A 56,012-nucleotide genomic window follows, 5' to 3' on the forward strand; every position below is an offset into this window, starting at 1 on the left:
GGCCGGGGATGGCTCGCACCGAGGCGCCGACCGAGTCCAGTGCGGCCTGCACCTTGGCCATGTCGCCGGACAGCAACGCCTTCGTCAACGGCGCGCCGGTCTCCTCCGGAGCCGCGACGCGCCGCCGCTACGCGGCGGGTGCTGCTTCGCCACTCCGTGGCGAAGAGCGGGAGGGTGGCTGCGCTCCTCCGGAGCGCGGTGGTGGTGGGTGAGGGTTCGGCCGGCCTTTGAGGGGTGGTGGATGGTGTTTTGGCTGGTCAGGGGATTGGTGGTGGCGCGCTCCGCGCTTGGGTGGTGGGTGGTGGTGGTCATGGGTCCAGTGTAGCGGGTCCGAGGGTGGGGTGGTGAGAATTGGGTTTGCTGACGTGGCGTCACTTTTTGGTGATGACCCATCAGTTTTCAGTGGTCTAGACCTCTAAGGCATAGACCAATCCGATTGGACTGGACCACATGCCGAAAGCGACATGTTCACGGCCGGAAAACCGCCCCCTCCGGGGGCATGGACTAGACCACCTTTCCTATGTGACATGCACACGCTGAATGAGACCCGGAACCGGCCCTCCCCCGCCCCCCACCGCACCGCCGACCCTCCGGGCCGGTCGGAGCTCCCACGGCCCCCCACAGGCCCCCAGGAGCCCGCCACACCCCCACCAACGGGAACACCACCACCACCTGCCAACCACCCCACAAACCGGCTAACAGGAACAGAGCACCACCACCCGTGCAAAAACTGCACGCCCCACCAACCAACCCACCAACACCACCAGCCACAACCCCGAACAGCCCGTGCACAAAATGCACGCACAGACAGGCCCGTGCAGATTTCGCACGGGACAGCACAACCCAGACCCAGGACCCCCGACCGGACCCCGGGGCGCAGCGGCCCGACCCAAGCCGGGCAGCGACCGGACACAGCACCCGGCAGCGGCGGCGGGGGCGGAGCACGGCAGGCAGGCAGCCGGGGCACAGGCACCAGCCAGACCACCAGAGCAGCAGGCCGACCAAAACCGCCCAGCGGCCCCAGCAACAGCCCACCCACACACCAGCGAGCACCAACCACCCCGAAGACGCAGCAGCCACCCACACAGCCCTCCACCGCCCACCACGACCCCAACAGCCGGCCCACCCCGGTCGGCAAGAGGGCCTCGGAGCGCACCACCGAGGTGGGATCCGGCGGGGGCGGGGTCCGGAGGAGCCCCCGCCGGGGCTCCGCGCGCCGAAGGCCATCGCGTCGAGCCGGGAGTAACGTCTCGGGATGTGGCAGAGCCCGTGCGCGGCACTGCCGGATCGAGCAGGGCTCGATGCACCCCGGTGGTGGGTTTCCCGCCGGCTAGGAGCAACCCCCGTTATAGATTGTGCGCAGACTCGGCGTTTCCGCAGGTCAGAGCGTTTTGTGGCGCCGAAATGTGTCCAGGAAAAGTGGACGTTACCGATGAGTAACGAACCTTCTGTGCAGACACATCACCCCCCGAGTGTCAGTTGCTGCGACATTTGATCTTGCGATAGTGTCGCGGTAGCTGACAAATATGTCGCGGTAGCTGACACTCGGAGGCTTGTAGTTGGCTGCCGCGAGTGCAGTCGCCGCCCCTCGTGGGATGGCGGCTGCACGGCGCCAATGTCGTTCTGGCCCGGACACTGGGCCAACGAAGTGCCGGATACCGCGACACATCTGTCAGCTACCGCGACATTTGGTCTTTTCGCGCTACCGTCAGCTCGTCCCGCCGTCGATCAGGAGGTCCACCAAGCATGGCCAGGGAAGCCGAGGCGGGTCGTCGCAACCGCAAGCTGACAGCGGTGCCGGACCTCCCGGAGGAAGCCCCCGCTGCACCGACCCGGCGGCAGGTGTTCCGCGGCAAGCGCACCAAGGCGGTCGCGAGCCTTGACCAGGCCCCGACCCTTGACGACGTTGCGCGGGCGCACCCGGGGCGCAGTCTGACGCTCGGCAAAGAGCGGAAGGCTCTCCAGTTCTATGGCACCCCCGAGGCGCCGAACGCCTTCGCGATGGACTCGCTCGAGTTCCTCTTCGTGGTCGCGCAGTATTACCGGGGCAACCTGCCGCTGCGGTTGATCCTGATCCTGATCGCGAACCAGAAGGCCGGCGGGCCCATCGAGCTCACCCAGGAGCGGATGGCGGAGATCCTGGGCGTGCACCGCACCCAGGTCAACGAGACGCTGGCGGAGCTGATGGAGCTCGGCATCGTCATGATGCTGGCCCGCGGCCTGTACCGGATCAACCCGGTCTACAGCTGGCGTGGAGCCCAACTCACCCGGAACCCCGACGGCACCTCGGACTACACCGAGGTCGACCAGAGCGACGTCCTCCGGGAGATCTGGGACAGCGGCCTGCCCGAGCAGGTGAAGTACCCCTCCCTCGACTCCCTCAAGGAGGCGATCGAGAACGACAAGAAGGCTCGGGAGGCTAAGCGCCTCAAGCGGCGTGAAGAACGCCAGGCAGCTGAGAATCGGGCCAAGGTCAGGCAGACTGAGACCCTGTTCGACGACATCGACGCAGACCAGGAGTGATGACCATGCCGGCGCACGCAGCGCAGGCGGCGCAAGAGCCCGAAGCGCTCTTCACGCCCGTGAACCTCAACGGACTGATCGCCGAACTCAACCTCCCCGTCCAGGCGTACCGAGTGCTCCTGATGCTTCAGGAACACCAGGAGCCAGGCGGGCAGATCGTCATCGCACAGGAGCAACTCGGAAAGCTGCTCGGGGTCAGCAGGTCTAGCGTGACCTCGGCACTAGCCGCATTGGACATCGCCTACCTCGTGCACATGAAGTCCTATGGCGTGTACCAGCTCAATTCCATGATCGCGGGCTACCGCACCCCCGGGGAAGCCTGGGACGCGATCGAAGCCATGCCGGACGCGATGCGCCTGGACGACGACGACTTCGTCAAGGAGTACCGCGAGCGCGTCAAGCAGGAGGAAGCCACGCGAGAGACCCGGCGCCGGCGGTCTATCCTCCGCGCCGTGTAGCAACGCCCTCGCCCAGTGCACCAGGGCCACGCCGTGCAGGCCCAAGCCGATGGGGTCGGATCCGCTCACTGCGGGCCGACCCCATCGGCACTCCCATCCTCGCCGGACACAGCAGTGTCGCCCCCAGCACTACACAACTCCCCTGATGTGTCGCGGTATCTGACATATCTGTCGCGGTACCTCACACCCGAGCAAGCTGCTCCACTCGAACTGCGATCCGGTCCGAACCGATGGCGGCTTTCTCGCCCGGGCCGCGCTCCGGCGCTCGGGCATTTCCACCCGCCCCTCCAAGCGGGTGACAACGTGCATTTCGCCCACGCCTGACTCGTTGCACCCGGTGACCCCGATGTTCCGACCGACGAGGTACGGATGCCCTTCGAGCTGGCTCAGCCCTCGTTCAGGTCCAGCCTGCACGCCCAGTGGTCCGTGGTCCTCGACCTGCTCGAGATCCCCTGGGCCTACGAGTCGGCCACCTTCACCGCCGGCGACGGCCGCACCTTCACCCCGGCCTTCTGGCTCCCGCGCGAGCGCCTGTGGCTGGACGCGCACGAGAGCCAGGCCGACCACCTCGCCGATGGCTGGCTCGGGCGGTGGAGACAGTTCGCAGCGGCCTGCTCCGAGACCCTCTACGCCGAGACCCACCAGAACCTGCACCCGGCGGAGTCGACCGCCCCCGTCGAGGTCCCCGAGGAGTGGCATGGCACCGCCCTCCTTGCCCTCGGGCCCATCCCCTCGTACTCCTACAACCGCCCAGGCGACCTGTGGCACGCCCACCACCACGGCGGCATGTACGCCCTCGACGACGACCACCACCAGTGGGCGATCTGCCCCGCCTGCGGCCAGCCGAACGCCGCCGCCTTCGGCGACCCGGCCGAACTCCCCTGCGGCTGCGTAGCCGACAGCGACGACAGCCACTACGCCGTCGACCCCCGGCTGCTCGACGCCTACGCCGCCGCCGCAGTCGAACCGCTCTACCCCACCGCCGACGTCACCCGCGTCGGGGGCTGGCCCGCCGGCCACCGGGTGTACCGCACCGCCCTGGTCCGCCAGACCGGTGCCGTCCTGGCCACGGAAAGGTGCACCCGGAACTGCCGCTCCCTCACCCAGGTGCTGCGCGACGAAGCCCCCGCCGACGCCTGGATCGAGACCGGCACCGGCGACACTCTCTGCGGCAGCTGCCCCGGCTTCGTGTGCACGGCCTGCGGCGAGCGCCCGGCTCCCGCCGACGGGGCGCAGTGCCGGGTCTGCGACCCGGTGTTCCTGCTGACGGACGCCGTTGGCCGCCAGCACCTCAACGACCTGGCCGCCGCGCTGAGCCGGCTGCTCCGCCAGCCGCTGCGGGTGATTCACCCCCAGCTCAACCAGGCGATGGGCGTAAGGCGTCGCTGGGAGGCCGACCTGGAGGACCTGGTGGTCGGGATCAACCAGGCCGAGCAGTGGGTGGCCGACCCGTCGACCATGGTGATCCCGGCTCCCGTGCTGCGCGAGGAGGAGATCGCCCTCCTCGACGTGATGGAGGCCCGGGCCGAAATCGCTGTCCGCGTCGGTCGGCTGAGCACGGCCGTCGGCGAGGTGATCCCGTTCGTCCAGATTCGGATCAACGAGTCGGTGGGCGCCCCGACCCGCGAGGACATGGACCAAGAGCAGGCCCGCGAGGCCCTCCGGCAGGTCCAGCAGTGGCTGCGCAGCCCGGGCACCTACCACCAGCCCACCGCCCCGGCCGTTCAGGAACCGCCTGCGGACTGGGTGCCTGGCGTCCTGCCCGCCCCGGAAGCAACCCGTGCCGCGGCTGAGGGAGCCACCTGCGACCTGTGCGCCGACCCTGTCCCCCGGGGCGCGCTTCTCGGTCGGCTTCCCCGCCCGCGTTCTCAGCAGGGGGTGCGGCTGGGCTGGCTCTGCGGCCACTGCCTCAACGATCGCAGGCTCAAGCCCCGCCGCCGGGACCTGCTCCTGCGGATTTTCCACGCCGTGTTCCTGGGCAGCGGAATCCGCCTCAACGTGTACGAGGCCCAGGTAATGGCCACCTGGCTGGAGGAGACCTCCGGCCAGGCCGATGGCCAGCCACCTGCGGGCGCCTCGGAGCTGGCTGGCATCACCGCCAGGCTCCGCGAGGTCGTGGCTGCCGAGCACGGCACCATGCTCTCCCGGCTCGCGGGGCTCTCCGTCGTGCAGCACCTGCGAGCCGACGCCGGGGCGACCACCACCCTGGAGCGGGAATTCCTCCACGCCGTCGCCCAGCACTTCCAGGAGTGGAGCAGCGGCGGGTCGGCTGCTGCTGATGGCCCCCTGTGGGCAGGGCGCCGCGAGATCCTGGGCCAGACTGCCCGCCCGACCGTACTCTCGGTACGGGGCGGGCCGTTCGCTCTGTAGCGGCCGTGAGGGCCCGACTTACCGCAGGTCGTTCGAAGTCGCGAGCACGGCGCCGAAGGCCGCGCGAGCCTGTTCGAGAACGGCCTCCGGCGGCCCGCCCGGCGCGCACCAGGCCGTGAGGTCGTCTGCTTCGACGAGGTAGCGGCCGGGGCGGACCTCGGTGACGGTCCAGCCGGACAGGTTCTGCACCTGGTCGAGGTGGGCCCGGGTGAGCAGTTGCAGGGCGTGGACGTCGGGGATGCGGCGCTCCCAGACCGGGTGGTTGTGGCGGAGCTCGTACGGGTCGACGGCCGGTGGCTGGCGGCCAGTCTGCTCCCAGCCGTAGGACCACATCGGCGTCATGGTGAGGAAGGCGGTCCGGGTGCGGTCGGCGTTGGCCACGATCGCGTCCCGGGCCCGGGCCACCAGCGCGGTGGTCGGGGCGGCCGGGTCGTAGGTCTGGAAGACGGCCAGGCCGTCCTGCTGCACTCGTACCTGGGCGGCGCGGGGGGCTGCGGGGTCGATGTAGGTGAGGATGCCGTGGCCTGCGGTGCGCAGAGTCCGGGCGAGGTGCTGCGGCACCTGGTCCGAGGTGTCGTGCTGGAGCACCGGTCCGGCGTGGAGGAGGGCGTGGCTGCCCCCGTGCCGGGCCCAGTCGGTGGTCTCAGCGCACCAGCGGGCGGTGTCGTTCGCGTCGGTGAGGGGGTGGTCGAGAGCGATGAAGGCGCCGGCTCGGGGGGTGTAGTCGTGCCAGAGCCACTGCGGCGGCCCCACGAGCGAGGTGGCCGTGAGCCGGCCGGTGAACCCGCGCTGTTCCAGGGCGTCGGCGAACGTGCGGAGCCACGCCTTGAGGGAGTCCGGGCCCCAGTAGCTCTTGAGGGACACACCGACGCCGGCGAGGGTGAGGGACGGCTGTTGCCCGAACATCGGGAAGTCCGCTCCGCCCCCGTCGTTGGCGGCGCCCAACGCCTCCTCCGCGACATCCAGGACGACGGTCTCCTCGTCCACGGCGAAAGGTCTGGTGGGCACGAACTCGACGCTGCAGCCGTCGTGACCGTTGTCTTCCAGGTCCTGCTCGATCGACGCCAAGTCGATCCGGATTCCCCCCGAACTGATCATGGAGGCACTGTACCGACGGCCCTCCCCTCCCCGGCGGGGACTTCGTCGACGAAAGCCGGCGAAGCTCCGCCGAGTGGCCCCATCCGGCGGGCGGACCCGCTGTTCACCCGATCAGGTGACTGGGGCCACTGTGGGCCAGAGCCTAGAATGCGAACTGGCGGCCTTCGGCGGCCGTGCCGGGGTGCCGCTCCCGGCCTTGCGCGGCACCGGGAAGGCTGAACGCGCGAGCATGCGCCGCCACATCGTTTGCAGCACCACCACGTCCGCGGTCTCTTCCTCGACGTGCTGACCGGGCAGTGCGCGACGGGACTCCCATGACCACACGAACCACCTCATCGCCGGGCAGCCGCCGTACGGCCGGCTCTCTCGCCAAGGCCCGCGTGCTCGCCACCGGCGAGCCCCACCAGCTCGCCGTGGCCGAGGTCACCGCGCACGGCGCCCCCGTCCCCGGCCCCGCTCATGGGGAGCAGGAGCTCTGGGAAGCGCGGGTGCTCGCGGCCCTTCTTGCCGCGTACGGATCGCACCGGCCGGCTGAGACCGGCGGCCCCTACGGCATCAGCCGCGTGACACCCCGCCCCGGTGAGACCCTCCTCCATGTTGACCGGGCACAGCTCGGACGCTGGGCCAGCGCGCTGCTGCCCGTCCAGCGGGCCGACGGAACGCTGACCGGAGTCGCCGGGCTGCGGTGGAGCGCCGGCACGAAGGACGTCGCTCTCCACCCCGCCGGTGCCCCCGACCACCGGATCGTCCTGGCGAAGGTGTTCACCCGGGACTGGAAGCGGGCGGTGGCGGACGCGGTGGAGGTGGGCGACGTGCTCTTGGCCGGCGACTCCGAACGCGCAGGCACTCCGGGGCCCCGAGAGGAAGCGGCCGACCGGGCGCAGCGGGAGCGGGTGGCGCCGTGCGCCGGGGATCTGTCCGCGCTGCTACGGCGCGTGGTCCTGCTGGAGCTGCTGGCCAAGCGCCACTTCCACGGTGGGGCGGTGGAGCTGGCGGTGGATTCCGGACGCCTGATCGACCTGACCGGTGGCCGGGCCAGGCTGACCCTGCCGTGGGTCACCGTGCACCTATTCCGTGAGCTGTGGCCCGGGCGGCCCGCGCGGGCCCGGACCAGCGCCACCGCCGCGGTGCTCCCTTTCCTGGCCAGCTACCCTTCCCCACCCGGCACCGAGCGGCCTGGCACGGCGCAGCAGGGCCTGTGCGTGCTGGCCGGGATCGAGGCAACGGAGGTGGCGGTGCGGGCCGCCGGGTGGGCGCTGGAGGTCGCGGACGCCGAGCTCGCCGACCCACGCACGACTTACTTGGACGACGAGGGCGGCTGGACGGCGAATCGCCGGCGGGCAGCTGAGGGTGGTTTCGGGGAGAGTGGCCCGCTGGATCCGCCCGGGTGCGCCCGGGCGCTGGACGGGTTCCCTGGCGATTTCGCGGAGCTGGGCCGGCTCGCCTTCCTGCCGGCCGTGTTCCACGAGGTCGCCCGAGACTTCCGCCCGGACGAGGAGCAGCTGACCGAGGAGGGCCGGCAGATCCTGATCCGCCTGCTGGACTGGGCGCTGGCCGCCGCCACCCACCGGGTCACCACCCGCGGGCCCTGGCAGCAGAGCGATCCCGCCGACGGCGCCGCCCTGTCCTCGGAACGGACGCCGCTGGCCCGCTGGATCGCCGCGAAGCCGCTGCCCGACAGCCCGGTCCCGCTGCAGCTGCGGGTCAACCAGCGCAGCGACGGCAACTTCGGGTACGCCGTTCACCCCGGGCCCGACGGGGTGCCGGAATGGGTGCACCACGCCACCCCCGCGTTGAGGTTCGGCTCTGCGGACTCGCTGCCCGCCGCGATGGCGCTGGCCGAGCAGGCCGGCCGCGAAGTTGCCGCCGGAGCGCGGTCGGTGCGCAGCTTCGACCGGCGGCTGCTCATCCCCCGTCCCGTCCCCGCCGATGCCGACCCGCAGGTGGCCGAGCTGATCGCGGCCACCGGCCCCGGCGAGATGGTCCTGGACCTGTACGAGCTCACCGCCGGGCTGCGGGCGCTGGCTGGCCTCGACGGGCAGAGCGAGCCCTACCTCTACAACCCGCCCGCGGACGGGCACTGGCGCCAGGGCGAGACGTGGCCGGAGGCGGGCACGGTGAGTGCGCTGCTCGGTGAGGACCACGTTCTGGCCGCCACCCGGCCCGGTGAGGACGCCAACACCGCGCCGGTCGACTCCCCCGCCTATCGCCGCCACCTGGCCGGCCAGGCGATCGCCATCGACCCCCTCGCGGAGGTCTACCTCACCGCGGCCGACGCCGTCCCCGGCCTGGCCCCGCTGCGCGAGCGCCATCGCGCCGGGGTCGCGGCGCTTCAGGCCGCCGACATCGCCGCCCTGGTCCGCGAGGACCCCCGGCCGACGCACCCCGGGGAGGACATCGCCGCGATCGTGCGGGACCTGCCGGCCGACGTTCAGCGCGTCGAGGACTTCTTCGAGGGGTGGTTCCACCAGCGCGAGGGAGGCGGTCGCCGGTAGAGCACCCCGGCCGACCCGGCGTCCGCGCCGGCCGAGGCCACTCGGACTCTGCTCACAGCGCTACGGGCACTCCGGCGCGGGCGGCGAAGTCGCGTACTCCGGGCAGGCGCCGGTCATGCCGGAGCAGCCCGACGGCGAGGTCGCGGACCGCGCCGCGGCGGACCTCCTGGGGGGCGGCCTGCTCGGCCGCCAGCAGAGCCCGGTAGCACTGCTCCGGTTTGCCCCACTGGTCGAAGGCGCGAGCCACGTCGGTGAAGAACCGGGCCTGCCGCTCGGCGGTCGGCAGCGCGGTGGGGTCGACGGTGCGGGCGTGCTCGATCGCCCGGCCGGCGTCGCCGAGTTCGTAGTGCACCGACACCTCGTGCAGTGCCACTCCCTGCACCCCGTCGACCAGGCCGGAAGCGCGCCCGGCCGCGGCGGCGCTGTCGGCGGCCTCGGCGATCAGCGCGTGCGCGTATCCGCGGTCACCGCCCTTGGCGGCGGTGTAGGCGGCGGTCGCGTAAAGGTCGCCGCGCAGCGCCAGCCGCTCCGGCTCGGGCACTGTGGTGTCGGCCAGCAGCTCCTCGGCGGCGACCACCACGATGTCGGTCGCCCGTGCCAGTGAGCCCTGCCGGCGCCACGAGCTGGAGACCATTCGCTGGGCCTCGGCGAGCACCAGCGGGTCGCCGCCGGCGCGCGCGGCGGTCAGCGCCCTGTCGGCGGTGACCGCCACCAGGTTGTTGTCGCCGATCTTGATGCACAGCCGCACCGCCACGTTGTAGAGCGCGGCCGTGCTGACGGCCTGCTGCTCCGGGGTGCCGGCCATCTGCGCGGCGGCGATCCGGGCGGGTAGTGCGGCGGCGAGCCGGTCGTAGCGGGCGTCGCGGAACTCCTGGCGTGAAGCGGTCAGTGCCGCCGCCACCGATTGGGCGGTGGGTTCCTGACGGGGCGCAGGCAGGCGGCCGGTGCCGTACAGGAGCAGGTCTTCGAGTCTGGACAGCGGTTCGGCGGCGTGGGCGTCCTGCTGGAGGGCGGCCGGGGCGAGTACCGCCGCGGCCAGGCCCAGGAACGGGCGGCGTCGCACATCGTCCTCCAACTCGCCGGCGGGGGTGCTGGTCAGCGTATCGGAGACGGAGACCTCTTCCGGGCTTGCCGGGGCGAGCAGTTCGGCTCCAGTGGTGCCGAGCACCGTGGCCAGGGCTGACGCCACGGGAGGTGAGAGCGCGCGCTGACCGGCCTCGATCTTCTCCAGCAGCGAGGTGCTGATCTGGGCGGACTGGGCGACGTAGTCGAGGGTGAAGCCGAGCTTCTTGCGGAGGCGCCGTACGCGCCGGCCTTCCACCTGCTGCTGGGTCTTGCTGCGGTCCATGAAGCCCCCCGAGGCGGTGAGCTGCTGTCTGGATCCACCGTACCGATTCCGGGCGGCTCGCCACAGGCCGCCTATGCTGCGTCAACTTCCTTGTGTGGCTTGGAGAGTCCACACAGAAGCCGCACAGATCGGGCCTGCGTGTTCTCGAACGCTTGAGTCAGCGGCACTCTCGATGTCAGCCGGCTCCCCCGAGCCGGAGACCGACAAATCCCCCCTGCGGAGGCAGAGATGGACATCGAGACCACCGAGACCGAGTACGTCACCCCGGCGGTGGACGACCTGGGCGAGATCGGCGACGTCACCCTGGGCAGCGGCGGCTTCAACAACAAGGACTCCACCATGTACTGGCAGGGCTGACCTCCCTGCGGCGCCGTTAGGCGCCACCCGATGGTGAGCGCGCACCCCGGCCCCTGCCGGGGTGCGCCGCTCTTTCCGGAACGCCTCTCCACCAAGGGAACCCACGCCATGAGGTACGTCGCAGGCACGGCCACCCGTACGTCCCCGCCCACCGCCCGCCCGATCGGCGGACACCTGATCCTCGACGACGGCCCGCTGAGCGCCTGGGCCGTCGGCCACGACGCCCGCGAGGTGCGGCACGCGGCCTCCCGGGACGGCACGGCCGAGGTGGTCACGGCCGGCACCTGTCCGCCGACCACCGAAGAGGTCCAGGCCGCCGCCGACGCAGCCGCCCGCGGCCACTGGCACCAGGCCGCCCGCCTGCCCGGCTCCTACCTGGCCATCGTCCGGACCGGCGACACCTTAAGGATCATCGGCGACCGCGCCGCCGCCGTCCCGGTGCACTTCAACGCCACCCGGTCGGGTGTGAGCTGGTCGACGTCCGCCACCGCACTGGCCGCCCTCACCGGCGCCGCCCCGGACCCGGTCCGCCTGCTGGCCGAGGCCACCACCTGGGGCACGGAGCCCGCCGCGGACGGTTGGTACGCGGGTACCCACCGCGTTCCGCCCGGCGCAGCGCTGACCCTCTCCCCCGGCGCCCCGCCGGCGATCGAGCAGCTGCCCGTCCCGGCCGGGCGCTCCTTCGCTGCCGCCGCCGAGCAGTTGCGCCACGAACTCCCCCTCGCGGTCGGCCGTCGCGCCCTGACCGGACGGCCGCTGTCGAGCGACCTGTCCGGCGGCGTCGACTCCAGCACGATCACCTGCCTGGCCGCTGCCCACACCGACCTGACCGCCGTCACCTACGTGGACGCCGCGATGGCCGGGCAGGACGACACCCTGTACGCGGCCGAGATCGCCGCCGCCTACCCGGCCGTCACCCAGCACGTGGTCGACGGGCGGGTGGCGGGCAGCCGGCACTTCGACCGCCTCGCCGACCCGGCCGCCGTACCCGCCACCGACTCCCCTGCACTCAGCGTCGACATGCTCGGCATCTTCGCCGCCCAACTCGCCCCGGCCGTCGCCGCCGGCAGCACCGGGCACCTCACCGGATTCGGCGGAGACAACGTGCTGGACGGCTTCGCCTCCCCGGGCGACCGCTACCGCTCCGGTGCCCGGGCGGCCGGACTGCGCGACGCCCAGCGGCTCGCCCGGGACCGGCGGGCAGCCACCCACCCGCTCCTGCGCGCCACTGCGGCTGCCGGCCGCGGCTCCTACCCGAAGGCCCTGGCCCGCCTCGCCGACACCGTCCTGACCGGCTCCGCCCCGCGCGCCCTGCCGGATGCGGCCGACGCGGCCCGCTGGTGCGGCATGCTGCCCTCCGCCCGCTGGCTCACCCCGGCCGGGCGCACCGCCGTGGCCGACCTGTTCGGTGCCCGCGCCGAGGCCGCCGACCCGGACGTGGGCCCCGGGGCGCTGCGCGAGCGCCTGGCCCTGGAAGCCACCGGGGCCGAGTTCGCCAACTCCGACACTCTGACCCGCGCCCTGTTCGGCCTGCCGCTGCACGCCCCCTTCCTGGACACCCGGATCGTCGACATCAGCCACGCCGTCCCCCCGTGGGAGCGGCGCATCCCGGGCGACTTCAAGCCGCTGGCCCGCGCCGCCCTGACCGGCCTGGTCCACGGCCCGGTGCTGTCCCGTCGCACCAAGACGGCGTTCACCGGGGTGTTCGACGGGCTGCGCCACAATGCGGTCGCCGTGCGCGCGCTGCTCACCGCCTCGGCGCCGGCCCAGGCCGGGCTGATCGACCCCGCCGCCGTCTTGGCCTCGCTGGACCGGGCGGTCCACGGCTCGCCGGACGACCTGGGGAGCCTGCACGCTCTGGTCGCCGCCGAGGTGTGGCTGACCAGCCGGCCCGTTTCCTGCGCCAGCTGGTGGGAGCCGGTCCCGGTCCGGGAGGGCGCCCGGTGACCCGGGCCCGCGTCCACGCCGCCCGGGGCCCGGCCGGCGCAGGGGTGCTCGACCTCGCCACCGGCCGTTGGACCGTGCTGGACCCGGTCGCCGCCGACCTGCTCGACGTGCCGGCCGATGCCCTGGAGCGCTCCGCCGCCATCGAGGCGCTGACCGCCCGCTGGGCAGCGACCGGCGCCGACCCCGACCGGGTCCGGACCGATCTGGTGCGGGTCGTCGGCGACCTGGACCGGCTGCTCGCCGGGCGGCCCGTCCACCACGCCCCGGCCGCCGCAGCCCCACCGGTCCGCACCGTGCTCCCGGCCCGGCCGACGCCCCGGGGGCGGGCCGCCGCGGTGCTCGGCCTGGCCAGCGCCCTGCTGTTCCTACGGCTGCTGCCGTTCCGGCACACCCACGCCCTCGCCCGCGCCGCCGCCCGCCTTCCCGGGCGCCCGGCCGCCGTCGGCGACGCCGAATCCATCCTGGCCGCGGTGCGCGCCGCCGGCCGCTGGTGGCCGGGCCGGGTCGCGTGCCTGGAGGAGTCCCTGGCCGTCCACCTCGGCTCGGCACTCACCGGCCGACGGGTCAACTGGGTGCTGGGGGTGCGGTTCGCGCCGCGCGGCGCCCACGCCTGGGTCCTCGCCGACGGGCACGTGATCGGCCAGGACCCGATGGACCGCGTCTGGCCGTACCTGGCTGTCCTCACCATCGGCTGATCGAACATGTGATGGAACGGGGGTATGGCCGTGTCCACCCGTATGGGTGAAGCGTTGCGGCAGATGTGACAGACACACAGCTCCGCACCACGGCCTCACCGAACACCCCAGCTCCGCTCCGGGAGCGGATCGGAAGCCGGCTCCGCCGCCGCCGGCCAGCACCCGATCCGCTCCCCGCCTGGACGTTCGGCAGCGAACGGCACGACGACCGCACCGACGGCCTGCTCACCATGGCCCGCACCCTGCCCCGCCTGGCCCGCATCGCCCTGGGCCTGGCCTGGCAGGCCGACCGCACCGCGCTGCTGCGCCTGCTCGGCCTCCAGCTCGCCGCCGGGGCGCTGACCGCCGCCGGTCTCCACCTCACCCGTGCAGCGTTCGCGGTCCTGTTCGCGGCCGGCGCCCCGCTGGACCGGCTCGGCCGCGCCGAGACCACCCTGCTGGCCCTGGCTGCCGTCGCCGCCGCCCGCTCCCTGGCCTCGGCCGGCACCGTCGCCCAGGCCGCCCGGCTCGGGCCGGCCGTCGACAGCCGCGCCGAACTCGCCTACTTGGAGGCCGCCACCCGCGTCCCCCTCGCCGTGTACGACAACCCGGCCTGGTGCGACCACGGCGAGGCGGCCAACCGCGCCGCCAAGGACGCGCACACCATCCTCGACTCCCTCATTGCCGTGACCGGCGCCGCCTTCGGCATCGCCGCCGCCGCCAGCGTGGTGAGCACCCTCGACCCGCTGCTGCTGCCCCTGCTGCTCCTGGCCGTGCTGCCCCGGGCCTGGGCCGCCGCCCGCGCCGCCCAGGCCGCCCACCGCGCCGACCGGCACGCCGTCGGCGACCGCCGCACCCGGCACATCCTGATGTACCTCGCCTCCGGCCGCAGCACCGCGCTCGACGTCCGCGCCGGCACCATGCGCCCGTGGCTGCTCGGCCAGTACCGGGACGTCAGCCGCCGTCTGGAGGACCACACCGCACGGATCGGTGCGGACAATGCGCTGCGCCAGCTCGGCGGCGACGTCCTGGCCGGCGTGGCCGCCCTCGCCGTCTACGGTGCGCTGCTGTGGCTGACCGTCCACGGCCGGATCCCCACCGCCGACGCCGCCACCGCGCTGATCGCCGTCCAGACCAGCCGGGCGCTCCTGAACGGCCTGGCGACCGGGCTGACCACGACCTACCGCATGGGCCTCTACCTGGGCGATTGGGCCGACTTCCTCGCCGACGCGAAGGCCCGCACCGCCCTTCCGGCCGCCCCCGCGCCGGTCCCGGTGAACCCCGCCGTCATCCGCGCCGACCAGGTCACCTTCGCGTACGAGGGCGCAGCCGCCCCGGTCCTGACCGACATCTCCCTGACCGTGCGCCGCGGTGAGGTCCTGGCGATCGTCGGCCACAACGGCGCCGGGAAGTCCACCCTGGCCAAGCTTCTCGCCGGCCTCTACCCGCCCACCAGCGGCACCGTGACCTGGGACGGCACCGACCTGGCCTCCGCCGATCCGGACGAGCTGTTCTCCCGCGTGGCGATGCTGCCCCAGGACATCGCCCGCTGGCAGGCCACCCTCCGGGAGAACATCACCCTGGGCCAGGGCGACCAGGGCGACGGGGCCGTTCTCGCCGCAGCCCGCGCCGCGGGTGCCACCGAGGTCATCGACTCGCTGCCCGACGGCCTGGAGACCCACATCCGGCCCTCCCAGTCCGGCGGCCGGGACCTCTCCGGGGGGCAGTGGCAGCGGATCGCCGCCGCCCGAGCCTACGCCCGCAACGCGCCACTGCTGATCTGCGACGAACCGACCAGCGCCCTCGACCCCCGGGCCGAGCAGGCTGCCTACGACCGCATCCGCGAACTCGCCGACGGCCGGACCGTCATCCTGATCACGCACCGGCTCGGCTCGACCCAGCACGCCGACCGCATCGTCGTCCTCGACCACGGCCGCATCCTCGAAGAAGGCGACCACCAGACCCTGCTGGCCGCAGGCGGGGAGTACGCGGCGATGTGGACCACCCAGGCGCGCGCCTACGCCCCTGTCCCGTAGCCGCGATCGGTGCCGGTGGCGCGCCTGGCCGGCAGCTGGCCAGCCAGGCGGGTCCGCGGCACGGCGGCCGGCTCGGCCGGGGACTGCCCGAAGGAGCGGACCGCACCGGCGGAGCCGGTGGGGAACCCGCTGTTCATCGGGTCATCCTCGTGCCGAGGACCGGGCGGTGAGCCTGGCCGTGATGCCGGTGAGCGATGCCGGGTTCGGGGCCGTCTGGACGAGGTTGGCGGCCTGGGCCCCGTGCAGGTTCTCGGCCAGGACGTAGACGGCGGCCTTTCCGTCGTTGGCCGACAGGTCCGGGCAGTAGGTGGCCACGACCGCCGCCTCCGGCTTCGGCCACTCTCGCGGATCGTTGCTGGTGGGGCCGACGACGGTGATCTGCCACTCACGGTCGAGGTGGTCGACGGCGCGGCGCTCGTCGCTGCCGAAGGGATGCGCGGCTGCGCCCCCTTCCAGTTCGGTCTTCCACGGCGCAGCCAGGGCCGGGTTGGCCTCGTAGAAGGCGTTCGTGTCCGCGTAGAGCTGCGGCGGCGTCAGCGCAGCAGACAGTGGGCCGTCCAGCCACTGGTCGTAGAGCGGGTCCAACGCGGCGTACTCGCTGCGCCACCGGGCGAACGCCGGATCGGCGGCGAGCGCGGAGAACAGCGCGCTCGCCCGGTCGGCGAGTTCGGCGAGTTCGACGGCGAGGTAGCGCTCGCCGGCCCGACCGACGTCGGCGGTCCCGCCGTTGCGGCTGAGGGCGGCGCAGCGGCGGGTGGCCGCGTCGAGTTCGGCGCGGGCGCGTTCGACGTGGGGGTCGTCGCCGGTCCGGTTGTCGGTGCGGGCGAGAGCTTCGGCTTCGCGGAGCCGGGCGGCGGCCTGGTCGCGGTGGTCGGCGGCGGTGAGGGCCTGGTGCAGGCGTTCTACGCGGTCGCGGAGGATTGCTTCCTCCGCCCGAAGGCAGCATGCGACGTGGGCCCACTCGGTCCGGGTGAGACGCGGCTCGTCCTGCGGGTCGGTCTTCCTGCGGCCCGCAGGTCCGGTGGTGGCGCCGGTGTCGATGGCCCGGGCGAGCGTGGTGGCGGCCTGGCCGGCGCCGATGCCGACCTGGAGCATCTGGTGGATCAGTTCGATGTCGCGCGCGTTGCCGAACTGCTCGAAGGTCTGCTGGAGGCGCTCCTCTACGCGGCGCGTGTCCCGGAGGAGGTCTCGGATCTCGTAGTAGTGCAGCAGCGCGTCCGACAGGCGGGGGCCGTCCTGCTCGGAGGGCTGGTCCTGGAGCTTCTCCGGAGCGAGGTGGGGCGGGAGCAGCCGAACCAGGTCCCGGTCCGCCACGGCGAAGCGCTCCGCGTTGTAGCTGAGCAGCGTTGCGACGGGGCTCTGGTGGCGCGGCTCCCGGCGCAGGTAGACCTCCAGTCGGTAGTCGCTGTTGCCGACGATGTTCTGCAGGTCCGCGAAGGTGGGCTCGCGCTTGCCGAGCTCGTAGCGGCTGAGGGCCGTCTGCCCGATCCCCGCAGCGGTGGCCAGGTCGTTCTGGCTGAGGTCGGGGGTGCCGGTTCTGGCCCGCCTGATCAGTGAGCTCGCGCTGATCACGGCGTTCGGGTCCGGGTATCTGGCCATGTGTCACTCCCCCAGCATCGGCATGCCATTTCGACTCTACTGTAAGCCATTTTGGCATTAAATGATGCCGACTTCGGTAGCATCCCGATCGGCCGCGGTCGAGCGGGGTCCGACGACGACCGTCGCCAGAGGGCCTCCCGTCGGCTCCGGCGACCCCGCGCGGGGTCTTGTCAGTAGGTGCTGGCACCCTGCCCCCGTGCTGATACCCCTCGCCGACGCCCGGACGACCGCCGCGTCCGTGCTCGCCGCTCCCGCCCTGCGTTTCGCCGCCGACGGCCTCCACTCCAACTTCCTGCGCGACACCGGCCACATGTACCTGGGTGCGACCGCGCTGCCCGGCGTCAAGCGCGGCGGGGTGTGGCACGTCGACCAGGACCTGCTCGACGGAGCGCTGCAGGAGCTCGCGGCGGTGGCAGCCGCACCGGGCCGGCTCGTCCCGTTGGGGCTGCCGTGGACGGAGCTGAACCGGGGCTGCCGCTTCGACGACGACTGGCGCCTGGCCGTCCAGGGTGAACTCGTTGACCGCGCCGCCCGGGCCCGCCGCCGCCCGCCGGCCGCCGACCTCCTCGACACCGGACTCGACCTCGCGGTGCAGCGCCTGGCGGTGAAGGAGCTCAGCCAGCTGCTCGGGGGTGCCCGGGAGCCCGACGGTCGTGACCCGCTGGTGGTGGCGGGCGTGGTGGTGATGGACGTGGTGCGCCGTCGGGCCGGGGTGTGGTGCATCCCCGCGCGGTGGGCGGAGGTGCTGGACCGGTGGCGTGCCGAGCACCTGGTGCTGTTGGCGCGGGCGCAGCGGTGCGCGGGGTGCGGTGCGGTGGAGGACCTGTCCGAGCGGACAGTGGCGGCCCGGATACTGCAGAACCTCGACTGGCGGTCCTCCGGCGCGGACGGCTGGATCACCCAGTGCCCGGCCTGCGCGGGCGGCGAGCACCGCCTGTACGGCGGTTCGATGCGGGGCGTGCGCTACACCAGCGAGCGGCGGCGAGCGACGCGCGCCGACGGCTACCTCTGCACGGTGTGCGGGCTGCGGCAGGCCGCCGTCTGGGACCACTGCCACGAACCTTTCCACGACTTCGTCCGCGGGCCGGCCTGCGCGAGTTGCAACCAGGACGAACGTGCACAGAAGGGAATCTGGCGGACCTTCTGGAACCACAGCCCGGCAGTACGGCACTTGCTGGAGTGCAACGGCTGCCGCACCACCGGCAGCCTTCCGCCCCGGCACCTGTCTGCGCTGGTCGCCGCCCGGCTCGGCGCCACCGCGCGGCACGGCCGGTGCTCTGCCGAGCCCTCGGCCGCCCTGGAGCTGCTGCCCGGCGGCGGCTTCCTCGCCCGGCTGCACTGCGCAGCCCACCCCGGCCGAGAGGTCCGCTGGGAGGAGACCGTTGACGCGGCGACGGCCCTCGGGTGGGTCGCGGACCTGGCGGCCGAGCACTCCTGACCCCCGGCCGGGCCGACGCCGGCCCGGAAGTGCCGATCGCCCGACCACCCAGGCCCGGAGAGCAGCGAGACCGAGGAGACTACAGCTGCTCCGCCCAGCCTAGAAAAGATCACGGGAAAAGGCCGTGGGGTGCCGCGAGGAGCAGCACGTACAAGCCGTCACCGGACGTCGGGGACCTACAACCCCGCTGTCGGCAGCGTGTCCGGCCCGCCGTGACCGGCTCCGACGCCTTCTCCTGCCTCCGGTGCAGCCTCCGCGGATAGTCTTGCGACGCGGCGCAGCAGCCGGACTCGACCCGAAGGAGAGACCCATGCCCGGACCGAAGAAGATCGGCACCGCAGCAGCGGATCTGTCGACCGGCGAGAAGGAGTACTTCTTCGTCTACGAGGACGACCAGGACCGCGGGGACGGCCTGATCGCGGTCCGGCCCGCCAACGCCTGGCGGCACAGGCCCAACCTCCCGCCGATGCGCGTGCGCCCCGACTGCTTCAGCAAGGTCACGATCAACCAGTAGCGGGGGAAGCCGAGTTGACAGGATACCAGGCGCCGCTGTTCCAAGCAGGAGAGCCTGTGGCGGAGCGGCACTACCAGATCCACACGCGGTACCTATCATGGGCGGAACCACCGTTCGCCAAGGTGGAGCACATCCTGCGCCGGCACCGGATCGCGGAGCACCTGGCCTACTCGCACAAGGGCGTGATCATCGGCGCCGTTCTCGACGAAGACCAGCTCGCGGCGGTGCGGGGGGACCGGCAGGTCGAGTACGTCGACCGGGATGTCGTCGGCGGGGCCGCCAGGTTCTTCCGGCACCTGGACTCGGAGGCCAACCTGATCAAGGACCGCTACTCCGTCGTACTGGATCGGGGCACCAGCGCAGCGGCGTTCGCCGCCCGCACAGGAATCGTTCCCACTGGGCTGCTGGCCGACTTCAGCTCCTCGGTCGGCGCGGTGCTGACCGAACAGCAGATCGCCGAACTCCGTCGCCAGCCCGAGGTCCGCTACATCGAGGCGCAGGGCTGGGCCAGCCCGGCCCTAGCAGAATCCGTTCCCCGCACTCGAACCTCACCTCCCCCCCGCAGGCACCGACCGTCCGGCCCCTCCGCGGCCCCCAGCCGGGGCGGGCTTCTCCGCCACCGCGTAGACGGCCAGGCGCAGCGCGACGTCTTCCCGGGAGAGCCTGCTGCGGACGCCCCGCCCGCCCCTGCTCTCCGCCCGGGGCGGGCCGTTCGCCCTCTAGCCGCCCACAGCACCAGGGCGGGAAGGAATGGCCGGTGACCGGGCCGAACAAGGCGGTCAGGTGACGGGCGCGGTGCACGCTGCCGCTGAGCGCCGCTCTGCCTCACCGTCGCAGGTAGGGAACCTACACCGGGCGTTGGTCAGGCACAGGGCGGGGACGCGGCCTCGACCTCCCGCCAACGAGCAGCGTCGTGGCCAGGCTGGCCTTCCCACGGACCGGCCAGGGTGACCAGGTGGTTCCAGTGCACGGCGATGTCACGCTCGACGGCCTCGCTATCGCCGTGCCGGTCGAGCGCGGCCAGCAACGGATCGACGAGGGCGACGATGGCGAACTGGAGCGCGGTGGGGATGCGATAGGCGTCGGAGTGGAAGTCGGCGGCCCGCGCCAGTGCCTCGGCGCGCTCGTGCAGGAAGTCCCGGACGGCGATCACGTCGGCCGGCGTGATTCCTCCGTTGAGCGGGCGGTGCCCCTGGTCGGTGGTCATGCTCGGACCCTACTGGCTGCGGGTGACGCCGGCGGCGCCCGTCCTACCCCTGGGCGTCGACCAGAGACGGACGCCCCGGAGTGGTGCTCCAGCTCGGCCCCCGCGGCCTGGCCGTGGCAGTGGCCTGGCAACCCACCGAGCAGCACCCGCTGCCCGGTGGTGTCCTGGCCGTCAACGTCTGCCGCACCAGCGACGGCGCACCCAGCGCCCGCAAGGTATACAACCTGATCCTCCAGGGCTTCCTCGCCGACGCCGGGCTGCGCACCACCTTCGCCGACGAGCACCTCCTCGTCGTCCACCCCGACCTCGAGCTCCCCGCACCGGCCGCCGCCAGGACCGCCCCTCGCGCAGCCCGCCCGACTCCGGCGGTGGTGGTCAAGCCCGCCCCGACGGCGGCGGACCGGCTGGTTCCCCCTCATAAGGTCGCGACGCACCTGATCGCCCCTGGCGCCGCGGCGACTGGCGCCGGTCGGTGAGGGCGGGGAAGCCTCACCGGGTCACGGCACCTGATCCGCCACGGCGCAGCGCGTCGGCGCCCTGACAGCGGACTCGCTCGGCGCTGACGGCCGCCGTCGGCTTCACCGGCACCGGGCGAACGGGAATTTGCTGTTCACCACCCCGGGACGCGGCCACACTGGGGCCATGGCTCCCGATCTCCCCCGGCCCCGCGTGCTACCCGGGGCGCTGCCGCTGAACCCGACGGCCATCGACCCGATGGCGCTGCGCGGGCGGATGCTGCTGGCGGTGCTGGACACCAACGTCCTCCTGGTCGAGGCGTGCAGCCAGGCCAAGCGCTGACGGCCGCACCACCCGCTGGCCGCGCTGGCCGGCACCCGGCGGGCGACGCCCTACGTGGCGCCGCACGTCCTCGAGGAGTTGGAGGAGCACCTGCCCAAGATGGCCGGCGCCTTCAAGATCCCGGCACGGGCGGCGGCTGCCGCGCTGCGGGAGCACGTGCTTCCGCTGGTGCGGGTGGTGGACCTGGAGATCCGAGACCACCTCGCTCCGGGGGCACGGCACATCCTGCACCAGGTCCCGGGTGTGCCCACGGCCAGGCGGGGCGACCCGGACGATGCCCCGACAATGGCGCTGGCCGAGTTCCTGGGCCCGTCGGTGCTCTTCACCAGGGACAAGGTGTTCGAGCCGTTCGCGGTCATGGACTCGCTGACGGCGGCGCAGACCCTGCTGCTGACGGCTGGCCTGGAAGCCAACGGCGCCAACGCGGTGATCCTCGCCGGGTTTGTGCTGGAGGCGACGGTGTCGGGCGTCGGCGCGCTCGTGGACGTCGCGGCCCGCCGACCCGGGCTGACGACGGCCGCCGTGGCCGGAGCGCTCTGGTACCTGTGGTGGACCGGTCGGCTGACCGCGGGGTGGCGGCCCCTGCTCTCCGGACTCTGGGAGATCACGGAGCGGGTTCTGCAGACGGTGGCCGACGCGAAGCAGCAGCACACCGACCTGAGCCGCACGCTCACCGTTGTGGAGGCGACGCCGTTCGCCACGCTGGAGCAGACGGCCGCCCGCCGCCTGGCCCGGTACAGCGCTCCCCTCACCGCGACGGAGCTGCGCGACGCGCTGGCCGACCGCGACGACCTCTCGGTCTCGGCGGCGCGGCTGCGCCGGGAGATGGCGGCCCACCGCGCCTTCGTGCGACTGCCCAACGACCAGTGGACCATCGGCCGGCCGGCACTCGAGGCCGCAGGGCCGTAGCACCGCTGGCCGACAGAGGCGTTGGCAGCGCAACCTGCCCCCGTTGGCCGGGTCACCAGGTCCGCCGCCGGTCCGCCCCCACTGTCCAGCCGGGACGGCCTCGGGCGACGGCCAGTGCGGCGGGGGCGACAGCGCCGCTCCCGTACCGTGCCGCGGCCCGGTCGAGGACGGGCTCCAGAGCACGGGCAGCCTCGGTGGCCGCGTCGAAGCTCAGCTGCACCCCGCCGGTATGGCCCGCGGCGACCAGGCCCCCGATCCGGGCGGTCACCGCCCGGATCCGGGCCCGTTCCAGCCCCAGTCCGCCGAAGACGGCGTACAGCACGTCGCGCAGGGCCGGGCTGTGACTGGTCGCCTCCCGCAGCGTCCGCGACCTGGTGGTGGTCGAGCGGTCCGCGTAGGTCACCTGCAGCTCGACAGCACGGGCGCTCTGCCCGGCGGCGCGCAGCCGGGCGCCGAGGTCGAGGGCGAGGTGGAGGAGGGCACGGCGGATCTCGGCGGGATCGAGGACGTCGTGATCGAAGCGGCGGGTGGAGGCGATGGTGGCCGGCGGTCCGGCGGCCGTGATGGTGCGGCGGTCGGTGCCGGCGGCGCGCTCGGCCAGCAGCCGGCCGGTGCTGGCGCCGGCGATGCGCTGCACGGTGGCCGTCGGCACGGCGGCGAGGTCGCCGACGGTGTCGATCCCGTAGCGGCGGAACTTCTTCTCCAGCGCGGGGCCGACGCCGGGCAGCAGCCGAATGTCCTGCTGGTGCAGGAAGGCCCGGGCCGCGGCCGGGTCGTCCGGCAGGACCTGGACGGTGCTGGGGCGGGCGGTATCGGCGGCGATCGTGGCGTACAGGCGGCTGACGCCGATGCCTCCCGTCGTGACCAGGCCGAGCCGCCCGGCCAGGCGGGTCTGCAGCACGTCCGCCAACTCGGCCGGTGACTTGTCGAAGTAGCGCACCGCGCCGCCCAGTTGGAGTAGGGCACTGTCGGGAGGCAGTGCCTGGACGACGGGTGTGGTGTCCGCGAGGACCGTGAAGACCTGCCGGTAGACGTCGAAGGACGGGCGGTGGCAGCGCAGGTGGAGGACCGTCGCCGCGGGGTCGCTGGTGGTGGTCACGGCGTTCACCCGGCCGCTCCCGGCGAGGCGTGCCACATCCGGCCGGCGCCGCCGGGCCCGCCGCTGCGGCGGTCCCCGTGGGGGTAGCTGGCGTCCCCATGGCCCGGTTCGGCGAGCAGCGCCCGGACTGCGGCCGTGCCGCCCTCGGCCCGCACCCGGGCGAGCTCGGCCAGGTCCCAGGCCCGGCGCCCGACCACCGACACGGAACGGCCTCGCCGCTGCACCTCGCCCCGCGCCACCAGCAACCAGCAGTGGAAGAGCGTGTGCGCGCTGGCCTCCGCCTCCGGACCGGAGAAGTACGCCAGGTCGACCGGCGGCCCGTCGGCCCCGTCGTCCAAGGTCACGAAGATCGTCCGCCTGCCGCTCTTCTGCGGCGGGGTCTGGATCGCCACCTTCGCCCCGGCCACCAGCACCGTCTCCCCCGCCTCGACCTCGCGCAGCCGGGTGGAGGGGGTGACGCCGAGCTCGGCGAGCAGGTCGTGGTGCTCGGCCATCAGGTGCCGGGAGGCGTCCAGGCCGATGACCTCCAGCTCGGCGTCCAGCTCCTGACCGGGGGTCATGGCGGGCAGTCCGGTGGGGGCATGCGACTCGGCGGGAGCGGGCAGGGCGAGTTGGTCCGGCACCGCAGCGCTGCGGCGGCCGTGGTGGAGCTCGTCCAGGAGCAGCAGCAGGTCGCGGCGCGGCCGGGTGCCGCCGGGCACCGCGGCCAGGGCGCCGATCCGGGCCAGATGCTGGGCGGTGGGCAGGGAGGGGCGGGCCCGCTCCCACAGGTCCGGGACGGAGGTGAAGGGGCGGGCCGCGGTGATCCGCTCGACCTCCTGGTCGGTGATGCCCTTCACCGCGGCCAGGGCGATCCGCAGACCCTCGCGGCCGTCCGGGCCGGTCTCGACCCGGTACCCCGCACCGGAGGCTTCGACGCACACCGGCAGCACCGGCACGCCGTGGCGGCGGGCGTCGGCCAGGAGCAGGCGCAGCGGGTACATCCCCGGCTCAGCTTCCATGATCCCGGCGTAGAAACTCGGTCCGAAGTGCGCTTTCAACCAGGCGCTCTGGAGGGTGATGACGGCGAAGGCTGCGCTGTGCGATGCCGGAAATCCATACGCCCCCATGCCCTTGAGCTGGGCAAAGGTCGTGTCGATGACCCGCTGGTCGTAGCCGGCCGCGGCGGCACAGGCGCGGAACCAGGACTCCAGCGCGGGCAGGCGCTCGGGGCGGCTGAGCGCTCGGCGGGCCTCCTCCCCCATCGCTAGATCCGTCCGCGTCAACATCGAGATCACCTTGGCCACCTGCTCGTTGAACACGAGCACCCCCAGCGTCGGGGCCAGGGCGGGGATCAGGTCGGGGTGCGGGTAGCGCACCGGCTGCCGGCCGTGCCGGGCGGCCAGCCACGGACGGATCATGTCCGCAGCCACCGGCCCCGGCCTGAACAAGGCCAACTGGACCACGAGATCTAGGAAACACTTCGGCTGGGCGCGGCCCAGCAGATCCCGCTGACCGGGGCTGTCGATGCTGAACACGCCTAGCGACTCGCCCTCGCGCAGCAGGGCGAAGGCGGCTTCGTCGTCCAGCGGCACTTGCTCGGCGTCGTCCAGGTCGATCGTGCGGCCGGTGGTGCGCTCGACCTCGGACAGCGCGTACGACAGGGCCTGCATCGTGCGGTTCCCAAGGATATCGAGCTTCAGGCACCCGAGATCTTCGATGTCGTCCCGGTCGAAGACGGACATCGGGAGGCCGTCCTCCGGGGTGGGGAGCACCGGAGTGCGGGCCAGCAGGGTGTCGTCGGACAGCAGCAGGCCACAGGGGTGCATGGCACTTCCTCTGGGCAGGGCGTCAAGTCCTTCGACCAGGTCCCAGAACCGGTCGCCGTAGCGGCCGGCCCGCTCGGCGGTCTGCCGCAGCTCCGGCAGCTCGGCCATCGCCGCCCTGGCGTCCCTGGCCCGGATGTGCGGGAATGCCTTCGCCAGGCGCCCGGCCTCCTCCGGCGGCAGGCCGGTAGCGAGGGAGACGTCCCTGATCGCCCAGCGCACCCGGTAGGTCTCCGGCATCGCGACGGCGGCCACGCGCGAGGTGCCGAAGCGGTCGAGCACGAGCCGGTAGCAGTCGATGCGGCGGTCCGCGGGGACGTCGACGTCGATGTCGGGCAGGCTGCGGCGTCGGAAGCTGAGGAACCTCTCCATGATCATGAGGCCGTGCTGGAGCGGGTTGACCGCGGAGATGCCCAGCAGGTGCACGACCAGCGACCCGGCGCCGGAGCCGCGTGCGGACACCCGTACGCCGGCCGCCTTGAAGTCGGCGACGATCTGGCCGACCGTCAGGAAGAAGGTCGACCAGCCCAAGCCGGTCACCACCTCCAGCTCTTCGGCGAGCCTGCGGACGGCTTCCGGGTCGCGGTCCATGCCGCGCTCGGCCAGCACCGACTCGCACCGCTCGCGCAGCACCCGGGCGGATGTGCCCGGCACCAGGCCGAGCCGGTCCTCCTCCGGGAAGCGCACTCCCCCGATCCCCAGGTCCGACTTCGGGTCCAGGCGGCACTCGGCCGCGGTGCGGGCGGTCACCGCCAGCAGTCGCCGGCCGCCGCCCGGACCCTGGCCGGCCGCCTCGGCGACCTCGTCCGCCAGTTGCGCCATCGCGGCCGGCGGCTTCAGCCACCGCTCACCGTTGCACGTGGTGCCCGGCTGGACCGGGCGCAGCAGGCGGGCCGCGTCCAGGACGTCGGCGACCGGGCTCTGGCCGGGGTCGGCGTAGCGCACCGCGTTGGTGAGCACCGCCTCGAGGTCAAGGTCCGCGGCCAGACCCACTGTGCGGGCGGCCAGCCGCAGACTGCCGGGGCTGGTTCCGGCCCGACCGAGGTGAACGGCTTCCAGGCGCAGTGCCGGACCGAACATCTCCCGCCAGGGGGCGAGCAACTGAGTGGCGCGGTCCGGGCGGCCGGCCGCAAGCGCCCGCACCGGCTCCGAACCGGGGCCGAGCAGCACGGTCAGGCCCTCGGTGAGGCCGGCCAGTACTTCGAGCGGGACCACCGGCTGGCCGCCGCCGCGCTCGGCGCGCGCAGCCCAGGCCGCGCTGATCAACGAGCAGATGTTGGCCCAGCCGGCCTTGTCACGGGCGAGCACCGTGATCCGAGGCGCGGACTCGTCCACGAACGCCCCGCCACGCGCCGGGCTGCGCCGCCGCGCGGCCGCGGCGGTCGGCTCGGCCAGGCCGACGGCAAGGTCCGCGCCGAACAATGGCCGCACCCCCGCCGCTGCGCACGCCTTCGCGTGCCGGACCACCCCGGAGACGGTGTCCCGGTCGGTCAGTGCGAGCTCGGTGACGCCGCGCTCGGCGGCCCGCTCGGCCAGGGCGGCCGGGAGCGAGGCCCCGTAGCGCACCGAGTAGCCCGAGGCGACATGCAGATGTGCGGACACCGCACCTCACCTCCGGCCCTTCGATCAGCCCCCTTCGGTCATCGAGCCGGCTCCCCTCCGGCTCTTCCAGCGTAGGCCGATTCGACACTATGTTCGAATATCGTGGCAACTCGTTACCCCAGGTGGAGGGCCTGCCACACCGAGTCGCCAGCTTCCGGAGCAGCGCCTCGCTGCCCCGTCGGAAGTCGACGCTGGTGTCGTTGCGCGGCACGCCCCCGCTCCTGCAGCCCCGGCAGGCGGCCCGCAGCCAGAGGCGAGTGGCGTCGACCTCAGCAGCGTCTCAGGGGTGGACGTCCTGGCACGCCCAGCTGCGCAGCCCCGTGAACGAGACGCAGACCTCGCCTGCCGTCAGCTGCACGGAGTTCCACTCGGCGACCAGGTCGTCGCCGTCCGGGTGGGGCGTGGCCCGGGGCTTCAGCTCCCGCCCGCCGTCCTCGTGCAGGATGCCCTCCACGTACGACTGGGTGCCGCCACCCATCCAGCGCGCCACCACCCGGTCCGCATGCAAACCCTCACCGTGAAGCTCGATGCACACGTCCGGACGATCGGTGCCGGTGTTGACAAAGTTGTGGGTGCACGCGCTGCTACTCCTCAAGGTGGCTGCGCTCGCCGGTTCGGCAACGCCCGGGACAAGCAGGGCAAGCACCGCTGCGGGCGCCAAGAGAGTCTTGATCATGTAATGAAGAACTGGCCGCGGACGGTCCGGACATGGCCGGTCCACCAAGTGGCCCATCCTTCGCGACCGTTGAGGGCGCGATGACTACCGCCGGGTCGGGCAGGGCGTCGCAGGATCGGTGCAGCGGCAGCTGGCCTCCGGCATCTCGCCGGGCAGGGCCGCCCGGACGGTCGCGGTGTAGAGCCAGCCGTCCTCCCAACCGAGGCCCGTCGTGGTGTAGTGGCTGCCCTCGTCCGGGACGAGCCCGAACGACAGGCCGTCATCCTCCAACCAACGCCGCCGGTGGGCTGAGCTCCAAAAACAATGTCATAGTGACTATGACATGGTTTTGAGAGGTGAGTTCCGTGAAGATCCCCACCGACGCCACCCGCATCGTCCTGCACAGCCGGACCGACCCGGGATGGGTCTACCTGAGCGCCGCAGATTTCACCGCCTACGCCCACGAGGTCCAGCCGGAGGACAGCGACACCGTGGAGGCGGTGGCCGGCCCCACCCTGCTCCACCACGCCAGCCACCTCGGCAACCCGAACCGCGAGGCGACACTGACGGTCTGGTCCGACGGCCTACTGTCGGGCCTCAACTGCTCCGCCCCGTACGACCTCCGTATGAACCACGACTGGGACGAGTCAGGGCTGCGCCCGCGGCGCCTGGCCGCCGTCGAACCCCTCCTCGCCGACCTCCTGCGCGCCGGGAACTTCGCCGACCTGCCCCCGGGTGACTGGTGGATGAACTGGGTGGACGCCACCGCGCTGGACAGCGCCGAGCCGGAGCAGATCGACCGGGTGGATCGGGCCCTGGAGACCGACATGTCGGCCTGGCGGATCCTCGCCATAGTCCGGCACCGCATCACGCTGGCCGACGGCACGGAGCAGGGCGTCTTCGAGGTGAGCTCCAAGACCTGGGCCAAGAGCAGCAGCCCGTTCCATGCCCTGATGCGCGCTGGCGCGGGCCTGCCGGTGGCCAGCCGCCACGTCTTCCACCTCACCCACGAGGAGGCGGCCCGGACCGCGGAGACGTGGCGCGCGGAGCAGTCCGGCCACCCGGCACTCGTCTCCCGGGTGGAGGCCGCCGCCCTGTGCGGGACGACCCCGGCCGCCTTTGCTCAGGCCCTGAGTCGGGCGGACAGGGAGTGGCGGGCCCCGGGCCCTGTGCCCCGACCCAGGAACGCCTTCACGGTCACTCGTAAGGAGTGGTTGGACCCCTACCAGTGCGTGCAGTGGTGGGAGTCCCGGCCGGGTCCGAGCGCCGGTCCCGGCCGGGGACACCGCACCTCGGACTGAAGCTGCTGCTCGGTTCCGAGGCCCCTGCGGATGGGGTCGGCGTCAGGCCATCGGCCGGCCGTCCACCGCCCGCTACGCCCACCTGCTCCAGGAGGGCCAGTTGCTCATCCTCGACCACAGCTGCTTCGGCCACGGCCGACTGCCGGTGCCCGCCACCGGCCCGGACGGGCAGACCAACCCTCGCACCCTCTGGTCGGCCGCCGTCGGTAGTCCGCGTGAACTGGTCCAACGTCTCCGGACTGGAAGGAAACTTGCTGGTCAGCCCATGCTGGAGGCAAGTAAGGGTGCAAGGAGGCAAGGGTGCCGAAGACATGGAAGGCAGCGGGCCGGGGCCGGACGCCCCTCGACCTTCCGGTGGAGCTGGCTCTGGCCCGCCCGGTCACCGCTGTGCCCGCGGCCCAGAGCCACCGGTGGTTCGAACCCAAGGCCGACGGCTGGCGGGTGTGCCTGCGCACCGGTGAACGCCCGGCCGTGTACAGCCGCCACGGTACTGACCTGACCGCGGCGTTCGCGGACATCGCGGCCGTGGCCGCCGGTTTGCCGGAGGCGGTCGTGGACGGCGAACTGCTGGCCGTCAGGAGCGACGGTTCACTGGCCTTCGGCCTGCTGCAGACCCGCGCGGGCGGACGCGGCCCCCGCGCCGGGGAGACCTTCCACGTCCAGGTCGCCGCGTTCGACCTGCTGGCCACTGGCGCGGTCGACCTACGCCGCCTACCTCTCGAAGAACGACGCTCCGGCTTGCTTGACCTGCTCCCCGCGGGCGGGCGAATCTGGCCGCTGCCGACCACCGTCGACCCGGAGCAGGCCAAGGGCTGGTTCGGGTCACTGGGCGGCGGCATCGAGGGCTGTGTGGTGAAGGATTCCTCCCAGCCGTATCGGCCGGGGCGCCGCTCCGGTTGGCTGAAGTACAGGGTGAAGGACAGTACGAGCGCCGTCGTCCTCGGCATCACCCCGGGCGCGACCCCCGCCTCCCAAGGCGCTGTTCTCGGGCTGCCCGACAGCAGGGGCCAGCTGCGCGCGGTCGGAGTCAGCCTCCCGCTGCCACCCGCGGTACGGGCGGACCTGGCTACTCGGCTGCGACCGGCCGCCGCCGAGCTGGCCGAGCTGCCCGGCACCGTCGGGGGGCTCCCCGGTAGCCCTCCGGTTGTCTACCGGCCGGTCGTGCCGACCATCGTCGTCGACATCGAGGTCGACGCCGGGCAGGTCGAATTCGGGCGCTGGCGCCACCGGCCCCGAGTCCTGCGAACCCGCCCTGACCTGGAGGTGGACGACCTCCTCCCGGGTTGACGTACGCCGGCCTCGATCGGTGGAGCGGGTGCTGCAGAGCCCAGTCGTTGTCGGGCCCTGCGCCTACCGTCCTATTGCATGACCTCCATGACCTCGCACTCATCGTCCAGCACCACCGTCCTGCCCCACCCGGACTCCGCCGGCCACCCCGCTCTCAACGGTGTGCCGATCACGCACGTCACTACCGTGCTGCGCACCGCCCTGATTGAACTGGGGGCGCACCTGGACCCGCCCGGCGCAGCGCTCGACCCCGATGGTGCGGCGTGCGAGGCGCTGCGCCTGGTGGTCGCCGCCGCCTACGACACCGCGGAGCCGGGCGAGGAGCCGGGCCTGCTCTTCGTCACCCCGTCCGTGGCCCAGCTGGGGCACCGCCCGGTATGGCTGTGGCGGGGCCGCGACGGGTCGATGACCGCGGGGTTCCCGGCCGACCACCGCTGAACAGCCGTGGCGCCCAGCCGCTCGCCCCATGCGGTCTGACCACCCTGCCGAATCCGGCGGAGCAAGCGCCGGGGCCACCGCGCGGAGGGTACCGAAGCCGAACGGCTTCGCGGAAAGCAGTCGCTGACCGGTTCTCACGGGCGGCATCCTCGGGGAGTGCCTCTTACCAACGATCCCACGGTCTACTTCGATGAGACCGGTAACTCGGGCCAGAACCGGGCCGACCCGGTGTCCGGGCAGGCCGGGGCCGGTCAGACCCGGACGGGTTCGGCCGCCGCCGCGTAGACGGCCAGGCGCAGCGCGACGTCCTCGTGGAAGACGCCGTCGCGCACGGCCCAGTGCAGGGCCGGGGTGAGCAGGGTGCCCTCCGGCACAGGGGTCTCGGCGGCCGTGATCGGCAGCGCGTCCATGTCCCGGGCGGCCTGCAGCCGCACCGCCACGACCACGTCCTCGGGCCTGGGCACCCGGGTTCCGTCCACCAGCGAGTGGGCTTCGTCGTACAGCTCGCCGTACTCGTGGACGCGGTCGCACAGCCAGCCGGCGTCGCCGGTCCAGTAGACCGCGTGGGTGGAGCCGAGGCGCAAGACGATCGCCTCGCGGGGCGCCGAGTAGAGGCGGTCGGGCCAGGTGATGCCGGTCCCCGGCTCGACCAGGTCGCCGAGGGCCGCGAGAACCGCGGCCCGGTAGGCGGCGGCGGGAGGATCGGGCTGCGTGGTGGTGTCCATGGGCGCCATGGTGCCCGCAGGCGCCGTCGCCCCGACAGCAACACGCCGCACACGCACCACACTGGTGCGGCAAGGCCAGCGGCCCCGGATCTCATGCCGGCGGCACGGTAGGGTCGCAGGATGCACCACCACCCCGGCGACCAGCACGAACACCGCGACTCCCCCGTGGACGACGACTGGACCCTGTGGGACGCGACGGTAGCCGCCCTGGCTGTGGTGGGTATCGACATCGTCCAACCGGGGGACGGCCGCCCCGGGGCGGTGCTGCAGCTCGGCCCCCGCGGCCTGGCCGTGGCGGTGGCCTGGCAGCCGACCGAGGAACACCCGTTGCCCGGCGACGTCCTGGCCGTCAACGTCTGCCGCACCAGCGGCGCCGAACCCAGCGTCCGCAAGATGCTCGACCTGATCCTCCAGGGCTTCCTGGACGGCGCCGGGCTGCGCACCACCTTCGCCGACGGGCACTTGTTCGTCGTCCATCCCGACCTCAAGCTCCCCGCACCGGCCGCCGCCAGCGCCACTCCTCGCGCAGCCCGCCCGGCTCCGGCGGTCACAGCCGCGCCTCCCCGGCCGCGGCGGGCCGGCTGGCTCCCCCGCATCAGGTCACGGCGCGGCTGACCCGCTCTGACCCGGCGCGTCGACTCCGAGCCGTCCCGAACCCGCCGGTCGGCTCGGGATGGCGGTTCAGGCGGTCAGTCCTGCGGCTGTGGCGAGTTCGGGGACGCCCGGTGTGCGGGCGTGCTGGCTGCGCAGCTGGGCGACGATGCCGCGGATGGCGGGCCGGTCGCGGACCTCCGCCCGGGAGGCCCGGGCCGCGGACAGAAGTGCCGCTGCGGTCTGGTCCGGCTTGCCGAGCTGCCACCATGCCCGGGCGAGGTCGGTGTGCATCCGCGCCTTGCGCTCGGCGGTGCGGAACTGGCCGGGGTGCAGCGTGCGGCCGACGTCGAGTGCGGTGCCGGCGTCGCCGAGCGCCCAGTGCACCCCCACGGCGTAGAGCTGGACGGCGGCGGGGGTGAGGGGGAACAGGCGTCCCTCCGGAGCCTCGTCGGGCAGGGAGCGGGCCGCCGCTCCGGCCTCCCGAATCATGGTGAGGGCCTGGGCGCGGTCACCGGCGACGGCATGGGTGTACGCCTGGGTGCACAGCATCTGGGCGTAGGCGGACGCCTGCGCGGCGGTCCTCAGGCCGGTGGCCTCGACGCGGGCAACGGCGGCCATGATGTGGCGCTGGGCGGCGGCCGATTCGCCCTGGTGGCGCAGGATGATGCTCATCTCGCGGGCTGCCGCGGCGGCCGCGATCGGGGAGCCGGACAGGTCGGCGTACACCAGGGCGCGGTCGCTGGTCGTATGGGCCTGGGCGTAGTCGCCGGTCTTGATGAGGACCTGGGAGGCCAGGGCGTACACGGCGGAGAGGCGGGCGAGGGGGATCTCCTCACGGCCTCGCGCGGCGTGGTGGGCGTCGGCCAGCAGGCCGGGCAGCTCCGTGACGAGCTTGCCGTGCCGTCCCGCGTCGAAGTGGGAGCGGGCCTTGGTGATGCGGGCATCGAGCGGCACCGGGGAGCCGGTGGGCTGCTCGGGCACCCGGGCGAGGGCATCGCCTGGGCCCGTGACCACCGAAATGGGGACGGCCAGGCCGACGGCGGCGAGCAGGGTACGGCGGCGCATCGGGTCCTCCTCGGCACGGCGTGGCCCTGACGGACCGACTCTAGTGGGGTCAGCGGCGGTCAGGCCTAAGCACGCCGCCAGCAGGTGTGTCGGGACGCCCACCGCCTCGGCCGCCTGCCGCAGCAGGGCAACGTCGGCTCGACGGCCGTGCTGCTCCAGGCGCGACACGGTCGAGGGCGAGCAGCCGATCCGGACTCCGAGATCGGCCTGACGCCATCGCAGGGCCTGGCGCCCCAGCCGGATCAGGCCACCTGGGTCGTGGGCGGCGATGAGCGCCCGGACCTGCGTGGTGTCCCACGGTGCAGCTGCAGCTGTGTTCACCGGGCCTCCCCTGGATGGCGGGCCGAGCAAGACGTCCAGGCACAGAGTAGTGGATTCGCCACGGACCGTAGGTGCCGTGTGCGGGATCTGCACACGGCATGCGGAACATGACTGCGGATCACCACGGGCCGCCCCGGCGCGGTTTCGTGGATGACGCAGCCGCAGTGCCCGGGAAGTCGTGGTCGAGCGGCTGCCACGTGGGCCCCTCCACCAGGGGTCTTTCTCCGAGAGGAAGGCACGATCATGTTGGCTCTCAGGCGCGCCTGCGCCGGCCACGGCGACCCGACGCTGCTCAGCGAGGTCTCCTACAACCCGCTGACGCAGATGTCCGAGCTCGGCGGCGTCCCGTTCATCGACGCCCACGGGGAGGCCCTGGCGTCCACCACCCACACCACCGTCGTGATCAACTCCGAAGACGGTGACTGATGCTCCTGCTCCTCACTCGCTCCCTGGACCCGACCGCCGACATGGTGATCCGGGAACTGGGCACGACGGGAACCCCCGTGGTCCGCATGGACCCGGGGGACCTCCCGAACGCCATGGAGATGAACGCGCGTTTCGAGCAGGGGCAGTGGCGCGGCACGTTGACGACCGCGCACCGCACCGTGGACCTGGCCGAGGTGTCCGCCGTCTACAACCGGCGCCCGAACCCGCCGCAGGCGGGAGCGCCGGGGATGCGGCCGGAGGACGCCGAGTGGGCGTCGAACGAGTGCTACGAAGGCTTCTACGGTGTCCTGTACTCGCTGCCCGTGCTGTGGCTGAACCGCCCGGACCGGAACAGGACCGCGTCATTGAAGCCGCTGCAGCTCTCCACCGCCCACGCCTGCGGGCTGCTGGTCCCCGAGACTCTCGTCACGAACTCCCCCTCCGACGCGAAGGAGTTCACGGCCGAGGCCCCTTCCGTGATCAAGACCTTGCGAGGAGTCCCGCAGCGCGACGCGGACGGCGCACCCGGCCAGCCGCTGATCGTCTACACCTGGGAAGTTCCTCCGCACGAGGTGGACGGCACCGTCGCCCAGGGACTCTGCCAGTTCCAGCGCCGGGTCGACCCGCTCTACGAGGTCCGGCTGATCGCGGTGGGGACGCAGTTGTTCGCCGCCCGGATCGACTCCCCGTCCGGCCGCCCCGACGAGACCACTGACTGGCGGGCCTACCAGGACACCGACCGGATCTCGTACACCCCGATCGGCATCCCCGACGTGATCCGCCACGGCGTCCTCGACTACCTCGCCGCCTTCCAGCTCCTCTACGGCGCTTTCGACTTCATGGTGGATGCCGACCGGAGGTGGAACTTCCTGGAGTGCAATCCGAACGGCCAGTTCGCGTTCGTCGAGTACGGGACCGGGCAGCCCATCGCCCGCGCGGTCGCCGACCTCCTCACCCGGGCCGACGCCGAGCACGCCACGTCCACGGCCCGGATGGGCGGCTGACGGATCCGCGAACGGCTCTCAGCCTTCGGAGGTAGCGGACCCGGTCGGCTTCACCGGCTCGGGCCGGAACCACCTCGTGAAGTTCTGCTGCTGGTCCGTGTCGACAAGAAGGCCGCTCTCGGAAACGCTGATGCCAAGGGCACTGCCCATGAACGCCTCCCAATCGCGGTCGCTCAGCTCTGCACTCATGAAGTCGTCCTTTCCACGCAGGGGGTCGGATCCGGCGGCTTCCAGGACGGCCCTACGGGGTGGTCCCGGCAGCCGCCGGCCGGTCGGTGCGTAGCAGCAGGAGCTCGCGGAACCTGCCCTCTTGGGAGAGCTCGTCCCAGGTGCCGCACTGGATGATCCGGCCGCGCTCCATGACGTAGATCCGGTCCGCGACCCGGGTGTTCTCCAGGTTGTGCGTCACCAGGACGACGGCCGCGCCGCTGGCGGCCTCCCGCAGCTGCTGGAAGACGCGGTGCTCACCGCGCGGGTCCATGTCGGAGGTCGGCTCGTCCAGCACCAGCAGCCCGCTGCCGCGGTGCAGGGCCCGCGCCAGCGCGATCCGCTGCCACTGGCCCGACGACAGCGCCTGACCGCCCCACATGGTCTTCGCGAGCAGGGTGTCCAGGCCCGACCGCAGGCGGGTGATGACCTCGTCCGCGCCGCTGGCCTTCGCCGCCCGCCACACCGCCGCGTCCCCGTCCTCGCGCGGCTGGCCCAAGGAGATGTTCTCCCGCGCGGGCATCGGCCAGCGCGCGAACTCCTGCGGGACCACCCCGCAGAGCTGCCACAGCGCCTCGGCGTCGTACTCGCGCACGTCCGCACCGTCCCACCGGGCGGTTCCGCCAGTGGGCAGGTTGAGCCCGCACAGCAGCCGCATCAGCGTGGACTTGCCCGACCCGTTCTCGCCGACCACCGCGACCACCTCCCCGGCGCACACCTCGAAGGTGACGCCCTGCAGGGTGTCCTCCTCCGCGCCCGGGTAGCGGTACACCACGTCCTGAAGGGCGATCCGCGCCGGCGGTTTCGGCACGAGGCTGCCGCGGGTGCGGTCCACCCGCTGCTCGTCGGCCGCCCGGACGAACTGCTCCCAGTCGTCCATGAAGTACCCCGACAGCATCAGCGCGCTGCCCTGCGTGACCAGGCTCTGCACCGCCAGGCCCGCTTCCCGCAGCGCCACGACCGCCGTCCCGGCCACCGCCGTACTGATCCGGCCCGAAGCCAGCAGGCCCAGCAGCGCCGCCCACAGCACCGCCGCTCCCGCGCCCGACGCCAGCGCCCCCGCCACGCCCACCCGCAGCCGGGCCGCCACCGCCCGGTCCGTGGTGGCGCGCACCCGCAGCCCGGCCCGCCGGTACTGCTCCAGCAGCACCGGCGCCACCGTGTCGGTGCGGACCTGGTCCGCCTGATCGGCGCCCACCAGCCACCACCGCAGCACGTACAGCACCCGCCGGTCCCGCGACATCTCCGCCATCGAGGTGTACGTGATCCGCTCCGACCGCAGCGCCGCCCACACCCGGGGCACCGCGCTCACCGCCAGCAGCACCAGCAGCAGCGAGTACAGCGCGCCCACCACGGCCGCTGCCGCCGCCAGACTCGCCACGGCCGACACCAGGTACTGCGCCTGCCCCAGCGCCTTCTGGGCCTCCTCCACCCCGCGCTCCGCCTGCTCGTAGCGGTCCGCGAAGCCCGGGTCGTCGTAGACGGCCATCTCCGTCCGCGACCCGGCGTGCATCAGCTGCAGCCCGGCTTCCTGGTAGATCCTCGGCTCCAGCCGCTGCACGAGCCCCTGGATCGCCAGCGTCAGCAGCGCCCGCGCCCCGGCCGCGCCGGCGAGCACCAGCACCGACGGGACCGCCCGGAGCACGGTCGAGGGGTCTGCCGCTGCCGCCACCACCGCGGTGAGCGCGGACGCGGTCGCCAGAAGCCCGAGCGCGGCCAGCAGGCCCGACACTGCCTGGCACACCAGCAGCGCCAAGGCTCCCCTGCGGTCCACCTGCCACGCCAGGACGAACACCCGGCCCACCAGCCGCGGCAGCCGACGCCGCATCTGCCGCGGTGTCATCACGCTGACCGCATCAGCCTGATCGGCCGTCGGATGAACGAAGTGCATCTCCTCCCGGCCGTCCGTGTCCGCCTCCGCCCGCACCCCGCCGTCTGCATCCATCACGTCTCCTTCTCCAGCGCGGGCCTGGAAGCCCGGCCACGCTGCCGGTCCCTGGAAGGCTACGACTCATTGCACAGGAGGAAGTGCAGAACGTGACACTTGCCGAGGCCCCGGGGCGTGGGGTGAGCACTGACGGGCGAGCGGCCGGCCGGAGAATGGCGTGAAGCACCCGCTCGGGTGATGGATCGTCACGGTCTGTCCGCCCTAGGGTTGTGCGTATGGCACGGACGACTGTCCGGGTATTCCACTGCGACTGGCCCGGGTGCCAGACGGTCCTCGTGGTCCCGGTGGCGGACCTGGACGCCGCGCGGCACTACGCCTGGCAACGCGGCTGGATGTGGACGCCCGGCGCCGCTGAGCAGCACTTCTGCGGAACCTGGGTGGACGGCCGACGGGTCGGCCACTCCCGCCGGATGTTGGACGAGCACACCCCTACCCTTCATCTGCTTTCCTGGCCCAGCCGGGGCTTCTTCGTCTCCTGCGGCTGCGGTTGGAGCGCCTCCGGCGTGCTGGAGCCGACCGCCTGGACGCCCGGCGAGGCCCGCTCCAGTTGGTCTGGCCACCTCACCACGGCGGCCTGAGTCGGCCCCTGGACGGCCAGACCCCGCAGGTGCGGGCCGATCACCAGCACGGTCCGTCCACAGGATCCGCCATGCACCTCGGCTCCCGGCGGGGCAGTACCCGGCGACGCCGGGGGCGTCGGCAAACCGCGCGGTGTTCAGGCTCAGCTCGTCACGGAGGCCGGGCTGGCACCGAGGTACGCGGTCATTGAACAGCGGACGTACGTGGCGGAGGAGGGGAAGCGGAGCAGTTCGGGATCGGTGTCGGCCTCGGCCCAGGCTTGGGCGGCGTCGGCCTCCTCGACGTGGTGGCGCTCTTCGAGGGCGTCGATCGCGGCGCGGACCGCCGTGCGCTCGGGGCCTTCGGGCAGGCCCAGCCGGCGGCGGTTGAGGACGTTCAGAACCCGGACCTGGCCGACGCGCAGCTTGCTGCGGTAGTCCTCGCCGCCGTCGGCGAGGAGGTCGGCGACCTGGGCGGGGGTGAGGCGGCCGGCGGAGCGGCCGGCGAGGGCCTGGTGGAGGGCCTGCTCCCGGGCCGCCCGCTCGGCGGTGTGCCGGGCGTCCGACTCCCGCCGGGACAGGTCGGGGTGCCAGTTGACCAGTTGCCGGCCTTCGCGGGTCCAGTCGTGGTCCCCCTTGCCGGGGAAGCGGGGGCCCCAGGTCTCGGCCCAGGGGTAGCGGCCGTCGGTGCCGACGCCGAGGAGGGCACTCAGGATGCCGGCCTCGCCGAGGCCGCCGGGGAGCCAGGCGAGGGTTGCCCAGACGTTCGCCTCGGTGTCCCATACCCGCAGTTCGTAGTCGAGGCGCTGCCCGTGGTCCGCGCCCCGCCAGCGGGGCTCGGTGCTGTGGGTGCTGTCAGCGGGGCGTCCGGGCCGGTGCAGGAAGGGGGCTGCGTGCCGGAGGGTCGGGCGGGCCGGGTCGGCGTCGAAGGTCTCCACCAGCGTGGTGAGGGGCGGGTGCCCCTTCGAGTGCTGGATGATCCGGGCCTGGACGGTGCCGCCGCCGGCGCGCTTGGGGCGGTTGAGGTGGTGGGCGGTGTAGGCGACGGCGACCTGGCGGGCGTGGTCGAGGCTGGCGCACCACGCCTTGGTGTACCAGCTGGGGGCCTGGGCCGCTCCGTCCTCGTAGGGCCCGCCGCTGATGTTCAGCGTGCGGACCTCGTAGGGCAGGTCGGGGCTCGGGCTGATCGGGTCGGCTCCCGGGAGGAACGTACCCGGACGTCCGACGGACCAGCCGGTCTCTACCCAGCCCCAGTCGCGGGCGCCGGACGGCCAGGCAACGGCGGGGTGGAGCAGCGAGGTGCGCATTCGGCCGTCGGGGCCCCGGTGGGCGACGGGCAGGCGGGTGCCGGCGCGGACCGCGGCGCGGATGTCGTGCTGGTAGGGGACCTGGCGGATGTGCCAGCCGATGGGCGTGGGGGTGGCGACACCCCAGCGGGTGGACGGGTCGTTGGGCTGCTGGTCGAGCCCCTCGACGGTCACCGTGAGGTGGCCGGCTTCGTCGAGGGCTGCGGTGTGCACGGCGAGCAGGTCGGGGTCCAGGCCGTGGCGTTCGGCGTAGGCGCGGGCGGCGAGCTGCTCGGCGGCGGCCTGGCCACCGGCGAAGGTGGTATCCGGATCGGTGCGCTGGGCGGCACGGGCGCGCTTGGAGGCGGTGGACTGCTTCTTCGGCATGGTGACGGCTCCTCAGCTCGGCGAGGACCCACGCTCCCGCCGGCCGGTACGACGTCAGCCGGTGCGAGACAGAACTCGGTGGTGCTCAACTTCCGCGGGCCCCTGGAGACCTCGGCCCTCTCGTGCCCGGAGCGTGGGTCCGGGCCAGGGCCGCCGACGGTGCGCGTCCAGCCGGTGATGCGACCTGTACACCATAGCGTGAAGTCGTGACAACGGAGCGCGACTTGGCTCAGAGGGCAGCCGGGCTCCCGGTTGCGGCGCCCACGGCCGCCCACGGGCATGCTGGCATTCCGCCGGGCCCGCGCGGCAGAGGTTCGCCGCCGCCGTGAAAGAACTTGAAGATATTCCGTGGGGTGGATCGGGAAGCCTGACGTACAAGTCGTGGACGACAGCGAACAGGCCCCTACAACCCGCCGTTGCAGCCCCCTGCGGCACTCCGAGCGGGCACCCGCCAGCGCCCCGGCCGCACGGGACGGTCAACGCGAGGCGCCCGATCCCTGACGGGACGGACGCCTCGCGTTTCCGGAGCCGGGCCGGGAACAGGCGGATCAGACCTCGGGCAGCAGCTCGAGCGCCTCCTTCGACGCCAGCGACCCGTCGGCGGCCAGCACCGCGCGCACGTGCCGCAGCACCCCGGCGGGCAGTTCGGCACGGTGGATCGTCTGCACCGGCGCTGTGCGCTTCCACCCGGCGCGGTCCAGCAGCGTGGCGAGGGTGATGTCACCGGCGTCCCACGCGCAGGCGTCGTCGAAGTAGGCTGCGACCTGGGAGACGGATTCCCCTACGCCTTCGACGCGGAGCCGCTCGACGATCCCCTGGGCCTTGCGCTTCTGAGCGGTAGTCAGCTCGTGGTATCGCATCTGTCCTCTTCATCGGATCAGGCGCCGGCACTGCCTGCCTGGCGCTACCCCTCAGAGGGCTGATGAAGCCGCGCGGACGCGCGGAGCCTGTCAACAGGCGATCCCCACATGGGGCAATGAGCTTGCCACTCTACCAGTTCACGCGCCGCGGTCGGGAGGCGAAGAACGCCCGCGAGCCCGCCCTGGCCCTCGCCCTGTGGGCCAGCCCCGGCCCGGGAAGGCGCCCGGTGACCGCGGCCAGGGTCCACGCCGCTAGCTCTCCCTCCGGAACTGGGCCGGTGCTGTGCTCGGCCTGCCCGCCGCCCTGCTCCTCCTGCTGATCTGGTACGGCAGCCCCGTCCGATCACAGCGGCGCGGGGCTCCGCCGGACGTTCCTCCGGCCTTGCCCTGCCGGGCTCGTAGCGGAACCGGCTGGGTACGGCAGGGCCGGTCTCACGCTGTCCGTCGGCTCCATTCGGGCTCCGGAATCAGGGCTTGGGCGTGATAGCCGAGGGCCGCACCGAGGACCGTCATCGCGAACCGGGTGCCGCTGCACTGCCCGGTGAGCCACTGGTAGGTGGTCCAGACGGACACCGCCAGGTGGATCACGGAGAGCACGATGATCGCGGTGCTGAGGGCGATGGCGATCTGCGGAGCACGGCGCCAGCCGCGTCGGGCCGCCTCTCTCTGAGCTGCGCACGCGGCGAGGATCAGCGTGACGAAGGCGGCGATGTAGATCGTGAAGGACGTCTCACTCACCTGCTTGTCTCCCTGTCAGGACGGCGGCGGCTTCAGGAAGGGCAACCTGCGGTCTGTGCAGGGGAGCCGATGACTTGGCCCTCCTTCACGCTAGCGCCCGGCCCGGTGGTGGAGGAGACGATCGCCTGAACGAGTGGCCTGCGGCGGACGGCGGGCTCGCCGCCCGGCTCACACGATGGGGGGTCGGCCCGCGCGAGTGAGGCGCAGCACGGTGTTCCAGGTCATGGGGCGGCGTTCGCCGTGGCCGCCGCGCAGGCCTTCGCGGAACCCGGCGAGCCAGGTGGCCAGGGCCTTGCGGTCGCGGGTGCGGGCGGCGGTGATCAGGACCCAGGCGGTGAGGTAGAGGGGGACGAGCGGGGCGGGCAGGCGGCGGTAGGCGATCCAGACGCGGTTGCGGGCGACCAGGCGCAGGTAGAGGGCGTGGCGGCCGGGGTCGGTGGCGGGGTGGTGGATGACGATCTCGGGTGCGTACCAGCCGGTGTAGCCGAGGTCGGCCAGGCGCCAACAGAGGTCTAGACCTTCATGGTAGAGAAAAAAGTGCCCGGGCCAGCCACCCGCCTGCTCGTAGGCGGCGCGGCGGACGAGGACGACGCCTTCGGCCATGACGGTGACCGTGCCGGGCCGGGTGGGGTCGCCGGCGCGCAGGCGCGGCACCCAGCGGCGCACGGTGATGCCGGTGTCGGGGTCGGCGATGCGGGGCTGGATGTAGGCGGCCTCGGGGTGTCGGCGGGCCTGGTCGACGAGCCGGGCGAGGGTGTCGGTGGTGGGGATGACGGCGTCGTTGTCGAAGAAGAAGACGAACTCGCCGGCCTCGGGCCCGGCGAGGGCGTCGGCGCCGACGTTGCGGCCCTCGGGGATGCCGAGGTTCTCCGGCAGGACGACGGTCTTGACACCGTCCGGGACGTGGTCGGGGGTGCAGCCGTTGCCGACGATGACCACGCGCAGGTCGACGTCCTGCTGGGCGAGGAGGGAGGCCATCGCCGGCGGGAACTCCTCGGGGCGGTCGTTCATGGTCAGCACGACCGCGTCGATGGTCGGCTTGGAGCTGGTGGGCAACGGGTCTCCCGAGGGTCAGGCGGCCTGGTCGAGGCGGTCGGTGATGAGGCGGTGGAGCTCGGCGGCGGCCGTGGCGGCGGGCCGGCTTGCGTGGTTGGCGACGGTGGGCCAGTGCTGCTCGGTGGCGAGGGTGCGCAGCCGGACGGCGATGTGCTCGGTGAAGCGGCCGTAGCCGTCGGGGTCGTGGCTGAGGGCGCCGGCGCGGTCGAGGTAGGGGTCGGGGCAGCCTGCGGCGCGGTACCAGGTGGTGCGGTCCCCTCGGGTGGTGTCGACCAGGACGGTCAGGTGCTGGCGCTCGGGCAGCAGACCGGGCGGTAGGAGGCTGCGCTGCCAGGCGGCGAAGGCATCCTGCTGCTGGGCGGTGCGGTCGTGGTGGTGGGCGGCCTCGAGGCCGAGCCGGATCCAGGTCTTGTCCCACCAGCTCTCGGCGATCACGACGGTGCCGGCGGCCACGGCCGGGGCGACCTGGGTGTGCAGGATGGAGCGGTACTGGACGGCGGCGGCGAGGCTGAGGAGTTCCCAGCCGGCGTCGGTGGCGGCATCGGAGCGGAACAGGGTGTTGACGGCGCGCACCAGCTGGGCGTGCGGGCCCTCGCCCTCGGGCCGGTCGCGGTCGATGCGGTGCACCGTGCGGCCGGTGGCCGCGAGCGCCGGCACGAGGTGGTCGGTGATCGCGGTCTTGCCGGAGCCGTCGGCGGCCTCGATCACGACGAACAGGCCCTGTCCGCCGGGGTGTTCAGCCACCACTCACCTCCCGCTGCGCCTCGTTCCGGGAGACCACGGTATCGGCCCCAGCAGGGGCCGGGGACACGGTGGTGTTCGTGAGGGCGTCGAGCGCGGCCGTCAGCAGCTGCTGCAGGGCGGTGGTGACGCGTGGGGAGTCGGCGCGGGGCGTGCGGTTGACCAGGGAGTCCGCGACCGCGAACGCGGCGGCCGTCGGCACGTGCCGGTAGCGGCCGACCGCGAACAGGCCGGCGGCTTCCATCTCCACGGTGAGGACGCCGTGCCGGGCGTACAGCTGCGCCTCGGCGGCGCTCTCCCGGTAGAGGGCGTCGGTGGTCCAGGACGCCCCCCGGCGCCACCGGGCGCCACCGGAGTCCAGGGCGGAGTGCAGGGCGGCGGTCAGGTCCGGGTCTGGGTGGGCGAAGTAGCCGGGCGCGACGTAGTGGCGCGAGGTGCCCTCGCCGCGCAGCGCCTTCTCGCACAGCACCGCCTCTCCGGCGCGTAGCTCGGGGACGATCGCGGCGGCGGTGCCCAGGGAGACGATCGCGGGGACGCCGAGCGCGGTCAGCTGCTCGGCGACCAGCGCCGTGGCCGGGGCCCCGGCGCCGAGGCGGGAGCACAGCACCACGTCCTGCCCGCGATGGCTGACCACGTGGAGGTCGGCGCTCGCCCACCCGTCCAGAGAGCGCGCCTCGGTGTGGACGGCCAGGGCATGGCGTAGCAGTCGGCCTTGGTGGACGAGGACGGCTCCGGCGGTGGCAGCGAGGGTGGCCTCGGGGTGGCGGGTACGGACGTAGGCGGCGTGCTCGCCCGGGTCGACCGCCGAGGGCAGGGTGTGCTTGCCGGGCAGGACGGTGCTCAGCGCGGTGCGGCGGCCGGCGCTCATGCTGGGACCACCGCCGCGGTGCGGGCCCGGAGCGCGGCGGCGAGGGCGCGTTCCTGGTCGGCAGGGACGGTGTCGACGGTGTGCCAGGGCAGCAGGTCGGTGTCCATGGTGCGCAGGTGGTGCTCGAAGGTGATGCCGTGGCGGGCCAGCGCTTGGCCGAGCTGGGCCTTGGTGAGGTGGGTGAAGTCGGTGCCGGCGTCGTGGAGGGTCTCCAGGGCGTGGCCGACGCGGCGGTCGCCGCGGTCGCAGACGGCTTCGAGCAGCAGGCGGGAGTGCTCGCCCCACAGGACGCGGAAGCGGTCGTGGTCGGGGCCGGCCAGCGCGGCCAGGCGCTCGCGGATCGCGGTCACCCAGCCGTCCACGAGGTCGGGGTCGGCCATCGGCAGGCGCTGGCTGACGGTGCCGGGCTTGGGCATGAACTGCTGGATCTTGACGATGACGGCGCCGTCGGGGCGGCCCAGGCGCCGGTAGACGCGCAGGGCGTAGTCGGCGATGGCCAGGCGGTCCTGCTCGCTCTCGCCCGGGGCGCCGACCATGAAGTAGAGCATCACCGTGCCGAAGTGGCTGCGGGTGCGGCACAGGTCCAGGGCCCGGCCGACCTTCGTCTCGTCCATCGTCTTGCCGAAGATCCGCACCAGGTCCGCGTCGGCGAACTCGGGGGCGATGGTGAGTACGCCGCGGGGGGCGTCAAGGCTGAGCTCGGTGAACAGGTGGCCGGGGTCCAGGCGGGCCACCGCGTCCAGGTAGCCGGGGGTGACCTCGTCGGCGCGCACGGAGCCGATGATGACGCTCACCGGCTCGTCGGCACGGTCGGCGTAGGCCGCGATCCGCTCGAGGAGCTCGTCGCGGTGCCGGTACTGGGTGAAGGTCGGCGAACTGATGACGATCTTGCGGATCCGGTGCTGCTCCAGGGTGTCGATGTAGGCGGTGAGCTGCTCGATCGGAGCGTTGCGAAACGGCGGGGTGCCCAGGGTGCACATGTGGCAGGAGTGCCGGCAGCCGAGGTTGGCGATGACCAGCGCGCAGGAGCCGTCGCTGATCGGGGAGGCGAAGTGCGCCGCGCCCACCTCGCCGGGGGCGAGGAACTGCGGGTGCACGGCGGTGGGCACGGTGAGGGAGCGCGGGCGGATCGCCGCGGTGCCGCCGCCGGGCAGCAGGGTGTGCTCATACAGCGAGGGCACGTACAGGCCGGGGATGCGGGCGGCCTGCTCCAGCAGCACGGCCCGGGGCGCGCCGCGCAGCTGGTGGACCAGGCGCAGCAGGTCGAGGAAGGAGCGCTCGGCCTCGCCGAGGGCGACGACGTCCAGGAAGTCGGCCATCGGCTCGGGGTTGGCCAGCCCGCCGCTGCCGCCGACGACCAGCGGGTGCCGTCCGGTGGTGCGCTCGGTGCTGCGCCGCGGGATGCCAGCGAGGTCGAGCAGGCGCAGCACGGAGTGCAGGTCGCCGGCGTTGGTGACGCTGAGGCCGACGACGTCCGCCTGGTGGACGGGGGCGGGGTTCTCGATCGTCCGGTAGGGCTCGCTGCCGGGGGTGTGCAGCTGGTTGCCGTCGCCGGTCAGGCAGTCGTAGGCGAGGGCGCGTTCGGCGGTGGCGGGGACGTCGGTGCGGCGGTTGACGAGGTCGTGCAGGGCCATGGGGCCGGTGGCCAGCAGGCTGTAGGCGTGGCCGTAGGGGGAGACGAAGACCACGCGCAGGTCGTCGGGGTGCCGGGGGCCGGGGTAGGGGCCGTGGAGGTGGATCTCGGCGGCGCGGATGCGGTCGGTCTCGGCGGTGAGTGCTGCGGTCACGGCGTGGTCCTGTCCAGTCGGAGGGCGGACGCGCCGGTTCCGGCGCGCGGGGCGGGGGTGAGGACGGCGCGCACGGCGTCGGCGGCCATCAGGCCGGTGGGGCGCCGCTCGCCGGTCAGGAAGGTCTCAGCGAGGTAGTCGCTTGTGAGGACCCGGCCGCCTGCGGGCAGGGTGGGCGGCCAGGTGGCGACCGGGCCGGCCAGGTGCGCGGCGGTGTGGCGGGTGAGCCAGGCGGACCAGTCGCCGGGGGCGTCGGCGACGACCAGCTGGTTGGCGAACGGCTCCAGGGCGAACAGGTCGGCGCGGGTCAAGGTGGTGCCGAGCCGCGCGGGGCGCAGGCCGCTGTCGGACAGGACGACCGGCAGGTGGTGCTGGTGATGCAGGTACCGGGCGACATCGGTCAGCAGCCGGTGCCGGTCCGGGGTCCGGTTCGCCCACGGGGCGTCGATCGCGCCGAGCGGTTCGGTGAGGCGGGCGGTGAGCTGGTCGATCCGGCCGGTGATGTCGGCCAGGGCGGGCGGGGCCGTGCCGGTCTCCGGCAGCCGGTGGTGGCCGGCGCTCCAGCTGCCGCCGGGGGCGAGGTCGGCCCGGGCGTAGCCGCAGGCGCGTTCGTGGCCCTTGACGACCATGGCCCTGCCGGCCGGGGTGGGGCCGTGGTGGTCGCTGTGGCAGTGGCCGGCGAAGACCAGGTCGAGGTGGGGGACGGCGGCGGCCAGGGCGAGGTCGTGGGTGAAGCCAGCGTGGCTGAGCAGCACCCAGTCGTCCACGTCGGGGTGGTCGGCGGCCAGGCGGAGCAGGGCGCGAGCGGGGTCGGCCAGCTGGAGGCCGGGGCGCTGGACTGTGCGCACCGCGTCGAACGCGTCGGCGCCCATGACGCCGGTGACGGCGACGCGCCGGCCGCTGATCGTGGTGCGGTGCACGGGGCGGAAGACGGGGCTGCCGTCGGGGCCGGTGATGTTGGCGCACACGGTGATGGCGTGCAGGGCCGGGTCGCTGAGGTAGTTGGCGAAGCCGTGGTTGCCGGGGGCCACGACGTCGTAGAGGCGGGTGAGGATCTGGCGCTCGACGGTGCCGCCGCCGAGCTGGTGGTAGCCGGTGCCCTCGAACCAGTCCCCGGAGTCGACGACCAGGTGCCGGCGGCGGGCCTGGTGGAGGTGGGCGAGGAGCGCCGGTGCTCGCTGGAGGCTGGAGTGGACGTCGGTGGTGGCGGTGATGCCGGTCAGCTGCCTGCCGTTCAACGGGCTCTCCCGGGGCGGTGGGGCCGGGGCCGCGGACGGGCGGCCCCGGCGGCGGGGTGAGGGGTGGTCAGGTGTGGTGGGCGGCCACGGTGCGGACGGCGTCGCCGATCGCCTCGGCGATCTCCTTGTTCTCCGCCTCCGTCATCAGCGGGTGCAGGCACGGGTGCAGGGCCCGCTCAGCGGTGCGCTCGGCCGCCGGCAGGTGCTGCCCGGCGGTCGCGGCGGCGATCAGTTCGTGTCCGAGGTGGGTGGGCCGCTCCCCCGCCAGGGCGCCGACGCCGTGGCGCGTGGCGAGCAGGCGGCGGACCTCGTCGCGCCCGGCCGCGCCCCACTCCTCGGGCAGCAGCAGGTTGTAGAGGTAGTGGGTGTGGGCGCGCCCGGCGGCCGGGGGCAGCACCAGACCGGGCACGTCCGCGTCCAGGCCACGCAGGTGCTCGGTGCGCTGCTCGGCCAGGCGGATGCGCCGCTCGGTCATCTCCGGCAGGCGGCGCAGCTGGACCAGGCCGACCGCGGCCTGCAGCTTGCTCAACTTGTAGTTGCTGCCCAGCAGCCGGCCCTTGCCGAAGGAGCGCAGGCGGCGCAGCCGCACGGCCAGCTGCTCGTCGAAGGTGGTGGCCATGCCGCCCTCGCCGAGCGTCGTCATGCCCTTCTTGCTCTGGAAGGAGAAGACCGTCGCCCAGCCGGCGCGGCCGACGGGGCCGAGCTCGGTTTCGGCGCCGATCGCGCGGGCGGCGTCCACGACGATCTTCGCTGGGCCGTGCTCGGGGTGCGGGTGGCGCTCGGTCAGGTCCAGCAGGGCCTGCATGTCGGCGACCTGGCCGTTCATGTGGGTGACCAGGATCGCCCGGGTGCGGCCGGTCATCAGGGCTTCGACGTGGCCGGGGTCGAGGTTGAAGCTGCCCGGCGTCGGCTCGGTGAGCAGCAGCCGGGCGCCGGTGCGCAGCACGGACAGGTGCGGGCCGGGGAAGTTGAGGGCGCCGGAGATCACCTCGTCGCCGCTCTTCAGATCCAGGCAGGCCAGGACCTGGTCCATTGCGGTGCCGGCGCCGTTGTAGGCGACGGCGAACGGGGTGGCGGCGTGCACCGCGAAGGCGTCCTCGAAGGCGATCTCGCGGGCCTTCGCCCGAAAGCCGGTGCGCCAGTCGGCGGACTCGGCGAGGGCTTCCATGACGGCGTCGAGCTCGTCCTGGGTGTACCAGCCGCCGAGGGCCGGCTGGTCGGGCCAACGCAGCGCGGCTCCAGCGCCGGTGGCGCTCACCGCCTCTCCCCTGCGGTCTCCTGCGCGAAGCCGGCGCGGACCAGGACACCGTGGGCCGCGTCGAAGGCGACCTTCGCTGCCTGCTCGGGTGCCATGGCGTGCAGGTCGGGGTGCTTGAGCTCGACCGACAGCGGCCCCGTCCAGCCCCAGGCGTCCAGCTCGGTGAGCAGCCGGGGCAGGTCGATGACGCCCTCACCGGGCAACACCCGGTCGCTGTCGCGCAGGTCCTGTGCGGCCCGGCCGGCCGGGGCGTCGTTGAAGTGCACCCACAGCGGCATCGTGGGCGGGATCGACTTCAGGCTGGGCGACCCGGACAGGTGCCAGTGGTAGGAGTCGACGAGCACGCCGACGTTGGGGCGGCCGACCCGGGCCAGGACCTCCAGCGTCCCGGCCAGGGTCCGAACCCCGTTCTCCGGCGGGTCGGCGGGCCGCAGCCCCATGTACTCCACGCACACGTTCAGGCCGTGCACGGCGGCGAGGTCGGCGACGGCGCCGATGCGGTCCTCGACCTCGGCGGCCGGCGGGATCGGGGCACCGGTGTCGTCGACGTGCGGCAGCACGAGGGTGCCGCTGCACGCCCCGAGGGAGGCGGTGAGGTCCATCGCGGCCGGGGTGTCGGCCAGGGCCTGCGCCCAGCGGTCGACCTCCCAGCCCAGGCGCAGGTTCCACCCGGCGTGCCAGGGCCGGATGCCGTCTTCGCCGAGCAGGCCACGGAGTGCGGGGTCCTGGTCGAGGGCGATGCGCCACTTCTCGGCGGACAGCTCGACGTAGCGGAAGCCGGCCGCGTGGGCCGCGCGGACCGCGGTGGCGTAGGGCACGCGCTTGTTCATGGTCGAGCGGGTGATGGACAGCTCCACAGCGGGAGCCTCCTTTGCTGTCGGGGCGGATGCCGCGCCCGGTGCGGGCCCGGGCGCAGGGGGTGGTCAGGCCGGGGGGTGCTCGCGCCTCTCGTAGGCGGTGATCAGCGCGAGCTTGGCCGCGGCCCCGGCGGCGGGGTCGAAGCGCAGGGCGAGCCAGAGGACGAGGAGTTCGCGGGCGCGCTCCAGCGGGACGATCGCCTGCCCCAGGCACAGGACCTGGGCGTTCGTGTACCGGATGGCGTGTTCGACGCTGTAGGGGTCGTGGGCGGTGACGGCGCGGATGCCGGGGACCTTGTTCGCGGCGACGGCCATCCCCAGGCCGGTGTGGCACACCAGCAGGGCCCGGTGCGCCCGGCCGTCGGCGACCAATTGGGCGGCGTCGAACGCGGCCTGCGGATAGGCGGGCGGGGTGCCGGGCGTCAGGTCGGTGACCCCCTCGACCAGCGGGTGGGCGGCGAGGTGCTCGGCCAGCGCCCGGCGGTGGCCGGCGCCGGCCGCATCGGACGCCACCGCGATCCGCAGCCGCAGGCTGGAGGTGTCAGCCACCGACGGCCCGCGTCTCCCCCGCCAGTCCGGCGCGGGCGAGGACCAGGCCGGCCATGGTCTGCGGGGTGTGGCGGCCGGAGTCCAGGACCAGGACGGCGCCGTGGCGCTGTCCGAGGTGGTGCAGGAGCACCGCGTCGAAGCGGCGGGCGAAGTCCTCGTCCTCGACGGTGTGGCGGTCGCCGTCGTCGACGTCGGCCTGGTCGCGGGCCTGAAGGCGGGCGCGGCGCACCACCGGCTCGGCGTGGAGGTAGACCGCGAGGTCGAACCGTGGGAAGCACCGTGCCGCCCACAGCGCGAGTACGGCGGGCAGGTAGGGGCCCATCGCCAGCCCGGCCGCCACCGTGCGGTCGACGTAGCTCTCCTGGATCACGACGTCCGCCCCGGCGTCGTCCCGGTGCTGGGGGCGCCGGGCGAGGACCGCGTCGAGCGCGAACCCGCCGAACAGGTGTGCGGCGGTCACCAGGCTGGAGCGGTGCCAGGGGACGGGCAGGCGGTCCAGCGCCTGTTCCAGCGGGTGGCGGGCGGCGAGCATGCCGCGGTGGCGGCGGGCGGGGACGCCCTGCTCCGCGAGGTGGGCGAGCAGGGCGTCCACCAGGGTGGTCTTGCCGGTCAGGTCCAGACCGTCGACCAGGATCCGCAGCGGGCGGGGGCCCGGCGGTACGGCGGTCCGGGGTGCGGTGAGCACGGTGGGCATGGTGACCTCCGGGGAAGTCGCCGGCGGGGCCGCGATCGCGGCAGCCGGGCGGGCCGTCCGCATCCGGCCGGACGGCGGCCCGGCGATACCGGCCGGGCGTCTCCCCAGGTAAGCGGCACCCTGACCGCTGAGGCGATGTCAGAACACTGGAAAATCCGGTGAAAAACCACTCCTTCCGGAATTTCCGCCATCGGTCACTGTCGCTGAACGTGCCCGGTTCGCTACCTTCGGATGAAACAGGGCGCTCTCGGGGGGCGGCTGCATGGGAAGACCGAACACCACGTTCCGCCGCCTGCGCGAGGACGAGTGGAAGATGAGCCGCACCGAGGCCGCCGAGCACCTGGTCGCCGCGGGCCTCGAAGTCGGGATCACCGTCTACCTCGTCGCCCGCACGATCGCGAACTGGGAGGACGGCCAGACCGGCTGGCCCCAGGCCCGCTACCGGCGCCTGCTGCACGCGGTGACCGGCCGCACCGCGAAGGAGCTGGGCTTCACGCCCCCGCCGCCACGGGTAAACCGAGCAGCAGAGCCGGAGAGCAACGACCCGCAGAAGGCAGGAGAGGACGACATGCACCGACGCGACCTCCTGCGCGGCGCCGGGGCCCTCGCGCTGAGCGCCCTCACCCCGGCCGCCGGCAGCCGCCCCGCACTCGGACAGCCGCACCTGCACGCCCTCACCGCCGCGGAGCAGGAGCTGTACGAGCAGGACCGCGACCACGGCTCCGCCGATCTCGGCCGCCAGGCCGCCACCGCCCTCCACACCGCCCACACCTGGCTCGACGAAGGCCGCTACGGCGAGGAACTCGGCCGCCAGCTCCACACCGCCACCGGCATGTTGTCCGTCGCCGCCGGCTGGCTCGCCCTCGACGCCCGCCGCACCGCGGACGCCCGCTCCCTCTACACCGAGGCCCTCGCCAGCGCCCGCCAGGCCGACGACCCCGGACTGGAGGCCCACGCCTTCGCCTGCCTGTCCCTGCTCGCCCACGCCACCGGCCGCCCCCGCGAAGCCGTCACCAACGCCCGGGTCGCCCAGCGCGCCGCCGCCGAACTCGGCTCACCGCGCTGGCTGTCCCTGCTCTCCATGCGCGAGGCCCGCGGCTGGGCCCTGCAGCACGACTCCGCCCGCACCGAGAAGGCCCTCGTACGGGCCTACACCCTCTACTCCCAAGGCCCCAGCGACGCCGACCCCGCCTGGCTCGACTTCTACTGCACCGGTGAGCTCGCCGGACTGGAATCGCTGTGCCGGGCCGACCTGGGCCAGCACCAGCGAGCCGTCGCCGGCGCCGAGCAGGCGGTGATGCTCTTCACCGACGGCCACCCCCGCAACCGCGCCCTCTACACCGCCGACATCGCCCTCCACCACGCCCGCAGCCCCCGACCCGACCTCGATGCCGTCACCGACGCCGGGCGTCGCACCCTCGCCTACCTGCCCGACGTCCGCTCCCAGCGGCTCGTCCGCTCCCTCAACGGCATCGCCGACGCCCTGCACACCCACCGAACCGTGCCCTGCGTCGCCGAGTACCTGGACACCCACCACGCCGCCCACCTCCCACCCGCAGCCTGAAGGACCACATGAGCCCCGCTCTCGCCCTGCAGCGCTACGGCGCCGGCGACACCACCGACCTGCTCGACACCCTCGCCGACGTCTGGGCCGAAGCCCACACCGGCCACCACGACGTCGCCGCCGCCGGGTTCACCCCCGACACCCTGCGCCGCCAGATCACCGGCCACGCCCGCCACGACGGCTTCGTCCTCGTCGCCGCCTACGCCGAGGGCCAGCTCGTCGGCTTCGGCTACGGCTTCCGCTGCTCCCCCGCCTACTGGTACGGCGAGCAGCTCCGGCCGGCCATCACCCCCGACGCCCGCGACACCGACAGCCTCGCCGGCATCTGCGAACTCGCCGTGCGCACCGGCTGGCAGGGCCGCGGAGTCGGCACCGGCATCCACACCGCGCTGCTGGAGGCGCTGCGCACCGAATGGGTGTCGCTCCTCGCGATGCCGGGCAACGGGCCCGCCCGGCAGCTCTACGATCGCCTGGGATACCGGTACGCCGGCCCCTACAGCCCCGGCCCCGACGGACCGGTGCTCGATCTCCTCCTGCTCCGCACGCCCCTCTGACCGGCGCAGCGCACCGGGCCCGGCCAAGGCGGCGGCGGCCCGACCCCCGGAGCGCCATGACCACCGCCACCGCCCGGTTCACTCCCGGCAGCACCGCCGTGCGCCGCGACGTCCACCACGGGCGCGTCTGGTCCGCCCAGCCCTACCGCACCCTCACCGACGACGGCGACGTCCTCGAACTCCTCTACTGGCCCGGCCTCACCAGCCTCGGACCGACAACGTGGTCTGACGCGATGCGCACCGGTGACCACGCCCTGCGCCAGTCCGGCTTGGAAGACCTCGTGGCCGGCGACTGGCAACTCGGCCCTTGGAAATGGGAGAAGACCACCCTTCGCTCCCGCTTCGAGGCCGGCGCGTACTTCAGCGTCCACACCTTCCAGGACGCCGCCACCGGCGAGCCGCTGCGCTGGTACGTCAACTTCGAGCTCCCCTACACCCGTACCCCGATCGGGCTGGACACCTTCGACCTCTTCGTCGACCTGGTCGTCGACCCCGACCTCAGCGCCCACCACTGGAAGGACGTCGACGAGTACGAGCAGGCCCGCCGCCTCGGTCTGATCGACGACGACCTGCACATCCGGGTCGAGGCCGCCCGCGAGCAGGCCCTCGGACTACTCCAGGACCGCCGAGGACCCTTCGCTGAAGCCTGGCCGGCCTGGGCACCGGACCCCGGCTGGCCACGCCCGCAACTCCCCCGCGACGCGGCCGACTACGAAGCCGGCCGCACGAGGTGAGCCCCGCCGTCGAGCTGTTCAACGCCCAGCACCTGGAGCTGGTCGAAACCGCAGCCCCTGCCCTCTCGACCGAGGAGCTGACCACCATGGACCGAATCTGGGCCCAGGACACCGCCGGGAACCCCACAAAGCCCTAGCCAACGCATGGCCGGAGTGGCGGGCGGCAGCCCAGATCAGCTCTGCTCGGGAAAGAGCAGCTCCTCCACGCCGACCGCCGCCGCCTCCCGCCGGGTCAACGCCTGGTTCAAGAGATCCTCCGCCTCGTGTAGGCAGTCGGTGACCTGCTGAGCGTGGTGCTCTTCCGCTGCTCGGTCGGTGCTGTCCGCCCGTGACCGGAATCGGATCGCCTCGTCGGCGGCCTCCAGCAGCTTAGCCACGGCCGCCGCGAACCCTTCCTCCATCCGCCCGCCGGTGTCCAGGGCCACGGCGCCCGGCGGGGCGAAGTCCTCGGCAAGTACCGCCAGGTGGCCGTCGGCCCGGCCCAGGTGACGGAGCACCGCGGCCTGGTGGTCCTCGGGCACGGGCCAGGTCAGCGACTTGGTTCGCTCGGAGATCTCGATCGCGGTGTTCGGGCTGACGGCGGCCAGCAGGTTGTAGCTGGCGTGATCGGCCGCACGACGCAGGTGCGCGGCGAGCAGGCCAGCCTGCACCTCGCCGTCCTCGTGCTCAAGGGCGGGCGGGATGTCTACGCCCAACGCCCGCAGGGCCCCACGCAGTTGACCTTCAGTCGGATTCAGGTTCGTGTACACGGCGCGATTGTCCCCCCGCACCGGCTGTCGCGGGGAGCGTGTTCACCCGATCGGGTGGCGTCCGTTTGGGACGATGTAAGGGCGAAGCAGGACGGCCAGGCCCATGGTGACGCCGAAGGCGCCGGGCCCGGCGAGGCCCAGAACCACCGGGCGGGCGGTTCCGGTGAGGAGGTTCTCGGCGATCAGCATCATGCCGATGGCCAGTGTCACTCCGCCGGCGAGCAGCAGGGCGAGCCGGGCGCCGACCGGCAGCCAGGCGGGGCCGGGAACCTGGAGAACGGCCCGGGAGTGGACCGCGTGCCCGGCCAGATCGACCGTCACCTCCCCGCACTCGCAGACCAGGTGGGTCACGTTCTCACCGGCGAGCGCTGACGTGAGGAGATCGACCTCCCGCACCGGCCCGTGGCATCCGTCGTCCATCGGCGGTCTGGCCATCTGTCCTCCTCGGTTGTCGGTTGAGCTGTTGACCGTATCGCGGGCGTCGGCCGGGGTGCGGGGGCGTTGTCGTGGGTCCGTCTCCCCCGCCTCTGGTGGGCTTAGAGCGGTGCAGCGGGAAGCTCAGCAGCGGTGAGCTCGATCTCCAGGGTGTCGGCGTAGTCCTCCAGCGCCTGGCAGAGCGTCGCGGTGGTCTCCAGGTCCAGTGGCGCCCCGCCCCGCCGCCAGGCTCCGAAGAGCTGCCCGATGCCCCTCACCAGGGCGGTCACCTGGGCGGCCGGAATCATCAGCTGGTCGCCGACGCGGTGGAGGGCCAGGTGGACCGGCTCCCCGTCCTCGTCCAAGGGCTGCCGGTACTTGTCCTCGACGAACGGTTCCCCGTACGGCCGGGTGGGGAGCTTGGGCTGCCGCGGGGTCATCGCCCTGGCCAGGGAGCCGCTTCGCTCGGCGACGCGGGCGGCGGCCCGCTGGGCCTGCTCGGGGGACAGGGACGGCGACTGCCCGGGAACGGTGATACCGCCGGCGGCGGCCTCGATGCGTGCCCGTTCGGCTTCGACCGCCAGTCTGGCCTCGACGGCTTCGACGCCGTCCATCCATCCCTGGTCGTAGTCACGGCTGCGGCCGGTAGGGCCGTCACACACCACGTTCTCTGCGGTGCCCGCGGCCCAGTCGAGGACGTCGAACTCGTCCCGGGCGATGGCCGCGTCCGCGTACTCGAGGGAGTGGCCGGCCTCGATCAGGTGCTGTGCCAGCAGGATCCGGCCGTAGCCGTTCATCTGGGTGTCCTCCGGTTCGTGGGGTGCAGGATCAGTTGGCAGGCTTGGCTTCGGTGTGCTGGACGTGCGGTTGGACGATCTGCTCGGTGCGCCTGGTTTGCTCGGTGGGTGCGGGGGTGGCGCCCCCGCACCCACCGGCCCTAGACGCCGAAACCGACCGCGGTGACGTAGGTGTAGCTGTCGTAGTCGGAGTCCAACTCGTTGAGCACCTCGTCCCAGCAGACGTCGAGTGCGTCCTCGTCGCCCTCGACCCAGGCATCCACGACGGCGTTCCACAGGGTGCCGCGGATGTTCTTCCGCCGGATCTGGATGTCCCGCTTGTACTTCTGCTCGACCTGGCTCTGGTCCACCGGGTAGATCTCGATCTCGGTGCCGCGGCCGTTGTCGTTCAGGCGGGTCTTGAACTCCTTGGCGAGGTTGCGGCGCCGGTAGTCCCAGTACGCGGCGTCGATCTTCTCCAGGTTGCCGCGCTTCGGGACCGTCTTCTTCTCGATCCAGTTGTCGACCGTCTCCGGCTTGACCGTGATCCCCGCGCGGGCCATCGCCTCCCGGCCGCCGTCGCTCTGGGTGAGGTACCTCAGCCGGGCGGCGAGCCCTCGGGGCGTGGTGACCGGGGATTTGATCCCAGTCACCGCCTGCTCCAGGGTGATGGCCATGGCGATACCGCCGGGGATTCCCTTGGCTTTGTATCGGCCCAGATCTGCCCACCTACCTGCCACTATTCACCCCCTACCGCGAAGTCGGATTCCTTCTTCTTCACTTCGGTGACCTTCCTTCCTTCGGCGAACACCGATCGCCAGTCACCGATGACATGGATTTCATCGGTGCCCTTCATGGCCACAAGCTGCACTCCTGCAAGGTGCAGCTTGTGGCCCTTGATCCACAGGTTGGAGAACGCCTGCGACCGGATGATGTGCATCCAGTCGGGGCGGTGGATTTTGCGCTGCTTCGCGCTCTCGCCCATGGTCGAGACGAACTTCGAATACATGTCCTTGACGTATTCGAGAGTCAGATCGTCGCCCGAGTCGATCGCGTCCTGGCGGGCCCTGCCCAGAACAACCCGGAATTCTTCGAGGAGATTCTCGCTGGCGTAGGCGGTGTACGACTCGTGGATGACCGGCTTCTCGCAGAGCGCGCCCATCTTGGGCCCCGCGAGGCGCAGTAGCAGGCGCAGCGTGGAGCTGGTGATCCAGAGGGGGCCCGGCTCGTCGCGGTTGCCGAGGGGGTTCGGCAGGTGCGGGTGGTTCCAGACCGGCGGGGTGATGAGGTAGAGCCCGGCGTGCTTGGGGTCGTACGTGCCGTCGGGGTTGTGGTGGAGCTGGCCGATCGGCAGGTGGGCCTTGAGGGCTGACAGGTAGGCGCCGTTGATGTCGAGTCGCTCGATGAGCCGGCGATCCGCAGCACGGAGTGTGGCAATGAGGGCCTCATTGCGCCAGTTCGGGCGGGCCTCCCAGATCTGGTCCGGCTTGTTCTGGGCGGGCTTGCGCAGGATCTCCAGGCTCGGGGGGTGCGCGGTGTGCTCGTACCTCGCTCCGACCCGGGAGCGCAGGAACAGCGCCGTCGCGTCGATGAGGGCGTCCTTGGTGAGCGCCGCCAGGGCGGGCTTCACCTCGCCCTGGTGACGGCGCGCCTCCTCGTCCACGCGCTTGTGGATCATGCCGAGGAGTTCGGACTGCGACGCGGGCGGCTCGATGGTCTCGAGCTTCACCGGCCGGTCATCCGGGCTGGGGGCGGCTGCACCGGCCGCGGTCGGCGAGCACATCCCGCCGAGGTGGCGGGGCTCGCCGCCGATCCGGTGCCGGGTGGGCACCCCGCAGCGCAGGCACGGGGCCTCCTCGGCCGGCACCGGCCTCCCGTCCGGGCCGAGGTCCAGGGCCAGGTAGCGCTCGTCCGGGAACACGCCGACGGACACCTGGTCGGGCACCGGCGCTGTGACCGGATCAGGGCCGGGACCCGGGTCCGGTGCGGTCGGGGCCGGCACAGCGGGGGCGGCCTCGACCGGCGCCGGTCGGGCGGGGGCCTCCTCGTCCGGGGCCGGCTCGGCTGCGGCCGGAGCCTGCGGTGCGGTGGGTACCG

Annotated in this window: 56 protein-coding genes (1 of these 56 running past the window's edge); 26 read left to right on the forward strand and 30 right to left on the reverse strand. The window is 73.0% G+C overall.

Annotated elements, in window-relative coordinates; genetic code table 11:
• The 4 genes from ABT095_RS14205 to ABT095_RS14220 all read left to right on the forward strand — a co-directional run.
• A partial coding sequence (locus tag ABT095_RS14205) for a hypothetical protein (RefSeq protein WP_350529655.1) occupies window positions 1-212 on the forward strand: 212 nt, incomplete at its 5' end.
• A gap of 1,534 nt (window positions 213-1,746) precedes the next feature.
• On the forward strand, window positions 1,747-2,523 hold the full coding sequence (locus ABT095_RS14210) for a replication/maintenance protein RepL (RefSeq protein ID WP_350529656.1): 777 nt from the start codon (window positions 1,747-1,749) through the stop codon (window positions 2,521-2,523).
• Window positions 2,523-2,981, forward strand: coding sequence for a MarR family transcriptional regulator (locus ABT095_RS14215; protein WP_350529657.1), 459 nt, complete (start codon window positions 2,523-2,525; stop codon window positions 2,979-2,981). Before ABT095_RS14210 ends, ABT095_RS14215 begins: the two co-directional genes overlap by 1 nt.
• Before the next feature lie 369 nt (window positions 2,982-3,350).
• A complete protein-coding gene (locus ABT095_RS14220) occupies window positions 3,351-5,351 on the forward strand; it encodes a hypothetical protein (RefSeq protein ID WP_350529658.1) in 2,001 nt (666 codons plus the stop codon).
• 18 nt (window positions 5,352-5,369) lie between these two features.
• Here the strand turns inward: ABT095_RS14220 and ABT095_RS14225 are convergent, their stop codons facing one another.
• Window positions 5,370-6,449, reverse strand: coding sequence for a hypothetical protein (locus ABT095_RS14225; protein ID WP_350529659.1), 1,080 nt, complete (start codon window positions 6,447-6,449; stop codon window positions 5,370-5,372).
• A 314-nt stretch (window positions 6,450-6,763) separates the two neighbouring features.
• Between ABT095_RS14225 and ABT095_RS14230 the strand changes: the two genes are divergently transcribed.
• Window positions 6,764-8,944, forward strand: coding sequence for a hypothetical protein (locus tag ABT095_RS14230; protein ID WP_350529660.1), 2,181 nt, complete (start codon window positions 6,764-6,766; stop codon window positions 8,942-8,944).
• Between the two features lie 52 nt (window positions 8,945-8,996).
• On the opposite strand, the gene ABT095_RS14235 is transcribed toward ABT095_RS14230, so the two are convergent.
• Window positions 8,997-10,292: a helix-turn-helix domain-containing protein gene (locus ABT095_RS14235; protein WP_350529661.1), complete on the reverse strand. Its 1,296-nt coding sequence runs from the start codon at window positions 10,290-10,292 to the stop codon at window positions 8,997-8,999.
• Window positions 10,293-10,520: 228 nt separating this feature from the next.
• Here ABT095_RS14235 and ABT095_RS14240 point away from each other — a divergent pair, with 228 nt between their 5' ends.
• From ABT095_RS14240 to ABT095_RS14255, 4 genes are all read left to right on the forward strand, one after another.
• Complete coding sequence (locus tag ABT095_RS14240) at window positions 10,521-10,649, forward strand: hypothetical protein (RefSeq protein WP_350529662.1); 129 nt, start codon at window positions 10,521-10,523, stop codon at window positions 10,647-10,649.
• Between the two features lie 108 nt (window positions 10,650-10,757).
• Window positions 10,758-12,596 carry an asparagine synthase-related protein gene (locus ABT095_RS14245; protein WP_350529663.1) on the forward strand — a complete coding sequence of 613 codons (1,839 nt, stop codon included), beginning with the start codon at window positions 10,758-10,760 and terminating at the stop codon, window positions 12,594-12,596.
• Window positions 12,593-13,291 carry a lasso peptide biosynthesis B2 protein gene (locus tag ABT095_RS14250; protein ID WP_350529664.1) on the forward strand — a complete coding sequence of 233 codons (699 nt, stop codon included), beginning with the start codon at window positions 12,593-12,595 and terminating at the stop codon, window positions 13,289-13,291. The genes ABT095_RS14245 and ABT095_RS14250 overlap by 4 nt, the downstream gene beginning before the upstream one ends.
• 65 nt (window positions 13,292-13,356) lie before the next feature.
• Complete coding sequence (locus ABT095_RS14255; RefSeq protein ID WP_350529665.1) at window positions 13,357-15,306, forward strand: ABC transporter ATP-binding protein; 1,950 nt, start codon at window positions 13,357-13,359, stop codon at window positions 15,304-15,306.
• Here ABT095_RS14255 and ABT095_RS14260 read toward each other — a convergent pair.
• Both ABT095_RS14260 and ABT095_RS14265 read right to left on the reverse strand, forming a co-directional pair.
• Complete coding sequence (locus ABT095_RS14260) at window positions 15,288-15,443, reverse strand: hypothetical protein (RefSeq protein ID WP_350529666.1); 156 nt, start codon at window positions 15,441-15,443, stop codon at window positions 15,288-15,290. The two genes, ABT095_RS14255 and ABT095_RS14260, sit on opposite strands and share 19 nt — an antisense overlap.
• 4 nt (window positions 15,444-15,447) lie before the next feature.
• A complete protein-coding gene (locus ABT095_RS14265; protein WP_350529667.1) occupies window positions 15,448-16,905 on the reverse strand; it encodes a helix-turn-helix domain-containing protein in 1,458 nt (485 codons plus the stop codon).
• A gap of 196 nt (window positions 16,906-17,101) precedes the next feature.
• On the opposite strand from ABT095_RS14265, the gene ABT095_RS14270 reads away from it, so the two are divergent.
• From ABT095_RS14270 to ABT095_RS14280, 3 genes are all read left to right on the forward strand, one after another.
• A complete protein-coding gene (locus tag ABT095_RS14270) occupies window positions 17,102-18,343 on the forward strand; it encodes an endonuclease domain-containing protein (protein WP_350529668.1) in 1,242 nt (413 codons plus the stop codon).
• Window positions 18,344-18,653: 310 nt separating this feature from the next.
• Window positions 18,654-18,857, forward strand: coding sequence for a hypothetical protein (locus tag ABT095_RS14275; RefSeq protein ID WP_350529669.1), 204 nt, complete (start codon window positions 18,654-18,656; stop codon window positions 18,855-18,857).
• A 56-nt stretch (window positions 18,858-18,913) separates the two neighbouring features.
• Window positions 18,914-19,618: a hypothetical protein gene (locus ABT095_RS14280; protein ID WP_350529670.1), complete on the forward strand. Its 705-nt coding sequence runs from the start codon at window positions 18,914-18,916 to the stop codon at window positions 19,616-19,618.
• Window positions 19,619-19,719: 101 nt separating this feature from the next.
• Here ABT095_RS14280 and ABT095_RS14285 read toward each other — a convergent pair whose 3' ends face one another.
• Window positions 19,720-20,064, reverse strand: a complete 345-nt coding sequence (locus ABT095_RS14285; RefSeq protein WP_350529671.1) for a hypothetical protein — start codon at window positions 20,062-20,064, stop codon at window positions 19,720-19,722.
• An 80-nt stretch (window positions 20,065-20,144) separates the two neighbouring features.
• Between ABT095_RS14285 and ABT095_RS14290 the strand changes: the two genes are divergently transcribed.
• The 3 genes from ABT095_RS14290 to ABT095_RS14300 all read left to right on the forward strand — a co-directional run bounded on the left by ABT095_RS14290 (window position 20,145) and on the right by ABT095_RS14300 (window position 21,771).
• Window positions 20,145-20,540: a hypothetical protein gene (locus ABT095_RS14290; RefSeq protein ID WP_350529672.1), complete on the forward strand. Its 396-nt coding sequence runs from the start codon at window positions 20,145-20,147 to the stop codon at window positions 20,538-20,540.
• 166 nt (window positions 20,541-20,706) lie between these two features.
• A complete protein-coding gene (locus ABT095_RS14295; protein ID WP_350529673.1) occupies window positions 20,707-20,862 on the forward strand; it encodes a hypothetical protein in 156 nt (51 codons plus the stop codon).
• Between the two features lie 54 nt (window positions 20,863-20,916).
• On the forward strand, window positions 20,917-21,771 hold the full coding sequence (locus ABT095_RS14300; RefSeq protein WP_350529674.1) for a hypothetical protein: 855 nt from the start codon (window positions 20,917-20,919) through the stop codon (window positions 21,769-21,771).
• A gap of 52 nt (window positions 21,772-21,823) precedes the next feature.
• Here ABT095_RS14300 and ABT095_RS14305 read toward each other — a convergent pair whose 3' ends face one another.
• From ABT095_RS14305 to ABT095_RS14320, 4 genes are all read right to left on the reverse strand, one after another.
• Window positions 21,824-22,870: a DNA polymerase Y family protein gene (locus ABT095_RS14305; RefSeq protein WP_350529675.1), complete on the reverse strand. Its 1,047-nt coding sequence runs from the start codon at window positions 22,868-22,870 to the stop codon at window positions 21,824-21,826.
• Window positions 22,871-22,875: 5 nt separating this feature from the next.
• Window positions 22,876-26,277 (reverse strand): DNA polymerase III subunit alpha, encoded by a 3,402-nt coding sequence (dnaE, locus tag ABT095_RS14310; protein WP_350529676.1) that lies wholly within the window; start codon window positions 26,275-26,277, stop codon window positions 22,876-22,878.
• 280 nt (window positions 26,278-26,557) lie between these two features.
• Window positions 26,558-26,785 carry a hypothetical protein gene (locus tag ABT095_RS14315; RefSeq protein ID WP_350529677.1) on the reverse strand — a complete coding sequence of 76 codons (228 nt, stop codon included), beginning with the start codon at window positions 26,783-26,785 and terminating at the stop codon, window positions 26,558-26,560.
• A 252-nt stretch (window positions 26,786-27,037) separates the two neighbouring features.
• Window positions 27,038-27,223: a hypothetical protein gene (locus ABT095_RS14320; protein ID WP_350529678.1), complete on the reverse strand. Its 186-nt coding sequence runs from the start codon at window positions 27,221-27,223 to the stop codon at window positions 27,038-27,040.
• 74 nt (window positions 27,224-27,297) lie between these two features.
• On the opposite strand from ABT095_RS14320, the gene ABT095_RS14325 reads away from it, so the two are divergent.
• The 3 genes from ABT095_RS14325 (at window position 27,298) to ABT095_RS14335 (ending at window position 29,958) form a co-directional block, all read left to right on the forward strand.
• Window positions 27,298-28,233: a hypothetical protein gene (locus tag ABT095_RS14325; protein WP_350529679.1), complete on the forward strand. Its 936-nt coding sequence runs from the start codon at window positions 27,298-27,300 to the stop codon at window positions 28,231-28,233.
• Between the two features lie 300 nt (window positions 28,234-28,533).
• Window positions 28,534-29,520 (forward strand): ATP-dependent DNA ligase, encoded by a 987-nt coding sequence (locus ABT095_RS14330; protein ID WP_350529680.1) that lies wholly within the window; start codon window positions 28,534-28,536, stop codon window positions 29,518-29,520.
• A 78-nt stretch (window positions 29,521-29,598) separates the two neighbouring features.
• Entirely contained in the window at window positions 29,599-29,958 is a 360-nt protein-coding gene (locus ABT095_RS14335; RefSeq protein ID WP_350529681.1) for a hypothetical protein, read from the forward strand.
• A 251-nt stretch (window positions 29,959-30,209) separates the two neighbouring features.
• On the opposite strand, the gene ABT095_RS14340 is transcribed toward ABT095_RS14335, so the two are convergent.
• Window positions 30,210-30,683 carry a hypothetical protein gene (locus tag ABT095_RS14340; protein WP_350529682.1) on the reverse strand — a complete coding sequence of 158 codons (474 nt, stop codon included), beginning with the start codon at window positions 30,681-30,683 and terminating at the stop codon, window positions 30,210-30,212.
• 120 nt (window positions 30,684-30,803) lie between these two features.
• Here ABT095_RS14340 and ABT095_RS14345 point away from each other — a divergent pair, with 120 nt between their 5' ends.
• On the forward strand, window positions 30,804-31,298 hold the full coding sequence (locus ABT095_RS14345) for a hypothetical protein (protein WP_350529683.1): 495 nt from the start codon (window positions 30,804-30,806) through the stop codon (window positions 31,296-31,298).
• A 66-nt stretch (window positions 31,299-31,364) separates the two neighbouring features.
• On the opposite strand, the gene ABT095_RS14350 is transcribed toward ABT095_RS14345, so the two are convergent.
• Window positions 31,365-32,939: a helix-turn-helix domain-containing protein gene (locus ABT095_RS14350; RefSeq protein WP_350529684.1), complete on the reverse strand. Its 1,575-nt coding sequence runs from the start codon at window positions 32,937-32,939 to the stop codon at window positions 31,365-31,367.
• Between ABT095_RS14350 and ABT095_RS14355 the strand changes: the two genes are divergently transcribed.
• Window positions 32,907-33,089: a hypothetical protein gene (locus tag ABT095_RS14355; RefSeq protein ID WP_350529685.1), complete on the forward strand. Its 183-nt coding sequence runs from the start codon at window positions 32,907-32,909 to the stop codon at window positions 33,087-33,089. The genes ABT095_RS14350 and ABT095_RS14355 overlap by 33 nt on opposite strands.
• Entirely contained in the window at window positions 33,089-34,093 is a 1,005-nt protein-coding gene (locus tag ABT095_RS14360) for an MvdC/MvdD family ATP grasp protein (RefSeq protein ID WP_350529686.1), read from the forward strand. The genes ABT095_RS14355 and ABT095_RS14360 overlap by 1 nt, the downstream gene beginning before the upstream one ends.
• Before the next feature lie 18 nt (window positions 34,094-34,111).
• Here ABT095_RS14360 and ABT095_RS14365 read toward each other — a convergent pair whose 3' ends face one another.
• Window positions 34,112-34,282, reverse strand: a complete 171-nt coding sequence (locus ABT095_RS14365) for a hypothetical protein (RefSeq protein ID WP_350529687.1) — start codon at window positions 34,280-34,282, stop codon at window positions 34,112-34,114.
• A 52-nt stretch (window positions 34,283-34,334) separates the two neighbouring features.
• A complete protein-coding gene (locus tag ABT095_RS14370) occupies window positions 34,335-36,245 on the reverse strand; it encodes an ATP-binding cassette domain-containing protein (RefSeq protein WP_350529688.1) in 1,911 nt (636 codons plus the stop codon).
• Between the two features lie 218 nt (window positions 36,246-36,463).
• On the opposite strand from ABT095_RS14370, the gene ABT095_RS14375 reads away from it, so the two are divergent.
• Entirely contained in the window at window positions 36,464-36,826 is a 363-nt protein-coding gene (locus ABT095_RS14375) for a hypothetical protein (RefSeq protein WP_350529689.1), read from the forward strand.
• Between the two features lie 143 nt (window positions 36,827-36,969).
• Here ABT095_RS14375 and ABT095_RS14380 read toward each other — a convergent pair whose 3' ends face one another.
• From ABT095_RS14380 to ABT095_RS14435, 12 genes are all read right to left on the reverse strand, one after another.
• On the reverse strand, window positions 36,970-38,478 hold the full coding sequence (locus ABT095_RS14380; RefSeq protein ID WP_350529690.1) for a hypothetical protein: 1,509 nt from the start codon (window positions 38,476-38,478) through the stop codon (window positions 36,970-36,972).
• A 548-nt stretch (window positions 38,479-39,026) separates the two neighbouring features.
• Window positions 39,027-39,338 carry a hypothetical protein gene (locus ABT095_RS14385; RefSeq protein ID WP_350529691.1) on the reverse strand — a complete coding sequence of 104 codons (312 nt, stop codon included), beginning with the start codon at window positions 39,336-39,338 and terminating at the stop codon, window positions 39,027-39,029.
• Between the two features lie 432 nt (window positions 39,339-39,770).
• Window positions 39,771-40,076: a TMEM128 family protein gene (locus ABT095_RS14390; protein ID WP_350529692.1), complete on the reverse strand. Its 306-nt coding sequence runs from the start codon at window positions 40,074-40,076 to the stop codon at window positions 39,771-39,773.
• Window positions 40,077-40,244: 168 nt separating this feature from the next.
• Window positions 40,245-41,087, reverse strand: coding sequence for a glycosyltransferase family 2 protein (locus tag ABT095_RS14395; protein ID WP_502884876.1), 843 nt, complete (start codon window positions 41,085-41,087; stop codon window positions 40,245-40,247).
• 60 nt (window positions 41,088-41,147) lie between these two features.
• Window positions 41,148-41,876 carry a hypothetical protein gene (locus ABT095_RS14400; RefSeq protein ID WP_350529694.1) on the reverse strand — a complete coding sequence of 243 codons (729 nt, stop codon included), beginning with the start codon at window positions 41,874-41,876 and terminating at the stop codon, window positions 41,148-41,150.
• Complete coding sequence (locus tag ABT095_RS14405) at window positions 41,869-42,741, reverse strand: nucleoside phosphorylase (RefSeq protein ID WP_350529695.1); 873 nt, start codon at window positions 42,739-42,741, stop codon at window positions 41,869-41,871. Before ABT095_RS14405 ends, ABT095_RS14400 begins: the two co-directional genes overlap by 8 nt.
• Window positions 42,738-44,528 (reverse strand): B12-binding domain-containing radical SAM protein, encoded by a 1,791-nt coding sequence (locus tag ABT095_RS14410; protein WP_350529696.1) that lies wholly within the window; start codon window positions 44,526-44,528, stop codon window positions 42,738-42,740. The genes ABT095_RS14405 and ABT095_RS14410 overlap by 4 nt, the downstream gene beginning before the upstream one ends.
• Entirely contained in the window at window positions 44,525-45,766 is a 1,242-nt protein-coding gene (locus ABT095_RS14415) for a metallophosphoesterase (protein ID WP_350529697.1), read from the reverse strand. Before ABT095_RS14415 ends, ABT095_RS14410 begins: the two co-directional genes overlap by 4 nt.
• Window positions 45,767-45,833: 67 nt before the next feature.
• Window positions 45,834-47,024 (reverse strand): DegT/DnrJ/EryC1/StrS family aminotransferase, encoded by a 1,191-nt coding sequence (locus ABT095_RS14420; protein WP_350529698.1) that lies wholly within the window; start codon window positions 47,022-47,024, stop codon window positions 45,834-45,836.
• Complete coding sequence (locus ABT095_RS14425) at window positions 47,021-47,881, reverse strand: sugar phosphate isomerase/epimerase family protein (protein ID WP_350529699.1); 861 nt, start codon at window positions 47,879-47,881, stop codon at window positions 47,021-47,023. Before ABT095_RS14425 ends, ABT095_RS14420 begins: the two co-directional genes overlap by 4 nt.
• Window positions 47,882-47,947: 66 nt before the next feature.
• A complete protein-coding gene (locus ABT095_RS14430) occupies window positions 47,948-48,430 on the reverse strand; it encodes an RpiB/LacA/LacB family sugar-phosphate isomerase (protein ID WP_350529700.1) in 483 nt (160 codons plus the stop codon).
• On the reverse strand, window positions 48,423-49,124 hold the full coding sequence (locus ABT095_RS14435) for a nucleoside/nucleotide kinase family protein (protein WP_350529701.1): 702 nt from the start codon (window positions 49,122-49,124) through the stop codon (window positions 48,423-48,425). The genes ABT095_RS14430 and ABT095_RS14435 overlap by 8 nt, the downstream gene beginning before the upstream one ends.
• Window positions 49,125-49,386: 262 nt before the next feature.
• Here ABT095_RS14435 and ABT095_RS14440 point away from each other — a divergent pair, with 262 nt between their 5' ends.
• The 4 genes from ABT095_RS14440 to ABT095_RS14455 are packed head-to-tail and all read left to right on the forward strand — an operon-like array spanning window position 49,387 to window position 52,113.
• Complete coding sequence (locus ABT095_RS14440) at window positions 49,387-50,688, forward strand: NsdA family TPR-like regulatory protein (RefSeq protein WP_350529702.1); 1,302 nt, start codon at window positions 49,387-49,389, stop codon at window positions 50,686-50,688.
• A gap of 8 nt (window positions 50,689-50,696) precedes the next feature.
• Window positions 50,697-51,242, forward strand: a complete 546-nt coding sequence (locus tag ABT095_RS14445; RefSeq protein ID WP_350529703.1) for a GNAT family N-acetyltransferase — start codon at window positions 50,697-50,699, stop codon at window positions 51,240-51,242.
• A 56-nt stretch (window positions 51,243-51,298) separates the two neighbouring features.
• On the forward strand, window positions 51,299-51,976 hold the full coding sequence (locus ABT095_RS14450; protein WP_350529704.1) for a ribonuclease FAU-1 family protein: 678 nt from the start codon (window positions 51,299-51,301) through the stop codon (window positions 51,974-51,976).
• Entirely contained in the window at window positions 51,973-52,113 is a 141-nt protein-coding gene (locus ABT095_RS14455; RefSeq protein WP_350529705.1) for a hypothetical protein, read from the forward strand. The genes ABT095_RS14450 and ABT095_RS14455 overlap by 4 nt, the downstream gene beginning before the upstream one ends.
• Before the next feature lie 36 nt (window positions 52,114-52,149).
• Here ABT095_RS14455 and ABT095_RS14460 read toward each other — a convergent pair whose 3' ends face one another.
• The 5 genes from ABT095_RS14460 to ABT095_RS14480 form a co-directional block, all read right to left on the reverse strand.
• Window positions 52,150-52,725: a hypothetical protein gene (locus ABT095_RS14460; RefSeq protein ID WP_350529706.1), complete on the reverse strand. Its 576-nt coding sequence runs from the start codon at window positions 52,723-52,725 to the stop codon at window positions 52,150-52,152.
• Window positions 52,726-52,767: 42 nt separating this feature from the next.
• Window positions 52,768-53,160 carry a hypothetical protein gene (locus ABT095_RS14465; protein WP_350529707.1) on the reverse strand — a complete coding sequence of 131 codons (393 nt, stop codon included), beginning with the start codon at window positions 53,158-53,160 and terminating at the stop codon, window positions 52,768-52,770.
• Between the two features lie 101 nt (window positions 53,161-53,261).
• Window positions 53,262-53,936 (reverse strand): hypothetical protein, encoded by a 675-nt coding sequence (locus tag ABT095_RS14470; protein ID WP_350529708.1) that lies wholly within the window; start codon window positions 53,934-53,936, stop codon window positions 53,262-53,264.
• Window positions 53,937-54,076: 140 nt separating this feature from the next.
• A complete protein-coding gene (locus tag ABT095_RS14475; RefSeq protein ID WP_350529709.1) occupies window positions 54,077-54,592 on the reverse strand; it encodes a transcriptional regulator in 516 nt (171 codons plus the stop codon).
• A gap of 62 nt (window positions 54,593-54,654) precedes the next feature.
• Window positions 54,655-56,012 carry the 3' portion of a helix-turn-helix domain-containing protein gene (locus ABT095_RS14480; RefSeq protein WP_350529710.1) on the reverse strand. Its footprint extends 490 nt past the window's final position, so the window shows 1,358 of its 1,848 coding nt (coding positions 491-1,848); the start codon falls outside the window, past its right edge — the gene reads right to left on this strand; it ends in the stop codon at window positions 54,655-54,657.

Source organism: Kitasatospora sp. NPDC002227 (assembly GCF_040296285.1).
In the GTDB taxonomy this organism is placed as follows: Bacteria; Actinomycetota; Actinomycetes; order Streptomycetales; family Streptomycetaceae; genus Kitasatospora.

Bases quoted from the DNA above. Each gene is read 5' to 3' on its own strand.
- ABT095_RS14265 (WP_350529667.1), bottom strand. From the start codon at position 16,905: ATGGCCAGATACCCGGACCCGAACGCCGTGATCAGCGCGAGCTCACTG.
- ABT095_RS14235 (WP_350529661.1), bottom strand. From the start codon at position 10,292: ATGGACCGCAGCAAGACCCAGCAGCAGGTGGAAGGCCGGCGCGTACGG.
- ABT095_RS14395 (WP_502884876.1), bottom strand. From the start codon at position 41,087: ATGAACGACCGCCCCGAGGAGTTCCCGCCGGCGATGGCCTCCCTCCTC.
- ABT095_RS14370 (WP_350529688.1), bottom strand. From the start codon at position 36,245: ATGGATGCAGACGGCGGGGTGCGGGCGGAGGCGGACACGGACGGCCGG.
- ABT095_RS14210 (WP_350529656.1), top strand. From the start codon at position 1,747: ATGGCCAGGGAAGCCGAGGCGGGTCGTCGCAACCGCAAGCTGACAGCG.
- ABT095_RS14340 (WP_350529682.1), bottom strand. From the start codon at position 30,683: ATGGACACCACCACGCAGCCCGATCCTCCCGCCGCCGCCTACCGGGCC.
- ABT095_RS14465 (WP_350529707.1), bottom strand. From the start codon at position 53,160: ATGGCCAGACCGCCGATGGACGACGGATGCCACGGGCCGGTGCGGGAG.
- ABT095_RS14445 (WP_350529703.1), top strand. From the start codon at position 50,697: ATGAGCCCCGCTCTCGCCCTGCAGCGCTACGGCGCCGGCGACACCACC.
- ABT095_RS14225 (WP_350529659.1), bottom strand. From the start codon at position 6,449: ATGATCAGTTCGGGGGGAATCCGGATCGACTTGGCGTCGATCGAGCAG.
- ABT095_RS14435 (WP_350529701.1), bottom strand. From the start codon at position 49,124: ATGCCCACCGTGCTCACCGCACCCCGGACCGCCGTACCGCCGGGCCCC.
- ABT095_RS14475 (WP_350529709.1), bottom strand. From the start codon at position 54,592: ATGGCCATCACCCTGGAGCAGGCGGTGACTGGGATCAAATCCCCGGTC.
- ABT095_RS14295 (WP_350529673.1), top strand. From the start codon at position 20,707: ATGGCTCCCGATCTCCCCCGGCCCCGCGTGCTACCCGGGGCGCTGCCG.
- ABT095_RS14360 (WP_350529686.1), top strand. From the start codon at position 33,089: ATGCTCCTGCTCCTCACTCGCTCCCTGGACCCGACCGCCGACATGGTG.
- ABT095_RS14470 (WP_350529708.1), bottom strand. From the start codon at position 53,936: ATGAACGGCTACGGCCGGATCCTGCTGGCACAGCACCTGATCGAGGCC.
- ABT095_RS14285 (WP_350529671.1), bottom strand. From the start codon at position 20,064: ATGACCACCGACCAGGGGCACCGCCCGCTCAACGGAGGAATCACGCCG.
- ABT095_RS14450 (WP_350529704.1), top strand. From the start codon at position 51,299: ATGACCACCGCCACCGCCCGGTTCACTCCCGGCAGCACCGCCGTGCGC.
- ABT095_RS14365 (WP_350529687.1), bottom strand. From the start codon at position 34,282: ATGAGTGCAGAGCTGAGCGACCGCGATTGGGAGGCGTTCATGGGCAGT.
- ABT095_RS14230 (WP_350529660.1), top strand. From the start codon at position 6,764: ATGACCACACGAACCACCTCATCGCCGGGCAGCCGCCGTACGGCCGGC.
- ABT095_RS14385 (WP_350529691.1), bottom strand. From the start codon at position 39,338: ATGCGATACCACGAGCTGACTACCGCTCAGAAGCGCAAGGCCCAGGGG.
- ABT095_RS14405 (WP_350529695.1), bottom strand. From the start codon at position 42,741: ATGAGCGCCGGCCGCCGCACCGCGCTGAGCACCGTCCTGCCCGGCAAG.
- ABT095_RS14375 (WP_350529689.1), top strand. From the start codon at position 36,464: ATGGCACGGACGACTGTCCGGGTATTCCACTGCGACTGGCCCGGGTGC.
- ABT095_RS14260 (WP_350529666.1), bottom strand. From the start codon at position 15,443: ATGAACAGCGGGTTCCCCACCGGCTCCGCCGGTGCGGTCCGCTCCTTC.
- ABT095_RS14240 (WP_350529662.1), top strand. From the start codon at position 10,521: ATGGACATCGAGACCACCGAGACCGAGTACGTCACCCCGGCGGTGGAC.
- ABT095_RS14220 (WP_350529658.1), top strand. From the start codon at position 3,351: ATGCCCTTCGAGCTGGCTCAGCCCTCGTTCAGGTCCAGCCTGCACGCC.
- ABT095_RS14440 (WP_350529702.1), top strand. From the start codon at position 49,387: ATGGGAAGACCGAACACCACGTTCCGCCGCCTGCGCGAGGACGAGTGG.
- ABT095_RS14245 (WP_350529663.1), top strand. From the start codon at position 10,758: ATGAGGTACGTCGCAGGCACGGCCACCCGTACGTCCCCGCCCACCGCC.
- ABT095_RS14345 (WP_350529683.1), top strand. From the start codon at position 30,804: ATGCACCACCACCCCGGCGACCAGCACGAACACCGCGACTCCCCCGTG.
- ABT095_RS14275 (WP_350529669.1), top strand. From the start codon at position 18,654: ATGCCCGGACCGAAGAAGATCGGCACCGCAGCAGCGGATCTGTCGACC.
- ABT095_RS14215 (WP_350529657.1), top strand. From the start codon at position 2,523: ATGACCATGCCGGCGCACGCAGCGCAGGCGGCGCAAGAGCCCGAAGCG.
- ABT095_RS14380 (WP_350529690.1), bottom strand. From the start codon at position 38,478: ATGCCGAAGAAGCAGTCCACCGCCTCCAAGCGCGCCCGTGCCGCCCAG.
- ABT095_RS14355 (WP_350529685.1), top strand. From the start codon at position 32,907: ATGTTGGCTCTCAGGCGCGCCTGCGCCGGCCACGGCGACCCGACGCTG.
- ABT095_RS14335 (WP_350529681.1), top strand. From the start codon at position 29,599: ATGACCTCCATGACCTCGCACTCATCGTCCAGCACCACCGTCCTGCCC.